This is a genomic window from Nitrosomonas sp. sh817, from assembly GCF_030908545.1.
GTDB lineage: Bacteria > Pseudomonadota > Gammaproteobacteria > Burkholderiales > Nitrosomonadaceae > Nitrosomonas.
This window is the reverse complement of sequence record NZ_CP133083.1, coordinates 2,822,275-2,879,009: the sequence shown is the minus strand read 5'-3', so window position 1 is coordinate 2,879,009 and position 56,735 is coordinate 2,822,275. Positions and strand designations below refer to the sequence as shown.

60 protein-coding genes and 1 pseudogene (2 of these 61 only partly in view) are annotated in these 56,735 nt (G+C 48.0%); 40 read left to right on the top strand and 21 right to left on the bottom strand.

Features of this window, described 5'->3' with window-relative positions; genetic code table 11:
- Together RBH92_RS13660 and RBH92_RS13655 are read right to left on the bottom strand one after the other, a co-directional pair.
- Nucleotides 1–94 carry the beginning of an HPr family phosphocarrier protein gene (locus RBH92_RS13660; RefSeq protein WP_307932547.1) on the bottom strand. 176 nt of this gene lie to the left of the window's left edge, so the window shows 94 of its 270 coding nt (coding positions 1–94); its start codon is at nt 92–94; the stop codon falls past the left edge of the window.
- Nucleotides 95–96: 2 nt separating this feature from the next.
- Complete coding sequence (locus RBH92_RS13655) at nt 97–489, bottom strand: PTS sugar transporter subunit IIA (protein ID WP_307932546.1); 393 nt, start codon at nt 487–489, stop codon at nt 97–99.
- 226 nt (nt 490–715) lie between these two features.
- Between RBH92_RS13655 and RBH92_RS13650 the strand changes: the two genes are divergently transcribed.
- The 6 genes from RBH92_RS13650 (at nt 716) to RBH92_RS13625 (ending at nt 7,184) form a co-directional block, all read left to right on the top strand.
- Entirely contained in the window at nt 716–1,969 is a 1,254-nt protein-coding gene (locus RBH92_RS13650) for a diguanylate cyclase (protein ID WP_307932545.1), read from the top strand.
- A gap of 293 nt (nt 1,970–2,262) precedes the next feature.
- Nucleotides 2,263–4,086 (top strand): fatty acyl-AMP ligase, encoded by a 1,824-nt coding sequence (locus RBH92_RS13645; protein ID WP_307932544.1) that lies wholly within the window; start codon nt 2,263–2,265, stop codon nt 4,084–4,086.
- A 9-nt stretch (nt 4,087–4,095) separates the two neighbouring features.
- Nucleotides 4,096–5,010, top strand: a complete 915-nt coding sequence (locus tag RBH92_RS13640; RefSeq protein WP_307932543.1) for an NAD-dependent epimerase/dehydratase family protein — start codon at nt 4,096–4,098, stop codon at nt 5,008–5,010.
- A 25-nt stretch (nt 5,011–5,035) separates the two neighbouring features.
- Complete coding sequence (locus RBH92_RS13635) at nt 5,036–5,293, top strand: acyl carrier protein (RefSeq protein WP_307932542.1); 258 nt, start codon at nt 5,036–5,038, stop codon at nt 5,291–5,293.
- Entirely contained in the window at nt 5,290–6,471 is a 1,182-nt protein-coding gene (spt, locus tag RBH92_RS13630) for a serine palmitoyltransferase (protein ID WP_307932541.1), read from the top strand. The genes RBH92_RS13635 and spt overlap by 4 nt, the downstream gene beginning before the upstream one ends.
- A gap of 155 nt (nt 6,472–6,626) precedes the next feature.
- Entirely contained in the window at nt 6,627–7,184 is a 558-nt protein-coding gene (locus RBH92_RS13625; protein WP_307932540.1) for a hypothetical protein, read from the top strand.
- Nucleotides 7,185–7,271: 87 nt separating this feature from the next.
- Here RBH92_RS13625 and RBH92_RS13620 read toward each other — a convergent pair whose 3' ends face one another.
- Nucleotides 7,272–8,237: a PEPxxWA-CTERM sorting domain-containing protein gene (locus RBH92_RS13620; RefSeq protein WP_307932539.1), complete on the bottom strand. Its 966-nt coding sequence runs from the start codon at nt 8,235–8,237 to the stop codon at nt 7,272–7,274.
- Nucleotides 8,238–8,486: 249 nt separating this feature from the next.
- Between RBH92_RS13620 and RBH92_RS13615 the strand changes: the two genes are divergently transcribed.
- Complete coding sequence (locus RBH92_RS13615) at nt 8,487–9,497, top strand: metal-dependent hydrolase (protein WP_307932538.1); 1,011 nt, start codon at nt 8,487–8,489, stop codon at nt 9,495–9,497.
- Nucleotides 9,498–9,506: 9 nt separating this feature from the next.
- Here the strand turns inward: RBH92_RS13615 and RBH92_RS13610 are convergent, their stop codons facing one another.
- Nucleotides 9,507–10,208, bottom strand: coding sequence for a type 1 glutamine amidotransferase (locus RBH92_RS13610; protein WP_307932537.1), 702 nt, complete (start codon nt 10,206–10,208; stop codon nt 9,507–9,509).
- A 145-nt stretch (nt 10,209–10,353) separates the two neighbouring features.
- Here RBH92_RS13610 and RBH92_RS13605 point away from each other — a divergent pair, with 145 nt between their 5' ends.
- Both RBH92_RS13605 and RBH92_RS13600 read left to right on the top strand, forming a co-directional pair.
- Entirely contained in the window at nt 10,354–11,736 is a 1,383-nt protein-coding gene (locus tag RBH92_RS13605) for a DUF2868 domain-containing protein (protein ID WP_307932536.1), read from the top strand.
- A gap of 3 nt (nt 11,737–11,739) precedes the next feature.
- Entirely contained in the window at nt 11,740–13,143 is a 1,404-nt protein-coding gene (locus RBH92_RS13600) for a GTPase/DUF3482 domain-containing protein (protein ID WP_307932535.1), read from the top strand.
- A gap of 48 nt (nt 13,144–13,191) precedes the next feature.
- Here RBH92_RS13600 and RBH92_RS13595 read toward each other — a convergent pair whose 3' ends face one another.
- Entirely contained in the window at nt 13,192–14,262 is a 1,071-nt protein-coding gene (locus RBH92_RS13595) for an FAD-dependent oxidoreductase (RefSeq protein ID WP_307932534.1), read from the bottom strand.
- A gap of 305 nt (nt 14,263–14,567) precedes the next feature.
- On the opposite strand from RBH92_RS13595, the gene RBH92_RS13590 reads away from it, so the two are divergent.
- From RBH92_RS13590 to RBH92_RS13570, 5 genes are all read left to right on the top strand, one after another.
- On the top strand, nt 14,568–15,065 hold the full coding sequence (locus RBH92_RS13590; RefSeq protein WP_307932533.1) for a peptidoglycan-binding domain-containing protein: 498 nt from the start codon (nt 14,568–14,570) through the stop codon (nt 15,063–15,065).
- Between the two features lie 410 nt (nt 15,066–15,475).
- Nucleotides 15,476–16,594 (top strand): adenosyl-hopene transferase HpnH, encoded by a 1,119-nt coding sequence (gene hpnH / locus RBH92_RS13585; protein WP_307932532.1) that lies wholly within the window; start codon nt 15,476–15,478, stop codon nt 16,592–16,594.
- 48 nt (nt 16,595–16,642) lie between these two features.
- Nucleotides 16,643–17,770: a glycosyltransferase gene (locus RBH92_RS13580; RefSeq protein WP_307932531.1), complete on the top strand. Its 1,128-nt coding sequence runs from the start codon at nt 16,643–16,645 to the stop codon at nt 17,768–17,770.
- A complete protein-coding gene (locus tag RBH92_RS13575; RefSeq protein ID WP_307932530.1) occupies nt 17,748–18,386 on the top strand; it encodes an ABC transporter substrate-binding protein in 639 nt (212 codons plus the stop codon). The genes RBH92_RS13580 and RBH92_RS13575 overlap by 23 nt, the downstream gene beginning before the upstream one ends.
- Nucleotides 18,387–18,419: 33 nt before the next feature.
- Nucleotides 18,420–21,086 carry an MMPL family transporter gene (locus tag RBH92_RS13570; protein ID WP_307932529.1) on the top strand — a complete coding sequence of 889 codons (2,667 nt, stop codon included), beginning with the start codon at nt 18,420–18,422 and terminating at the stop codon, nt 21,084–21,086.
- An 11-nt stretch (nt 21,087–21,097) separates the two neighbouring features.
- Here the strand turns inward: RBH92_RS13570 and RBH92_RS13565 are convergent, their stop codons facing one another.
- The 4 genes from RBH92_RS13565 to purM are packed head-to-tail and all read right to left on the bottom strand — an operon-like array spanning nt 21,098 to nt 24,813.
- A complete protein-coding gene (locus tag RBH92_RS13565) occupies nt 21,098–22,360 on the bottom strand; it encodes an RsmB/NOP family class I SAM-dependent RNA methyltransferase (RefSeq protein ID WP_307932528.1) in 1,263 nt (420 codons plus the stop codon).
- A gap of 28 nt (nt 22,361–22,388) precedes the next feature.
- Nucleotides 22,389–23,105, bottom strand: a complete 717-nt coding sequence (locus tag RBH92_RS13560; protein ID WP_307932527.1) for a DUF3108 domain-containing protein — start codon at nt 23,103–23,105, stop codon at nt 22,389–22,391.
- On the bottom strand, nt 23,102–23,740 hold the full coding sequence (gene purN, locus RBH92_RS13555) for a phosphoribosylglycinamide formyltransferase (RefSeq protein WP_307932526.1): 639 nt from the start codon (nt 23,738–23,740) through the stop codon (nt 23,102–23,104). Before purN ends, RBH92_RS13560 begins: the two co-directional genes overlap by 4 nt.
- A gap of 14 nt (nt 23,741–23,754) precedes the next feature.
- Complete coding sequence (purM, locus tag RBH92_RS13550; RefSeq protein ID WP_307932525.1) at nt 23,755–24,813, bottom strand: phosphoribosylformylglycinamidine cyclo-ligase; 1,059 nt, start codon at nt 24,811–24,813, stop codon at nt 23,755–23,757.
- Between the two features lie 282 nt (nt 24,814–25,095).
- On the opposite strand from purM, the gene RBH92_RS13545 reads away from it, so the two are divergent.
- The 8 genes from RBH92_RS13545 (at nt 25,096) to RBH92_RS13510 (ending at nt 32,971) form a co-directional block, all read left to right on the top strand.
- Nucleotides 25,096–25,950, top strand: coding sequence for a C1 family peptidase (locus RBH92_RS13545; RefSeq protein WP_307932524.1), 855 nt, complete (start codon nt 25,096–25,098; stop codon nt 25,948–25,950).
- A 932-nt stretch (nt 25,951–26,882) separates the two neighbouring features.
- On the top strand, nt 26,883–28,277 hold the full coding sequence (locus RBH92_RS13540; RefSeq protein WP_307932523.1) for an aspartate aminotransferase family protein: 1,395 nt from the start codon (nt 26,883–26,885) through the stop codon (nt 28,275–28,277).
- Nucleotides 28,278–28,285: 8 nt separating this feature from the next.
- Nucleotides 28,286–29,350, top strand: a complete 1,065-nt coding sequence (locus RBH92_RS13535) for an AI-2E family transporter (protein WP_307932522.1) — start codon at nt 28,286–28,288, stop codon at nt 29,348–29,350.
- Nucleotides 29,351–29,382: 32 nt separating this feature from the next.
- A complete protein-coding gene (gene hda, locus RBH92_RS13530) occupies nt 29,383–30,066 on the top strand; it encodes a DnaA regulatory inactivator Hda (RefSeq protein WP_307932521.1) in 684 nt (227 codons plus the stop codon).
- On the top strand, nt 30,063–30,725 hold the full coding sequence (locus RBH92_RS13525; protein ID WP_307932520.1) for a histidinol-phosphatase: 663 nt from the start codon (nt 30,063–30,065) through the stop codon (nt 30,723–30,725). Before hda ends, RBH92_RS13525 begins: the two co-directional genes overlap by 4 nt.
- A gap of 185 nt (nt 30,726–30,910) precedes the next feature.
- The gene (locus RBH92_RS13520; RefSeq protein ID WP_307932519.1) at nt 30,911–31,210 is read left to right on the top strand and encodes a helix-turn-helix transcriptional regulator; all 300 of its coding nucleotides are present in this window, start codon (nt 30,911–30,913) and stop codon (nt 31,208–31,210) included.
- Nucleotides 31,200–32,468, top strand: coding sequence for a type II toxin-antitoxin system HipA family toxin (locus RBH92_RS13515; protein WP_307932518.1), 1,269 nt, complete (start codon nt 31,200–31,202; stop codon nt 32,466–32,468). Before RBH92_RS13520 ends, RBH92_RS13515 begins: the two co-directional genes overlap by 11 nt.
- Nucleotides 32,469–32,653: 185 nt before the next feature.
- The gene (locus RBH92_RS13510) at nt 32,654–32,971 is read left to right on the top strand and encodes a helix-turn-helix domain-containing protein (protein ID WP_307932517.1); all 318 of its coding nucleotides are present in this window, start codon (nt 32,654–32,656) and stop codon (nt 32,969–32,971) included.
- Nucleotides 32,972–33,014: 43 nt separating this feature from the next.
- Here the strand turns inward: RBH92_RS13510 and RBH92_RS13505 are convergent, their stop codons facing one another.
- The 4 genes from RBH92_RS13505 to RBH92_RS13490 all read right to left on the bottom strand — a co-directional run bounded on the left by RBH92_RS13505 (nt 33,015) and on the right by RBH92_RS13490 (nt 36,341).
- Nucleotides 33,015–33,695 (bottom strand): hypothetical protein, encoded by a 681-nt coding sequence (locus RBH92_RS13505; protein WP_307932516.1) that lies wholly within the window; start codon nt 33,693–33,695, stop codon nt 33,015–33,017.
- Between the two features lie 126 nt (nt 33,696–33,821).
- Nucleotides 33,822–35,333: a lysine--tRNA ligase gene (gene lysS / locus RBH92_RS13500; RefSeq protein WP_307932515.1), complete on the bottom strand. Its 1,512-nt coding sequence runs from the start codon at nt 35,331–35,333 to the stop codon at nt 33,822–33,824.
- Nucleotides 35,334–35,478: 145 nt separating this feature from the next.
- Nucleotides 35,479–35,658 (bottom strand): DUF2798 domain-containing protein, encoded by a 180-nt coding sequence (locus RBH92_RS13495; protein ID WP_307932514.1) that lies wholly within the window; start codon nt 35,656–35,658, stop codon nt 35,479–35,481.
- A 98-nt stretch (nt 35,659–35,756) separates the two neighbouring features.
- Nucleotides 35,757–36,341 carry a nucleoside deaminase gene (locus RBH92_RS13490; protein ID WP_307932513.1) on the bottom strand — a complete coding sequence of 195 codons (585 nt, stop codon included), beginning with the start codon at nt 36,339–36,341 and terminating at the stop codon, nt 35,757–35,759.
- A gap of 308 nt (nt 36,342–36,649) precedes the next feature.
- Here RBH92_RS13490 and RBH92_RS13485 point away from each other — a divergent pair, with 308 nt between their 5' ends.
- From RBH92_RS13485 to RBH92_RS13475, 3 genes are all read left to right on the top strand, one after another.
- Nucleotides 36,650–36,904 (top strand): DUF2024 family protein, encoded by a 255-nt coding sequence (locus tag RBH92_RS13485; protein WP_292924854.1) that lies wholly within the window; start codon nt 36,650–36,652, stop codon nt 36,902–36,904.
- Between the two features lie 104 nt (nt 36,905–37,008).
- A complete protein-coding gene (locus RBH92_RS13480) occupies nt 37,009–37,524 on the top strand; it encodes an invasion associated locus B family protein (protein WP_292924855.1) in 516 nt (171 codons plus the stop codon).
- Nucleotides 37,525–37,561: 37 nt separating this feature from the next.
- A complete protein-coding gene (locus tag RBH92_RS13475; protein WP_307932512.1) occupies nt 37,562–37,906 on the top strand; it encodes an arsenate reductase family protein in 345 nt (114 codons plus the stop codon).
- 208 nt (nt 37,907–38,114) lie between these two features.
- On the opposite strand, the gene rplS is transcribed toward RBH92_RS13475, so the two are convergent.
- Genes rplS through rpsP form a run of 4 tightly spaced genes read right to left on the bottom strand, consistent with a single transcriptional unit; the run spans nt 38,115 to nt 40,141 of the window.
- Entirely contained in the window at nt 38,115–38,528 is a 414-nt protein-coding gene (gene rplS / locus RBH92_RS13470) for a 50S ribosomal protein L19 (protein WP_307932511.1), read from the bottom strand.
- Nucleotides 38,529–38,550: 22 nt separating this feature from the next.
- The gene (trmD, locus tag RBH92_RS13465) at nt 38,551–39,324 is read right to left on the bottom strand and encodes a tRNA (guanosine(37)-N1)-methyltransferase TrmD (protein ID WP_307932510.1); all 774 of its coding nucleotides are present in this window, start codon (nt 39,322–39,324) and stop codon (nt 38,551–38,553) included.
- A gap of 12 nt (nt 39,325–39,336) precedes the next feature.
- Nucleotides 39,337–39,843 carry a ribosome maturation factor RimM gene (gene rimM / locus RBH92_RS13460; protein ID WP_307932509.1) on the bottom strand — a complete coding sequence of 169 codons (507 nt, stop codon included), beginning with the start codon at nt 39,841–39,843 and terminating at the stop codon, nt 39,337–39,339.
- A 22-nt stretch (nt 39,844–39,865) separates the two neighbouring features.
- Nucleotides 39,866–40,141, bottom strand: a complete 276-nt coding sequence (gene rpsP, locus RBH92_RS13455; RefSeq protein ID WP_307932508.1) for a 30S ribosomal protein S16 — start codon at nt 40,139–40,141, stop codon at nt 39,866–39,868.
- Nucleotides 40,142–40,294: 153 nt separating this feature from the next.
- Between rpsP and RBH92_RS13450 the strand changes: the two are divergent.
- From RBH92_RS13450 to RBH92_RS13385, 14 genes and pseudogenes are all read left to right on the top strand, one after another.
- A pseudogene (locus tag RBH92_RS13450) lies at nt 40,295–40,480 on the top strand (4Fe-4S dicluster domain-containing protein); the annotation flags it as partial.
- 189 nt (nt 40,481–40,669) lie between these two features.
- Nucleotides 40,670–41,575, top strand: a complete 906-nt coding sequence (locus RBH92_RS13445; protein ID WP_307933976.1) for a (Fe-S)-binding protein — start codon at nt 40,670–40,672, stop codon at nt 41,573–41,575.
- Between the two features lie 106 nt (nt 41,576–41,681).
- Nucleotides 41,682–42,308 (top strand): 2-polyprenyl-3-methyl-6-methoxy-1,4-benzoquinone monooxygenase, encoded by a 627-nt coding sequence (gene coq7, locus RBH92_RS13440; protein ID WP_307932507.1) that lies wholly within the window; start codon nt 41,682–41,684, stop codon nt 42,306–42,308.
- Nucleotides 42,309–42,377: 69 nt separating this feature from the next.
- Nucleotides 42,378–42,938 (top strand): YqgE/AlgH family protein, encoded by a 561-nt coding sequence (locus RBH92_RS13435; RefSeq protein ID WP_292924868.1) that lies wholly within the window; start codon nt 42,378–42,380, stop codon nt 42,936–42,938.
- A gap of 87 nt (nt 42,939–43,025) precedes the next feature.
- Nucleotides 43,026–43,442: a Holliday junction resolvase RuvX gene (gene ruvX, locus RBH92_RS13430; protein ID WP_307932506.1), complete on the top strand. Its 417-nt coding sequence runs from the start codon at nt 43,026–43,028 to the stop codon at nt 43,440–43,442.
- Nucleotides 43,423–43,929 carry a bifunctional pyr operon transcriptional regulator/uracil phosphoribosyltransferase PyrR gene (gene pyrR / locus RBH92_RS13425; RefSeq protein WP_307932505.1) on the top strand — a complete coding sequence of 169 codons (507 nt, stop codon included), beginning with the start codon at nt 43,423–43,425 and terminating at the stop codon, nt 43,927–43,929. The genes ruvX and pyrR overlap by 20 nt, the downstream gene beginning before the upstream one ends.
- Nucleotides 43,926–44,879, top strand: coding sequence for an aspartate carbamoyltransferase catalytic subunit (locus tag RBH92_RS13420; RefSeq protein ID WP_307932504.1), 954 nt, complete (start codon nt 43,926–43,928; stop codon nt 44,877–44,879). The genes pyrR and RBH92_RS13420 overlap by 4 nt, the downstream gene beginning before the upstream one ends.
- A gap of 9 nt (nt 44,880–44,888) precedes the next feature.
- Nucleotides 44,889–46,163: a dihydroorotase gene (locus RBH92_RS13415; protein ID WP_307932503.1), complete on the top strand. Its 1,275-nt coding sequence runs from the start codon at nt 44,889–44,891 to the stop codon at nt 46,161–46,163.
- Nucleotides 46,164–46,205: 42 nt separating this feature from the next.
- Nucleotides 46,206–48,299, top strand: a complete 2,094-nt coding sequence (locus tag RBH92_RS13410) for a M3 family metallopeptidase (RefSeq protein ID WP_307932502.1) — start codon at nt 46,206–46,208, stop codon at nt 48,297–48,299.
- Nucleotides 48,300–48,539: 240 nt separating this feature from the next.
- Nucleotides 48,540–49,304 carry an MlaA family lipoprotein gene (locus RBH92_RS13405; protein WP_307932501.1) on the top strand — a complete coding sequence of 255 codons (765 nt, stop codon included), beginning with the start codon at nt 48,540–48,542 and terminating at the stop codon, nt 49,302–49,304.
- Nucleotides 49,305–49,584: 280 nt separating this feature from the next.
- Nucleotides 49,585–50,736, top strand: a complete 1,152-nt coding sequence (locus tag RBH92_RS13400) for an FAD-dependent oxidoreductase (protein ID WP_307932500.1) — start codon at nt 49,585–49,587, stop codon at nt 50,734–50,736.
- A 58-nt stretch (nt 50,737–50,794) separates the two neighbouring features.
- Complete coding sequence (locus RBH92_RS13395) at nt 50,795–51,388, top strand: septation protein A (RefSeq protein WP_307932499.1); 594 nt, start codon at nt 50,795–50,797, stop codon at nt 51,386–51,388.
- A 13-nt stretch (nt 51,389–51,401) separates the two neighbouring features.
- Complete coding sequence (locus RBH92_RS13390) at nt 51,402–51,704, top strand: YciI family protein (protein ID WP_307933975.1); 303 nt, start codon at nt 51,402–51,404, stop codon at nt 51,702–51,704.
- Between the two features lie 151 nt (nt 51,705–51,855).
- A complete protein-coding gene (locus tag RBH92_RS13385; protein WP_307932498.1) occupies nt 51,856–52,650 on the top strand; it encodes a peptidyl-prolyl cis-trans isomerase in 795 nt (264 codons plus the stop codon).
- 39 nt (nt 52,651–52,689) lie between these two features.
- Here the strand turns inward: RBH92_RS13385 and alr are convergent, their stop codons facing one another.
- The gene (gene alr / locus RBH92_RS13380) at nt 52,690–53,763 is read right to left on the bottom strand and encodes an alanine racemase (RefSeq protein ID WP_307932497.1); all 1,074 of its coding nucleotides are present in this window, start codon (nt 53,761–53,763) and stop codon (nt 52,690–52,692) included.
- Nucleotides 53,764–53,988: 225 nt separating this feature from the next.
- On the opposite strand from alr, the gene lplT reads away from it, so the two are divergent.
- Entirely contained in the window at nt 53,989–55,263 is a 1,275-nt protein-coding gene (gene lplT, locus RBH92_RS13375) for a lysophospholipid transporter LplT (protein ID WP_307932496.1), read from the top strand.
- 38 nt (nt 55,264–55,301) lie between these two features.
- On the opposite strand, the gene RBH92_RS13370 is transcribed toward lplT, so the two are convergent.
- The 3 genes in view from RBH92_RS13370 to tsaB are tightly spaced (at most 29 nt apart) and all read right to left on the bottom strand, a layout consistent with a single transcriptional unit that may run on beyond the window.
- Nucleotides 55,302–56,015, bottom strand: coding sequence for a uracil-DNA glycosylase (locus tag RBH92_RS13370; protein WP_307932495.1), 714 nt, complete (start codon nt 56,013–56,015; stop codon nt 55,302–55,304).
- The gene (gene rimI / locus RBH92_RS13365; protein WP_307932494.1) at nt 56,012–56,434 is read right to left on the bottom strand and encodes a ribosomal protein S18-alanine N-acetyltransferase; all 423 of its coding nucleotides are present in this window, start codon (nt 56,432–56,434) and stop codon (nt 56,012–56,014) included. Before rimI ends, RBH92_RS13370 begins: the two co-directional genes overlap by 4 nt.
- A 29-nt stretch (nt 56,435–56,463) precedes the next feature.
- A protein-coding gene (gene tsaB / locus RBH92_RS13360) for a tRNA (adenosine(37)-N6)-threonylcarbamoyltransferase complex dimerization subunit type 1 TsaB (protein WP_307932493.1) crosses the window boundary here: on the bottom strand, nt 56,464–56,735 show its final stretch. The gene runs 409 nt beyond the window's last position; the window shows 272 of its 681 coding nt (coding positions 410–681); the start codon falls outside the window, past its right edge; it ends in the stop codon at nt 56,464–56,466.

Here is a 56,735-nt window from a genome sequence, read left to right as displayed (position 1 = left end):
CGCACTTGAATTGACTGGCCAATTTGGTCAACTTGGCCGATGCGCGTGCGTGCAACCCGAGTTTATTGACAATTTCAACTTCTTTGATTTGCATGATTACGATTCCGCTTTAATGTGCACCACCCCGCACTGACCGCCGCTCAATCCCTTTTCAGTTACTACCGGAAGCGGCTCGGTGCGATATGTCAATGCCCGGACTAACATTGGCAAGTTAGCGCCCGCAAGACACTCCACTTTACCCGGTTGAATCAAACGGCTGGCAATATTACAAGGTGTTGCCCCGAGCATATCCGTAATGATTAGCGTGCCTGCTCCGCTGTCCAATTGCGTTAACAAGTTGCGTGCATTGGAAAGCACGGTATTGGGATCATCCTCGACAAAAACGCCGAGATACGCGAGTTGCGGCGGCTTCGTTCCTAGAACATGGCTGGCGCAACGGATCAAATGTTCGCCTAATTCTTCATGTGTTATTACTAAAATTCCTATCATCTTGTTTGCATGAATCCTTGTTTGGGTTCATTTTAGCATCGACAGTGCTTGGAAATAGCCAACTATCAAGCGTTATTATGAAAATCTTTTGAGAAACGCGTATATTTCTTAACAACGCTACGATTCGTTGCGGTATATTTTGAATTAATAACTTTGGAAAAATCAAAATCGAGGGTGAATAACAACAATCTGTTCTAACTTTCTTAATGATCCGGTTAGCCAAAACATGAAAAGAAATGATCGAATTCTAGTCTTGCAGAAAGCAGCGGAAGCGATGGCACGGGGTGATTTTACACTGGATATTCCAGTTGGCGACGATGAGATCGGACATTTGGGCAAGTCGCTGAAGGCGTTGTCCGATTATCTTCAGAGACAGTCAGAAAGAACACAATCGCTCTATCGGATCATGCTTGAGTGCAATCTCAATCTTCATCTGATCGATGTGTTGAATCATATTTTTGAGTCATTTAAGCAACATTTATCTTATGATCGTATCACCTTGGCACTGCTGGAGAGCGAAGGGAATAAGCTGAAATTGCATTGGTCGCGGGCTTGCTATCAGCGTTTGGTATTAAATATCGGACAATCAATTCCAATGTCCGACAAAGCGCTGCAGACTATCCTCAATTCCCGGGAGATGCTGATAATTAATGATCTGAATTCTCACCTTGAAGAATTTCCCGCATCCCGGCTGACACAAGCAATTTTTCGTGAAGGAATTCGCTCATGTCTCATTTGTCCTTTGCTCGCAACGGGGAAAGTGCTTGGGTTCGTTTTTTTCTCCAGCCGGAAAAAGAATGTTTTCAAAGACTCGAACCTGTATCAAGGCTTGCCTTTGCAGATCGCCAGTCAGTTATCCGCCTTGATTGAAAAAACACAATTATATCGGGGGGTCAAACAAAATAAACAACTCATGGCACAGAAAAGGTCTTTGGAACAGCGTGTTACGCATGATGTGCTGACCGGATTGCTCAATCGGATGGCCATTTTCGACATTTTGCACAAACAAATTCAAAGAGCCAAACGGGGGGGGTATGGAATTGCTGTCATCATGATTGACATCGATCATTTTAAAAACATCAATGATACCTATGGCCACCTCGCAGGCGATGCGGTATTGTGCGAAATCGCCGGCCGGTTATCGCAATCAGCGCGCGTTCATGAGTATATCGGTCGTTATGGCGGTGAAGAATTCCTGGCGATCATTTCTCCCTATGACCGGGATGGAGCCATTAAAGCAGCCGAAAGACTTCGCGCAGCCGTTGCCTGCAAAGCAATTCAAGCCGACCATTCGCTGATTCCGGTCACAATTAGCCTGGGTGTTGCCATTGGTTCGATTCCGGATATATTAGACGCCAATCTACTGCTACGTCGCGCTGATAAAGCGCTCTATTCGGCGAAGCATCGGGGCAGGAATCGTGTTGAGATTGCTTCAGAAAACAGTGCCGAAGAGCGTTGCGTCAATAGCCCTGAGAAATAGATAACCGGTGGTATTACACTGAAGTAACTTCGGTTACAATAATTGTTGTTTTGGTACAACACCATTCCTAATATTGCCTTGACATGAAAAAGCTCATTATATAAGCTGCGGTGTGGTCAAATATGACACACTCATATTTTTAAGCAATGTAAAGTGGTGAGCGTTTGAATGAAAATTTTCCAGCCAGCAATAATATCGTCATCAAAAATTAATAATAAGAGTTGGCGCGCTCAGCCGGTATATCTTGCTTTAGATAGTAAGATAACAAGCACTATTACTTCGAGGGGAAGATCTTGAGTTCGACAATAACCAAGTTGAACGCTCCGCTAACGCAGGCGTTTGATTTTCAACCTTCAAGCGAAATACAATTAACACCAACGCCAACACTTAATTCTCTGTCACAGAGATTGGCTGGTTTTGATACTCTAACGAGTGCATTGGAATACGCGGCACAAGGTACGACAGGCTATAATTTTTACGATGCCAAAGGCAATTTACGCTCGGTACTGCCCTACAGCAGGCTCAGAGAAAACGCTCGCGCTTTAGCACAGAAGCTGGCGGGTTTTGAGTTATCGCCGGGTAGTCGTGTTGCAATTATTGCTGATACTTCGCCAGAGTTTATCGAATTGTTTTTTGCATGTCGCTATGCTGGTTTAGCACCTTTTGCAATGCCAATACCCGTTAATCTCGGCAGTCATGCCATCTATGTTCAGCAATTACGGGGAATGCTGGAAAGCAGTCAAGCTAGCATTGCATTAGCAAATCTTGATTATATTGGTTTTCTTGAAGAAGCGACTGTTGGGGCAAGCTATTTGCAGTGGGTTGGTACACCTGGAAAATTAAGCGAAGCGCCATCGAAAGATATCGATTTCCTTCCGAATCATCCTGAAGAGATTGCTTACTTGCAATTTACCTCGGGCAGCACGCGTACGCCAAGAGGAGTGGTTATCACGGAGCGCGCTTTAATGAGCAATTTGCAAGGAATTGTCCGGAATGGTTTGCAAATCAGACCTACAGACCGTTCCGCCTCATGGTTGCCTTTCTATCATGACATGGGATTGGTTGGACTGGTTTTGGCTCCTATGGTCACGCAAATTTCCGTTGACTATTTGGCAACTAGGGATTTTGCAATTCGGCCTCTGCAATGGCTTCGATTGATTAGCAGAAACCGTTGCACTGTTGCATTCAGTCAGCCTTTTGGCTTGAAACTTTGCACATTGCGAGTGAGAGAGTCTGATCTTAAAGAGCTCGATTTAAATTGCTGGCGAGCTGCCGGCATCGGTGCTGAAATGATTCGCCCGGAGACCTTAAGGAACTTTGCAGAGAAGTTCGCTTCGGCTGGATTTGACAAGAATGCGTTTTTGCCCTGCTATGGCTTGGCGGAATCTACACTTGCTGTAACCTTTTCAAAAATTGGCGAAGGTTGCAAAAGCATTCAAGTCGATAGCAAGACATTGATTGATAAAAAAATGGCTGCAAGATTGCAGGCAGATGGCCGTAAGCAAAATGAATTTGTAAATTGTGGTCGTCCTCTACCCGGACATACCGTAAAGATTGTCGATGAAGATGGCCAGCAGTTGTCGGAAATGATGGTTGGCAGTGTCTTAGTGCAAGGCGACAGTCTGATGACTGGATATTACAATAATCCTGAAGAAACGAATAAAGCGCTAAAAGCTGGTAACTGGCTTGATACCGGAGATATTGGCTTCTTGTTTGAAGGAGACTTGTATATTACCGGGCGAAGGACGGATGTCATTATTGTCAATGGCCGTAATATCCGTGCGCAAGATATCGAAGAATTGGCAGAGCAGCAACCGGAAGTGCGGTCACGTGAAGCTTCTGCTTTCGGTGTGACGGATGAAGACGGCACCACTACGATCGTTCTAGTAATAGAATGCAGGCTTGCCACAGTAACCGAGCGGCAATCATTAATAACCAGATTGCAGCAATTTGTTTATATGGCGTTCGGTGTAAATTGTGTGGTTGAATTGGTTCCACCTCATACTTTACCAAGGACCTCTTCAGGTAAGCTTTCTCGCTTTGCCGCAAGACAAGGTTATATTCAAAGAGCGAATGTTACCAATCAGCTTTCTTTTGTAGAGTCGGGCGATAGATAATAATCGTGTATGCCTAAATTAGTAGCCGTCACAGGTGCTACTGGTTTCATAGGAAGCGTACTAGTACAGGCATTAATTCGTGAAGGCTGGTCAGTTCGTGCATTGACACGGACAGGCCAGCCGGATACAAATAAAGAAATTCAATGGATTCATGGTGATCTTGACAATATCAAGGCACTGGACCAATTAGTCAAAGATGTTTCGGCTGTCATACACTGCGCAGCTACGGTAAGAGGCGGTTCGTTCAAGGAATTTCTGCAACCCAATATAGCCGGAACAGAGAATCTTCTCTCGGTTCTTCTGAATCACAGGCCTTTCCCACGCTTTCTACTAATTTCATCCTTAGCAGCCCGCGAACCGGAATTATCGTGGTATGCGCGAAGCAAATATTTGTCCGAGCAAAAACTGATTAATTGTTCAGAAGCGCTACCGTGGGCTATCTTTCGTCCTACGGCTGTTTACGGACCGGGTGATAAAGAACTAAGGCCTTTATTTGAGGCTATGCACCGTGGATTCCTTCCTGTAGTAGGCAACATCCATAATCGTTTCGGATTAATCCATGTGTATGACTTGGTGGCTGCCGCACAGACTTGGCTCGCAGCGGAAAAAAATGTTAGCGGAATTTTCGAGCTTGATGATGGCACGCCCAATGGATATAGTTATCAGCAGTTAGCTAATCTGGCTGAACAAAGATGGATGAGGCCGGTACGCTGTGTTACGATACCAGATAAACTCATTCGTTACATTGCATGCTCAAATCTCATGCTATCCCGTATATTTCGTTATTCTCCGATGCTGACGCCAGGAAAAGTGAATGAATTGCAACATAGCAATTGGGTTTGCGACAATACGCCTTTAATGCGAGCGTTACCTGCCTGGGAGCCTAAAATCCGCCTGCAGGATGTGCTGACGGAAATGGTTTAATTATTCAAATTAACTCATTCTATTTATGACTGACAGTAATTACAAAGAAATCACAGCACTGCTTTGTGAACGACTGAGTGCGCTTACAAATGTAGATGTAGAAATTTCCCCAGACACCAACCTGATTAGTCAATTATCCATTGATTCAATTAAATTATTGAATCTGATCATGGAAATTGAAGATACCTTTGATGTATCAATTCCAATCAATGCATTAGCGGATGTTCAGACAGTCAGAGAACTGGCTGACTTGGTATATAAAATTAAATTTGCATCATCATGAATTTACTTGAGAAACTGGATGCTGCTGCCGCAGCAAGAAAAGCGCTTTTACCCGATGGTGTTGGTGCATTTGGGGTGCCGATTGAAGAAGTGTATTCAGCAACCGAGGCAAGAATTGGTGACCGCCGCGTGCTGTTGCTGGGTACCAATAACTACCTGGGGTTAACCTTTGCGCCCGAATGTATCCGGGCAGCGCATGAAGCGATTGACAACGAAGGTACCGGAACAACCGGATCGCGGATGGCGAATGGCAGCTATTCCGGTCATCGTGCGCTGGAGCGGGAATTCGCCGAGTTTTATCAGTGCAGTTCCGGCATCGTATTTACGACTGGGTATCAGGCTAACTTGGGCACCATTTCCGGATTAGTCGGCCCCGGGGACACGGTATTGATTGACGGAGATTCACATGCGAGCATCTACGACGGTTGTATTTTAAGTGGCGCGGATATCATCCGCTTTAAACACAATGATCCTGCCGACATGGAAAAACGATTGCGTAGACTGGGTGGTCGGGTTGAGACGACGCTCATTATCGCTGAGGGAATCTACAGCATGCTGGGAGATCAGGCACCTTTGGCCGAAATTGTGGAGATAAAAAAAGCTTATGGCGGTGTTTTGCTTCTCGATGAAGCGCATTCTCTGGGTGTGTTAGGTGAAACGGGACAAGGCTTGGTTGAAAAAACCGGGTTGCTGAAAGACGTTGATTTCATTACCGGTACTTTCAGTAAGAGCTTATGCAGCATCGGTGGATTTTGCGTCAGCAATCATCCGCAGCTCGAGCAACTTCGCTATGTCAGCCATCCCTATATTTTTACCGCTTCACCATCCCCTGCAACGATCGCATCGACTCGCGCGGCATTGGAATTACTCAGAAAAGGCAATCATCTACGTGAACAATTATGGCGTAATTGCACACAGCTTTATACGCAACTCAAAGAAGCCGGGTATAGACTCGGACCGGATCCCGGTCCGGTGATTGCGGCTATTGTCGACACGCCTCAGCAGGCTTTGATGCTTTGGCAGAAATTGCTTGAAAACAATATCTATGTCAATCTGATTCTCCCGCCGGCTGCGCCGGAAGGGAAGTCTCTGGTTCGTTGCAGTGTTAATGCAGCGCATACGCAGGAACAAATTCAATACGTCGGAGATGTGTTTACCCGTCTGCGCGCTTTGATATAAGTTTTGCGTTTCATCGCTGGGGAATATATCCCAAGTATTCGCATTTCATCAATGAGGAATCCTCCATGAAATCACCGTTAATACTACTTTTAGTGTCATGCTTATTTCATGGGAATGTTTCAGCGACCAGTATTGTATACAGCGGATTTAAATGTTTGAATGCGACGGATGCGAATGATCCTACGCCGAGTAGCGTCGTTGTTCAGAGCAGATTCGAGGTAATAGAAGATGTTGGCGGCGGGATGTATCGGCTCAATTTAACCGGTGGGATTCCAAGAGTTATCGATAACAACCCGGTGACATGTATCGATAGCGAAACTGCGATTGGTTACGCCGGGATTCCCGAATTTGACGGAATACCGAAACCGCTAGATTCGATAGCTGCAACCGCTTTTTTTAATGGTAAAGACTTATTAATCGTTGTCAGTTCACTATTTACCGATTTGAGTGCAAGAAGAAATCCGCTTTCATCGTTCAACACCAGTCTCATTTTTACTTTCACCAATACCTTAATTTTGGAATACAGCCCGGCTGAATCTATTTTTAGGTTGAAAAAAATAATCCGCAATCGCGGTTTCACGCATACCAGTGGATCAACCAATTCAATACTTCCGTTTTTTGAGACGATTCTGCCGTCTTTTAATGAAACAGCACGCGATCAACCTAAGATTTTAACGCCGAACATTGCTATTGATTATTTGCTGGAGAAATAGCGGATCCTGGGAGCAACTACAAAAAAACAAGCCGCAGAGAGTGATCTCTGCGGCTTGTAATTTTTTATTAGCTTCTATTGTATCTAATTAAGCACTACGACGGCGCAGTGAGAAGCCAATCAAACCAAGGCCTGCCAGCAACATGGCATAGGTTTCTGGTTCTGGAACGGCCATGATGTATTCATAACCGAAGGTAACCGTTTGACCTGGGAGAATATCGCCCAGATCATATGCCAAGTTGATGGAATGATCAGCAAAACCGTAACCACCGACACCTTGGTTTTGTGCGAAAATGAATGCTGGATCGATTGGAGAGCAGCAGCTGCCGAATACCGTATCAACATAAGCTCCAATAGCATTTGCACCAGCACTGGTAGTGTTTTGCAGTGTTAAAGAATAACCATCAGAGCTCGTTGCTTTAACTGCGGAGCCGGTTACACCCGTTGCCAGAATTTCATTGGTTGTAGCAAAGTCGCCGTTAAAAGGAACGCCTTGGTCCGGATCGACACCAACGCTCCACAGTACATCGCTAGCAACTGATGATGATGTATTGGTCAGGTTGATCATGACAGAAACATGGCCGTCTGAAGGAATCGATACTGTTTGAGTAAAGGTCCAGCCATTCGCGCCAAAAGGCAGGTTGGTGTTAACTTCTACCGCACCGGTCACTGGGATTGCAACAGCACCCAACGGGTTGCTGGTATCGCCACCAACTGCTTCATCAGCAACTGCAACGAGCGCTCCACCAACGCTTAAAGAATAGTTGGAAGCCCAGGTGCCATGATTAACAAATTCACGGCCCATAAAATTCATGCCTAGACCGCCCGGTGCTGTTGCAGAAAAATAGCCTGCGTCAGCGATCGCAGCGGATGTGTTGAAGTTGCTGATAACAACTGGAGCTGCTTGGGTAGCTGCAGCGAATGTTCCGCATAATGCAACCGCTACAACTTGTGAAATGGTTTTTTTCTTGAAAGTCATAATTGAAACTCCTTTATTTTTTAAGGTTAAAGCATTTACAGCAAAAAACAGAAAGCCGTTGAATTTTGAAGCCACACATAGTTTATTAACTACGATAGAAATGCTAACTTAATTGTTAAATTAAAAAAATAGTACTCGATAACCTTTTATCTAGGACATCTGTACTAGAGATTGTCCTGGTATCGACGTTATCTGCAAACGCCTTGTTTGCTTGGAAAACTTTCATCCATAGGACGAATGAGAAAAAGCAATTAAACTATCGCTTATTCCTACACCATTTTATACGATTTTTCTATTCTTGGCAGTTAAATCAGCTTAATAACTATGGATTTATTGACTCAGGGGTTACTGGGCGCCACGATGGCGCAGTCCGGCGCAAACCGGCAAGAGACGCGAATCGCAACCGGCATTGGTTTTGCCGCCGGTATCGCAGCGGATGTCGATATTTTGATTCAATCGGAAAATGACCCGTTGTTGAATATCGAATTTCACCGGCATTTCACCCATTCGCTGTTTTTTGTGCCGCTCGGCGCCTTGATTGTCGCATTGCTGCTTTGGCCGTTTCTGCGTAAGCGCTTGCCGTTTACCCGGTTGTATCTGTTCACGTTTCTTGGTTACTGCTTGAGCGGCGTGCTGGATGCGTTCACCAGCTATGGCACGAATCTGCTGTGGCCAGCAAGCGATGAACGCGTGGCGCTGAATATCATTTCCGTGCTGGACCCGGCTTTTACTTTGATTTTGCTGATTGCTGGCGCAGTTGCATGGAAGAAATACAGTCATGCCGCAGCGCGAATCGGGCTAGTGCTGGCGGCAGCCTATCTGTCGTTCGGCTGGGTGCAGCTGCAACGCGCCGAGACTGCCGCTACTGCATTGATTACCGAACGCGAGCACCGCGCCGAACGGTTGCTGGTCAAACCGACGCTTGCCAATTTGGTGTTGTGGCGCTCGATTTATGAATTCGACGGCCAATTCCATGTCGATGCGATCCGCGTCGGTTTGTTTTCCGAACCGCGCGTCTATCCTGGAGAATCGGTTGAAAAATTCGTCTTGGAACGTGATTTGAACGGATTGCCGGTTTCATCCGTGCTGGCGCAGGATATCGCGCGCTTCAGTCACTTCTCGTCGGGATACCTCGCCATCCGCCCGCAACAACCGGAGGTGCTGGTCGATGTGCGCTATTCCAATTTACCGACGACGACCGCACCGTTGTGGGGTATCGAAATCGATCCACAGCAACCGGACCGGCATGCGCAATACAAGCTTTACCGCGATTCATCCAAGGTAACACGGGATAAATTTTTGCAATTGTTGCTGGGCGAACATCTGCTGGAATGACCGGCGCATTCATTTCAAATGTGCCGTCCATTTCCGGTACAACTGCTCCGCCACCGCATTCAGGGCGGTTACACGCTCGGGCAAATTCTTCTCGATTTCTTCCAGCGTTTGCACCGACGGTTGATTCAAGCTGGCGAGTTCTTCCGCGCCGACGCTGCACCAATCGATCACCAGCCGCTCGGTCATTTCGACGTGGCATTGCATGCCGAGGTGCATGCCTAGGGCGAAGGCTTGATTGGCACAATACGGGCTGGATAGGATGCAGATGGCATCTTGCGGGATGCTGAACGCTTCGCCGTGCCAGTGAAACGAATTGAAGCCGGTCAGATCGCCGAACCATTCGCGCGCCACCGCATTATCCGGCACCGTGACTTCACCCCAGCCCATTTCCTTGACCGGATTGGCACTAACAACACCTCCAAGTGCTTTGGCCATGAGCTGTCCGCCGAGGCAGTGACCCAGCACCGGCACATCGGCGGCGACCGCTTGACGGATCAGCGACAATTCCTGCCCGATCCAAGGCAGATCGTCGTTGACGCTCATGGTGCCGCCCATGAACACCAGGCCGCTGAATTCATCGATGCTGGCCGGTGGTTTTTCTCCGGCGTCGATTTTAATGAGCCGCCACGGGATATGATTGTTGTCGAGAAATGTGGCAAAATAGCCGGGGCCTTCTATGGGTATGTGTCTAAAAATTGCTACCGGTTTCATGAAATTTCCTGCCATAATTTTGAAAGATTTAATTGCGGATTTTAGCCTGATTTGTGCTAATTTCTGACACCTTTTGCTTCTGACTGTGAATTCCCACTCATGCCACACCCTGCTTTGATTTTTACCATTTGGAATTAACCGGGAAATGTCTGTAAAAAAGTATGCTTTTGCTGATTTGGTGCGCATCGAACAATTGCGAGCGATCGAATCCGCCAAAGCGGAGCAATTATCGTATGCCGGTATCCGCGACATGCCCGGTTCCGTCAACGGAGATTTCAACTATCGTCAGTTTGTTAACCGGCTTACTTTCCGCGCTCAACAGCTAATCCGGGAAAATGCATTGGAGAATGCGCTGCAGCAGCCGGACAAGCAATTTACCCGTGCGCGCTGGATTTGCTGGACGCTCGCGGCGGTTTTAGGCGCGTTGGCCGCCAGCCAGGCTGTCAGCGAATCATCGACATTGAATATCTACTGGCTGCTCGCGGTGCTGCTTGGGTTTAACTCGATTTCTCTATTGCTGTGGGTATCGGGCATGACATTGAACCTGCAAAGCTTGAGCAGCGGTATCGTGGCGCAATTTGTCAGTTGGTGGCCATACCGCCACAAAAAAGAACCGGATGTCCAATCGCTGGCTTCGCATGCTTGGTGGGAAAGTTGTTTAACCGGCACGGTTGGTAAATGGCGCGTCAGTGTTCTGACGCACCAGTTTTGGCTGGTTTACCTGACTGCGGGGTTGATTTTGCTGATCATGATTATGATGGCGAAACAATACAACTTCATCTGGGGCACGACCATTCTGCCGGATAGCGCTTTGCCGCAACTCACGCAAATGCTGGGTAAGCCGCTGGAAGCGTTGGGATTAAAAATACCGGATGATCCGCAAACCATTGCAAGCCGCGTCGGAACAGGTAAGCAGGATGCGGAAACCCGCACGGCATGGGCAGCGTTTTTGATCGGCGCCTTGCTGGTTTATGGAATTTTTCCGCGACTGTTGCTGCTGGGGTTTTCATGGGTTATGCAGCGATGGGCTGAAAGCCGCTTCAAGCTGGATCTTTATTTGCCTTATTACATTGAATTGCGTCAGCGGTTGATGGCGCGCGAAGTTAAAGCCGAAGTCATCGACGCCGATCCGCAAGCCGGTATCAAACCAGCCGAAGTTACCCGGCCGCCGGAACATGTTGCTATTCCTGCCAATGCGCACGCAATTGGTGTGGAATTGGACGACAGCACGGATTGGCCGGAACCGGTTATCTGTCGTCTTAACATTATTGATCAAGATTCGCATGAGCAAGCCATCACGATGATCAGGAGCCTAAGCGTTCCTCTGCTGCTGGGTGTCGCCGCGCATCGCTTACCCGATCGCGGCATACAACGCACGATTAAGGAGCTGGCCGATAGCAGTCATGCAAGACCCTGGTTGATTTTGCTGAACAAACCATCGGCGCCGGTCACGAGCGCGCGTGAATTTGCTTGGTTCCGGCTGGCCGAGGCTTGCGGTATTCCCGCGGAACATGTTATTACGCGATAAATCATGATTGTCAATAATTCCCGGCAAGCGCAAACTGATGCGCTACTCAATATCGCAGTGGTCGGTCATACCAATACCGGTAAGACATCGTTGATCCGCACCATGCTTCGTAGTACCGAATTCGGTGTGATTGAAGATGCCGCGGGCACCACCCGGCATGTGGAACAAGCCACCATCTCAGCCGATCATACCCCCGTTTTGAATTTGTACGACACACCCGGTTTGGAGGATTCCCGGGCATTATTCGCTCATATAAAAAAGCTGCAGGAAAAATCCGCGGCATTGCGGCCACCGCAAGTTCTGGAACAATTCGTTACGCATGTGACTGTCAACGATCCGTTGGAACAAGAGGCGAAAGTCATCCGCCAAGTGTTACGCAGCGACATCTTGTTATACATCATCGATGTCCGAGAGCCATTTCTGGAGAAATACCGTTTGGAACTGGAAGTTCTGACACGAGCGGGAAAACCGATAATCCCTGTCTTCAATTTTATCGCGGGTCACGAACGGGAACTTGGAAAGTGGCGTGAATATTTGTCCGCCTATCAAATGCACACAACGCTGGAATTCGATACAGTCGCTTTTGCATTTGAAGCGGAGAAGCGGTTGTACCAGAAAATGCAATCGTTGCTGGAATCGCATTACAATCATTTACAAAAACTTATCGACTACCGCGCTAAGCTCTGGAATCAGTTGTGCTTGTCGGGCGCCAGGCGGATTGCTGAGCTGATTGTTCAAGTGGCCTGTTATCGTGAAAGTAAAACGGTTAATAATCATGCAATCGCCAATACACTGCTGGAAGACCGGCTGCAGGAATTTGTCCGCAAGGCGGAACAACAGTGTCTACACGATTTATTAACGATCTTCAATTTCTCGGAAAAGGATGTGGCAATTCAAAATATCCCTGTCAGCAATGGCCAATGGCAATTGGATATTTTCGCGCCGGGCATTCTTAAAGCTTATGGATTGGATGTGGGCAGCGCGGCCGCCAAAGGTGCCGCTGCCGGTGCCGGTATTGATTTGATGGTGGGCGGCATGAGCCTCGGCGCCGCCAGTGCATTGGGCGCGTTGGCAGGTGCCGGCTGGTCCACCTTCAAACGCTATGGCGATGAAATTAAAGCGACTGTCAAAGGCACCCAATGGCAATGCGCCGATGAAACCACGGTGCAGATTTTGTATTTGCGCCAGAAGCACTTGTTGAAGAAATTGATGCATCGCGGTCATGCCGCGCAAGATACGCTGCAAGTGGATAAAGCGGATACCGAAAAATTGCCGGATCAGTGGCAAAAGATGATCAGTACCTTGCGGCAGAATCCCTCGTGGCGGGAGCCTTCACCTGCCCGCAATGGCAATGCGCAATTTCAGCAATTGGAAACTAAACTGGTTGCGGCGTTGCTGGATGCTTAGCCAGTTGTATACAACTTCGCGGATTTATAACGATTTGCAGCATCCGGCTCAGGTGTTGTTATCCGGTAATGATGACTGATAGCGTGCCATAAACGAACGGTCTATCCAGTTTTTCCAATGCCATACCCACTTGCCTTGGACAAAAAAACTTCCCCAGGAAGCAACGGCATAACGATCACCAGTGGTTAATAGGCTTAAGTAGCGCCGTTGGGGTTTATAAGGAGAAAGCGGCTGGTTCTTTATCAGCGCGGCGATATTCTTCGCCAGTATCGGTCCCTGCCGTACCGCATATATCCCGGCTTTGGGCAATGGAGCCGGCGTAAACGATGCCGCATCTCCACTGGTGAAAATTTCCGGATGAGAAATGCTGCGAAGATACTGGTCCACCAGGACGAAACCCTTTTTGTCGCATTGGATGCCGCTTTCTTTCAACCAAGGCGGCGCTGTTGCATGAATGCACCAGGCGGCGAAGTCGTAATGCAGGGCAGTTTGGTCATCGAGTAATAACTGCTGCCGGTCAATCGCTATGACCCGCTTTCCACGGATGACCGTAATTCCCGATGATTGTAGATATCGGTCAAAAAAGTTCCGTGCTTGCTGGTTATGCGTACTGAGAATTTGTCGATCGGCGCACACTAACGTGAAGTCCGATCGTTTTGGGTACCGGCGGGATATTTTGTAATGCATTGCCAGTAGTATTTCGATCCCGGCAGCGCCTCCACCGATTACCACTACGCGCTGCGGCCGAAGGGAATTCCGGTCGGATTCGAGCCAAGATTGCCATCCTTGAATAAAATTTTTTATCGGTTTCACAGGGTGGCCATATTCAGTAGCACCATGAATTTGGTGGAGTGCCGGTTGAGAGCCCGTATTGATAGACAGTAAATCATAATGCACAGGGGGATGCTGATCACAAACAACCTGTTTGGTTTGAAGATCCATTGCTTGGATTTGACCGCTGACAAATTGCGCTCCTGCCCATCGGCAAAGTTTCATTAAATCAATGTGGCAATCCTTAAATGCATAGTGTCCCGCGATCAATCCTGGGATCATTCCTGAATAGGGTGTCAACGCATCCGGACTGATAAGCGTTAGACTTGCGCCTGGTATCGGGTGCATTCCAAACTGCTTGATAACGGCAATATGGCTATGTCCGCCGCCAATTAAGCATATGGCTCTTTTATTTTTTGTGGTGTTAAACTCCTCATTAGTCAATTTTTTTTTCGATTGCGTTATGATTAGAAAAGTGTGATAGTTCACATCGCAGCATGATGCGTCAGTTCATGACGCTATAAATATAACAATTAAATGAATATGGTTTCGTAGATTATTCGAAAACAGACGGAAGATAAAAAGGCTTTTCATTGGAATGCGTAGCTTACGCAATTTAATGATTTTTTTGAAATTTTTCATGGAGAATAGTAATGAGAATTAGTAAAACCAATAAATTTACAACTTACACGATGCTTTTTTTGGCTGTAGGATTGTTATTTGGTTGTAAACCTATTTTTGAAAAAAAACCACTTCCTCCCAAAGATGATCAAGCAGCAACTGCACCCGCAACACCAGCGGCAGAACCAGCGCCAACGCCTGCTGCAGAATCAACGCCAATTGAAGATGTACAAAGTCTAGAAAGCATCGAATCAACCGACGAAGCTGCCGCTGCAATTGAAGAAGAATCCGCCAGTGTTGCTGCTGTGGAAGTAGCGGATGATGGTGATGATATTGTCAAAACAACCCCGGCATTGATGAAAAAAATTCAGCAAGCGCTCGTGGATGCGGGATTGAATCCCGGGCCTGTTGACGGAGTAAGTGGCGCCAAAACTGTTGCCGCGATTGAAAGCTTCCAGAAACAAAATGACATTACTCCCGGGAAAATAACCAAAAGAACACTCCGTACACTCGGTGTTGCGTTCGAATAATACGTCACGCTTTATTGCTGCATTACTTACACCAAGAGCCCACGGTTCTTGGTGTGTTGTTTTGTCCCATAAAAAGTCACGATTGATCTGTTTTTTTGATAGTTGTCCGTAATAAATCCACTGACCTGATATAAAATATTTGCTATGGAAGGGTTCATGTTCTATAGTGGGGTCTGGAGTGCTGATTCTAATGCCTTTTCAGATAATTATAATGCTGTAGATGTTTAAAAAATCCAGATCGCTTTTATATTTACTGCAGCATCTTTTTCAGTATTCAAGAAGCCATGTAGCAAAAACAGATCGCTTGTCTGCTAGCGCTTATTGAGCGAGCTTTGCTTTTCAGGTTTTTTTCGTGCCAAAAATTTTTTGGTCATTCATTTGCATTTGAAGTATTTTGGGAGGTTATATTCATGGGTGTTCCTTTACGCCAACAAATAGCGGTCGGTACTTATCTAATCAAGCAAAAGATAAGAGGGGTTAAAAAGTATCCGTTGGTGCTGATGCTTGAACCGTTGTTTCGCTGTAATCTAGCTTGCGCCGGGTGTGGAAAAATCGCTCATCCGGAAGATGTTCTTGATCAGCGGCTTTCCTATGAAGAGTGTATGCAAGCCGTTGACGAATGCGGCGCTCCGATGGTTTCGATCCCCGGTGGCGAGCCGTTGTTGCACAAGGAGATGCCGCAAATTGTCGCCGGCATCATCAAGCGCAAAAAGTATGTTTATTTGTGTACCAATGCATTGCTGTTGAAGAAGCGAATTGACGACTACACACCTTCTCCTTATTTGACGTTTTCCATTCATCTGGATGGCATGAAAGAGCGCCATGATGCTTCGGTTTGTCAGGAGGGTGTTTTTGACCGGGCCGTTGAAGCAATCAAATTAGCCTTGGAAAAAGGATTCCGGGTTACCGTGAACTGCACGCTTTTTCAAGGTGAAACCCCTGAAGATGTTGCGGAATTTCTTGATTACGCCATGGAGCTCGGGGTTGAAGCAGCGACTATCGCACCCGGATTCAGTTATGAAAAAGCACCCAAGCAGGATGTTTTCATCAAAAGCCAGGATACCAAAAAACTGTTCCGCGGTATTTTTGAATTGGGTAAGAAACTGAAACGTAAATGGCGCTTAAATCATTCCGCACTGTATCTGGATTATTTGGCAGGCAATCAAAATTATAATTGTACGCCTTGGGGTAATCCGACCCGCAATGTATTCGGCTGGCAAAAGCCTTGCTATTTATTATCTGACGAAGGGTATGCCAAAACATTTAAAGAACTTCTGGAAGACACTCCTTGGGAAAAATACGGTACCGCCAATAATCCCAAATGCGCGCAATGCATGGCACACTGCGGATACGAAGCCACCGCTGTTGAAGACACGTTGACGCATCCATGGAAGGCGCTGATAACTTCGATCAAAGGTCCCAGAACAACCGGACCGATGGTTGAGGAGCCCGCTCCGAAATGGGCGGCAGAAGGCACTCAAGCTGCTAAAAAACTCTCTGACATTACCGTGTCAGTAATCAATAAGTAAACAGGAAAATTACGCATACTTTTTGGTCTACTGAATGCAGGAATCAGAGTGGTTTTAGTTTTATATTTGTCAATTTTTGGCGCAATATGCTGGTGGTCATTGGTTTTTTTGCCCTGGAAACCCTGGAGCACCCGGGAAAAAATAGAAGTTCAACAAACAGTGGTATTGAATGAAGCGTTGCAGGATATTACTGTGCTTGTTCCGGCCCGTAATGAAGGCCCTTATATTCAGCACACTCTCAGCGGTATTCAATCCCAAGGGTGTGAAATGGCTATCATCGTGATTGATGATCAATCGTCAGATAATACTGCCGAGCAGGCTATCCGATGCGGAGCGACGGTTATCCCGGGCGTCGCGCCGCCAGCAGGCTGGAGTGGTAAATTATGGGCCTTGGAGCAAGGTTTAAGAGCAGTCAAAACGCCTTATACCTTATTGCTGGATGCTGACATTGAGCTTGCGCCGGGAATAGTTTCAGCGTTGCATCAAAAAGCCCGCCAAGAAAATCTTGCATTGGTATCGCTGATGGCAGAGCCGCCGATGCTGAATTTTATCGAACGTTTGCTAATGCCCGCTTTTATTTTCTTTTTTAAGCTGTTGTATCCATTTGCATTAGCAAACAAACCCGCGTCGCGAATAGCAGCTGCAGCAGGCGGTTGTATTCTAGTCGAAACCCAAGCGCTACGATTGGCGGGGGCTTTTTCAAGCCTACAAGACGCCTTGATCGATGACTGCACGCTAGCCGCCCATATCAAACGTGCTGGCTTGCGGACTTATTTGGGGCTCAGTCGCGCCGCGCGGAGTCACCGCGGGTATCCTGGATTAAAGCCGATTTGGGAGATGGTTGCCCGAACCGCTTTTACGCAGCTAAGATATTCGATAACCTTACTGCTCATCTGCACATTGATTATGATCGCCATGTTTTGGGCAGCTCCTTTCGCATTTGTGATTGTGCCAGCACAAGAGATTTTCCTGATGTGCCTGCTGGTCTGGGCTGCCATGTTTTTTACCTATTTACCAACCTTAACTTATTATCAGCGTTCTCCCTTCTGGTGTTTGGGATTGCCTGTCATCGGTACTTTATATCTGGCGATGACTTGGACATCAGCTCTGCGTTACTGGCGCGGAGAACGCGCGAGCTGGAAAGACCGCCGCTATGAAAGCAAAACAAACAGTTAATATCCTTGAGTGGTGCTTGATGCTGGTTATGCTGTTGCCGATTTCAGCGGCACTCAGTGCCGCTGAATCAGAAACCAGAAATCCGGAACAAGTGATTCAATACCTGCAATCATCGTTACTGCACGTCATGCAGGATGGCGAGAAACTTGGTTACGACGGGCGGTACAAATACCTGGAACCGGTGATTGATCAATCCCACGACGTCGATCTTATTATCAAGACAATCCTGGGCGCGACATATTGGTCGCAATTAGACGCGACGCAACAAAATCTGATGGTGGAGACATTTCGTCAGCTCAGTATCGCTACCTATGCCGGACGTTTTACGCATCATGAAGGCGAGCAGTTCCGGATTATTGAACAGCGCGATTTACCACGTGACCAGGTTCTGGTGCGCAGCCAGTTAACTCAGTCTGATGGCGGAACGGTGAATTTTGATTATGTGCTCCATCAAGACCAAGGCCACTGGCGGATCACCAATATCCTATTTGACGGTGTCAGCGACCTGGCAATCAAGCGCGGTGAATATCGCGCCATACTCCAACGCAGCGGTTTTCAAGCGTTAATCGATATGCTGAAGGAGAAAATCACATCGACCCGGCTGAATCCGCAATGAGGTCTGTTCATTCTTTTGCAAACGCTGTAAAACGTGCCTAGCTCACAAAGCTTTAGCGTCCGGTTTTTTTCACGCTGGGTTATTTTTTCGTATCGGTATGCGGTTTGGATTATTCTATTAATCCTGGCGCTTACAACGTTCAGCACGCTTTATACCGCCGAAAATCTTGGCGTTCATACCGACACCACCGATATGCTCTCCGAGGAAGTTCCCTTCCGCGCAAACCATATCCGCTATATCCACTCATTTCCGCAGCATGAAGATACACTTCTGCTGGCGTTGAATGCCCCTACTCCCGAGCAGGTGCACGAGGCTGCCAAAGCATTCACTGTTTTTCTGAATAATGATCATCCGCATTTCTCCGGCATTCATTATTTGGCGGGCGAGCCATTCCTCGAGAAGAACGGTTTATTTTTTAAAGACCTGGATGAGCTAGGCCGCATTTCCGACTATCTGGCAGCGGCTCAGCCGTTGATTGCCCGTATCGCGGAAAGCCCGACGCTTTATACGTTTTCTGCCGTCCTGACGGATGCTGCGGAGGAATTGCGCAAAGGCCGGAAACTCGATCTGGAACCCGTCTTCAGCGCTGTCAGTGCGACACTGGACGCCCGGATCGCGGGCCAATCCCGCGCCCTATCCTGGCAAGCCTTATTGGGCGGTGAAGCGCAAAAAAGTACCTATCAAGAACTGATTATCGCCAAACCCAAGCTAGACTATTCGCAAATTTTTGCCGCGGAAGAACCCATCAATGCTATCCGGATGGAAGCCGAAAAGATGGGATTCGCCCCCGATGCGGTAAAAAATCTCCGCATTACCGGTGAGGTGGCATTGGCGCATGACGAACTCAACAGCGCGATGTACGGAGCTCAGGATGCCGGCCTGCTGGCATTGGTTCTGGTGGCCGCGGTGTTATTGCTGGCTTTTCGTTCAGCCGGCGCTATCGTCACGGTGATCATCGCTCTGATTCTCGGATTATTATTGACGGCGGCATTTGCAACCGTTGCCGTCGGGCATCTCAACTTGATTTCAATTGCATTTGCGGTGCTATATATCGGTCTTGGGGTCGACTATGCGATTCATTTCCTGCTGCGGCTGGAAGAACTGCGAGACCCTGAGCAATCTTTCTCGGAAGCGTTGAATCACACTGGCGGTGATATGGGGCAATCGCTGCTATCCTGTGCGATCACAACAGCGATCGGTTTCTATGCTTTCATGCCGACCACGTATCGCGGTGTTGCAGAGCTAGGCTTGATTTCCGGCACCGGTATGCTGATCAGTTTCCTGATCACGATGACATTGATACCTGCGTTACAAAGAATTTTTCCGGTGAAGACAAGAAAATTACCGGATTCGGCCCAATCCATTAATCATGTATTGGATTTGCCCAGACATTCGCGCAAACTGATCTATTTCTTGACCGTGGCGGCGATTGCAGCTTCTATCTTGGCGTTGCCGAAAATCAGATTCGACTACAACTTACTGAATTTGAATAATCCTCGTGCGGAATCTGTGCAGACATTCCAGGAGTTGCTGGGGAGTGCCGAAGATTCTCCTTGGCATATCAATATTTTAGTGAATGATTCTGAAGAAATCGAACCGATTGTGAAACGCGTCAGCGCGTTGCCGGAAGTTAAAAGCGTGATCAGCATGCTGGATCTGGTTCCGCAACAGCAAGAAGACAAAAGTTTATTGATCGAGGAAATGGCGATGATTCTGGGGCCAGTGTCGTTTTCACCGACGGCATTCCTGATCGCCGATCACTATACGGTTGCGGAACAGCGGGGTGCGTTGGATCGATTGAGAATCGCGCTTGAACGTTTAGTCGATGAACAGCCGGAGCACGTGGTCGCCAATTCTGCCGGGAAATTGCAGGCATCCCTTGCGAATTTATTGTTGCATTTGGAAAAACTCTCCGATGCGAGCGATGGGGGTGATACAAAGGCCCGGGTGCTTCGCGCGCTCAACGATGATTTATTGAGCTTACTGCCAGGTTCGATTCAACGCCTGCAATTGGCGCTTTCGGCACAACCGTTTGGCGAAGATGCGCTACCCGTATCGATCAAGGAGCTCTGGCAGGGCAGTGACGGCGTTTATCGCATTGCTGTTTACCCGCAGGAAAACATCAATGATAACGATGCGCTGCGCCGGTTTGTCCGTGCCGTGCAAGAAATCGCGCCGTCTGCCACCGGGATTCCGGTGATTAGCCTGGAAGCCGGCGAAGCTGTCGTGGATGCTTTTATCCATGCGTTTACTTTGGCGCTATTGGGTGTTGTCGTGGCGCTGTGGATCATGCTCAGAAGCATCGCTTCGACGGTGCTGGTATTGATACCGTTACTGTTGTCAGCGTTGTTCACTTGCGCCGGTACCGTTTTGCTGAATTTGCCTTTCAATTTTGCCAATATCATTGCGTTGCCGCTGCTACTCGGCATCGGTATCGACAGTAGCTTGCACATGGTGCACCGGAGCCGTTCCGGCGTTGTTTATGAGAGTCTGCTGCATACCAGTACCGCGCGCGCCATTTTTTATAGCGCATTGACCACGCTGGTTGGATTCGGCAGCCTGGTGTTTTCCATGCACCAGGGTACTTCCAGCATGGGGCTGTTGTTGACGATCGGTTTGCTGATAACGATCGTTTGCGTACTGATTATTTTGCCGGTATTGCTGCAATCAGCGGACAAACAACAAGGAAATCCTGCGTAACCGTTTTCCGGCTAGTGATCGCTGGCGTGCTCCAGCGCTGCGGCAAAAAAGCCGTCGGTTTGATGTTGCTTAGGAAATAATTGCAAGAATTCGCCGGTATCCAAAGGGATTTTTTGCTGTGCCAGGATTTCGGCGCAATTCAGGAGTCTGAATTGCGGGTGCGTTTCAAGAAAAGCCTGCACCACTTGCTGGTTTTCTTCCGGCAGAAAGCTGCAGGTGGCATATACCAAGCGTCCGCCCGGTTTGAGCAAAGCCGCGGCGGCAGCCAGAATTGCCGCTTGTTTAGCTTTTAGTTCCTCAATGCTTTGCGGTGATTGACGCCATTTCAAGTCGGGGTTGCGGCGCAACGTGCCAAGCCCGCTGCATGGCGAATCGACCAATACCCGGTCAATCTTTCCGGATAAGCGTTTGATCTTAAGATCGTTCTCGTTTTCTATCCGTTGCGCGTGCAGATTCGACAAACCGGAACGCTTGAAGCGCGGCTTCAGGTTGTTCAGCCGTTTTTCTGATACATCAAAAGCATACAGCCGCCCTTTGGAATTCATCAGAGCTCCCAGCAATAAGGATTTGCCGCCGGCTCCGGCGCAAAAATCAACGATCATTTCGCCGCGTTTGGGCGCCAGCAAATAACCCAGTAATTGACTGCCTTCGTCTTGAACTTCGATTTTTCCCGATAAAAACAAGGCATGGCGATTAATCGCCGGTTTACCGGTCAAACGGATACCGCATGGCGAGTAGAGCGCCGCTTGTGCCGGAATGCCTTCTTGCTGAAAGATGTCAAGCACTTCGGCGCGTTTTGCGAGCAGCGTATTTACTCGCAAATCAAGCGGTGCGGGCTTTTGCAGCGATAAGCCGAGATCCAGAATTTCGTTATCAGGCATAAACGCCTGCAATTTTTCCACGAGCCACGCCGGGAATTCCGCTTGAATCGCCAGCGGCAAAGTATCCACCTTAACGGCCTTGATTTCGGTGAGCCACCTCGCTTCCGTTTCGCTCACCAGGGGTGCCAGTTCACGCAAATTGGTTCCTTGAAACTTGACGAGATAAGCCAATACCAGCGCACGGGGGGTCGGCAGTTCCGTCAGGCTTTCGAGAAAAAAACGGTGGCGCAGAATGCCGAAAACCGTTTCAGCAATGACAGCACGATCTTGCGCGCCCAGCATGGAGTGATCCTGAAAATGACGCCGCAGGATTGCATCGGCAGGGTATTCCAAAGGCAACACGGCACGCGTGGCAACAACCACTGCGTCAAATTGAGAAGGAGTTAAGCGCATGAATGATTGAATATTTCTGAGAATAGCATTACTGTTGCGGTTTATAGCGGATATTAATGCCGCTGACTATTTTCTCGATTTCGCGGCCGTTTTCTTCGACCGAAACGATCCGCACCGGCAACATGTGATTGTTCAAGGCTAGCCATAATTTTCTTTTCAGCTTGGAACCTTTTTCTTCCTGACGGGTTAACACGATCGTTTTGATTGCGCCCAGCCGTGTATCGAGAATTTCTTCAGTTATGGTGAAACGCGATAACTGCACGTCATGACCATTGGTTACGTAACGTTCCACGTGTTTTTGGGGAAGCGTGGCAAACATAAAGTTATACGACAAGCTCAGACGATCCAGCGTACCGTACGGCAGCTTTGTCGTTATTTCATGACCCATGTGATTGAGCGTGATACTGTGATCGGCCCAATCGAAAACAGCCAGGCTGGGTATTTTTTTTCCACGCTTTTCGTAAGCACGGGTCGGCTGCAAACCTTGTTCAGTAATAAAGCCTTCGCTATGGCGCACGATTCTATTCGGCTCGATCAACTTGTACATGCCGGTCGCTTGCGCGACGCTATTGATAGAATAACGATAATGATCGCCGGTATGACGAATTTCCATGACTTCACTGATTTCACCTTCCCCGATATCGGTTATCACGTGATAGTTGATTTCAATCCGGGACGGTATTTCCGTCGCGTAAACCGGGGAACCGAGCAGCCATAGAATTAAAAACAATGCCGCACGTTTCATTCGGATAGCTCCGGCGAATAGAGCGCTGTTTCGATGGCGCCGGCATTCAACACTTCCACGCGGTTATCGGTCAGCCGGATGCAGCCGTCCATAAACCAGCGCACTGCTTGCGGGTAAATGCGGTGTTCCAGCGCCAACACACGGTTGGCCAGCATTTGTTCGGTGTCGCCCGGCAATACCGGAATCGCGGCTTGAATTACGATCGGCCCATGGTCCAGCGCCGGCGTGACGAAATGAACCGTGCAACCGTGGATCTTGACGCCTTCTTGCAATGCCCGCGCGTGGGTGCCCAGACCGGGAAACGCCGGGAGTAAGGAAGGGTGAATATTCATTAACCGGCCCTGATAACGTTGTACAAAGCAATCGCTCAGTATACGCATGAAACCGGCCAGTGCAACCAATTCCGGTTTGCAGGCATCAATTTTTTCCGCCAAGGCGGCATCAAAAGTTTCCCGATCCGGAAAAGAGCGGTGATCCAGAACAGCCGTTGCAACGCCATGCTTTCTGGCAATTTCCAGCCCGGCCGCATTGGGATTATTAGAGATCACCGTAATGCTATCCAAAGGATAACCGGCTTCCAGCAGCGCTTGCATATTGCTGCCGCGGCCTGAAATCAGGATCACTAAAGATTTCATCGGGGGACGAATCACTACACCAATACGGTAGCTGCTTGATTAGTCATACGTGGTTTAATTTCACCGATTTGCCACGCGGTTTCGCCATTTGCACGCAAACTGTCGAGCGCATCAGCCCCATGCTCGGGCGCAACCACGACGATCATGCCGATACCGCAATTAAACACACGCGCCATTTCCGCATCTTCCACGTTGCCTTGTTGTTGCAGCCATTGAAACAACGGCGGCATCCGCCAAGTGTCTTTTTGTAAAACCGCCGTGAGCGAATCCGGCAAAATGCGCGGCACATTTTCCACCAATCCGCCGCCGGTAATGTGGGCCAAGCCTTTCACTGGAAATTTCTTGATCAATGCCAGTACCGGCTTCACATAAATGCGCGTCGGCGCCATGATGGCATCGGCCAGTGTTTGATCGTGAAAATCCATCGATAAATCGGCGCGGCTGTTTTCGATAATTTTACGAATCAGCGAATAGCCGTTCGAATGCGCGCCGCTTGATGCGATGCCCAGCACGCAATCGCCGGCTTTGATCGACGCGCCGCTGATGATTTGATCTTTCTCGACAGCACCTACGGCAAACCCGGCCAAATCGTATTCATCATGCGGATACATACCCGGCATCTCCGCCGTTTCACCGCCGATCAAAGCGCAACCAGCCAGTTCGCAACCTTTGGCAATGCCGCCGACCACTTGGGTCGCAGTTTCCACATTCAATTTGCCGCAGGCGAAATAATCCAGGAAAAACAACGGTTCCGCGCCTTGCACCAGAATATCGTTAACGCTCATCGCCACCAGATCAATGCCGATGGTGTCGTGGCGGTTGAGCTGGAACGCCAGCTTCAGCTTGGTGCCCACGCCATCGGTGCCGGACACCAGCACCGGATTACGGTATTGCTTGGAAATCTCGAACAACGCGCCGAAACCGCCGATGCCGGTCAGAACTTCGGAGCGTAAGGTACGCTTGGCAAGTGGTTTGATATTTTCCACCAGGCGATCGCCGGCATCGATATCGACACCGGCGTCGCGATAAGAAAGATGATTGGTATCAGGGTGATTGGAATTGCTGGAAGTCAAGTTGAACTCTCAAACGAATAAAGGGTTTGCATTAGGCGCAAACGCAATTTTACCGCAAATGCCCGGCCCGTATGGCACGGAAATTAGCGATCAGCATCGCTTAATTTACTTTACTTCAGTACTCCAAGGGATTAGACTGATAATTCAACTGAAGATATGTTATTAAGTGCATGATAGATTAGCAGTTTCTGTAATTTTTGCCAACCGGGTATAACGTTCAAGGCCCGGTGTAAACGCTGTACCCGTGAAGCAATTGATCCACTTAATTTTTGGAGATTAAAAATGAAATCAATTCATGGTCTTAGTTTGGGGTGGCATAGAGAATTACCGGATATGCGCGATCATACGCAATCGACCGAATCCGTCGCCAAAGTACTGGCAAAATCGTCACCGTTAAAGAAAGCAGCGAAATCGCTACCGGCCAGCGTCGACTTGCGCAAATATTGCTCGCCGATCGAGGATCAGGGATCGATCGGCTCCTGCACTGCGCATGCTGGAGTGGGAATGGTCGAATATTTTGAACGCCGCGCTTTCGGCAAACACATCGACGCCTCGCGCCTGTTTCTCTACAAAGTCACACGTCAATTGATCGGTTTTACCGGTGACGACGGCGCCTACTTGCGCGATACCATGAAAGCGCTGGTATTGTTCGGCGTGCCGCCGGAAAAATATTGGCCGTACGACGTCAAACGTTTCAACGACGATCCTTCCAGCTTTTGTTTCTCTTATGCGCAGAGTTATCAAGCGATCAATTATTACCGGCTCGATCCGCCCGGCGCCTCAACCAGCACATTGCTGGCAAATGTCAAAAAAAGCTTGGCAGCCAATCTCCCGGCGATGTTCGGTTTCTCCGTCTATAGCTCGATGCCCGGCGGCGGTGATGGCAAAGGGGAAATTCCCTATCCCGGCAAGGGCGACACGCTGGAAGGCGGTCATGCAGTACTGGCGGTCGGTTACGACGACCAGAAAAAAATCGGCTCCACCAAAGGCGCGTTATTAATCCGCAACTCATGGGGAAAGGATTGGGGCGATCACGGCTATGGCTGGTTGCCGTACGCGTACATTGAGGATGGGTTGGCTGACGACTTCTGGTCGCTGGTCAAAGCGGAATTTGTCGACAGCGATTTGTTTAAGTAAATCGTTTTTTTAAGAATCCCATAGATAAAATTTATGTAATCAATAGTTTATTATCTATTCCTATGAATGAAAAGTGAGTGGTTTCAGCATTTAAGATCAGTTTTGTGAATTTTATGTAAATTTTTTGTGAATATTTTGTGAACTTTTGTGATTCCTGGTTGCCTCATTATTTGTTTTTAACTGACTATCAATGAGGAGAGAATCTTGGAAAGATTAGGAAATGCTTATTTTGCAATTATATTTATTCTGTTTATGCTGATTACACTGGAATCATTCTCGTAAGCAGTAATCGTTAATTTGAAATAGAGCATTTGCATAAAAAATGCTCTATTTTTTTATGCTTTCCCGCGCAGCGGCAGTAAAGTTCAAATCCGGTATGAAATCGTGCCGCATCCTAAATGTAAAAAAGCCACAGGCATGCCGTCCAACCTCGCTAAATTGGAGATGCTTCGCTTAAGAGGCTATCCGTTTGGGAAGCGCTGATTAATTCAACGAACGTGATGAAGGGCGAGGCGCACGGAACGCAACAGCCGAGACATATCAATCTGATAGGCGAGGGAGTGAGTGCCGCGCAGCGAAGCAATTCGCTCATGCAGTCAATTAATCAGCTCTTCCTTAGCGCTTGCGTGGAATACTGGTATGTCTTTGTCATTCGCGCCTATTGCGGCTTTCTAAAAGAATGAAATTTCCTTTGGGAAGGTTGTTTCTCGAAGGATTGCATCATTCGCATCTAAATCCATTGGTTTTGCGTCTTGGGATTTTTCTTTCATTCAAATCGCCTCATGTTTTTAACAGCAAAAATATGTGCAAGAATGGTATGATCTGCGCTAATTTTTATTGTTCTAATACGGTTTTGCAGTAGTTTTTCTGGGTGGGGTCAATTAATCATTTTTCCAGCGTTGCTGGCTGGTTTTCCAACACCGGGGTAGTTCATGTCTTTCAGTATCGCCAATTTGTTAGCCCAGCATCGTACCGACAAGTTTGATCTGCACGAGCAGTATCTGAATGCGCAGATGGTGCGGGTGCTGAAGACGATCGGTTACGATCGCAACTATCAGCGTGCGGTGGGGCAATATTTATACGACGAGCAAGGCAACGAGTATCTCGATTTGTTGAGCGGTTTCGGCGTGTATGTATTCGGGCGCAATCATCCGGTGATCGTCAATGCGTTGAAAGAAGTGCTGTCGCTGGAAATGCCGGATTTGGTGCAGATGGACGTGTCGATCCTGAGCGGCTTGCTGGCGAAGGAGATTCTGGCAACGGTGCCGGATAATCTGGAACGCGCGTTCTTTTGCAATTCCGGTACCGAGGCAGTGGAAGCGGCGATCAAATTCGCGCGCTACGTTACCAAGCGCAACCGTATCGTTTGCTGCGACCATGCCTATCACGGCTTGACGATGGGCGCGCTGTCGCTGAACGGCGAGCAGATTTTCAAGGACGGCTTCGGCCCGCTGCTGCAAGACTGCGGTTCGGTGCCTTTCAACGATCTGGCGGCTTTGGAACAAGCGCTGAGCGGCCGCAATGTCGCGGCATTCGTGGTCGAGCCGATCCAGGGCAAGGGTGTCAATATTCCGGACGATAATTATCTGCCCGAAGTCGAGCGGTTGTGCAAAAAATACGGCACGATGTTTGTCGCCGATGAAATCCAGACCGGCCTGGGCCGCACCGGCACATTCTGGGCGATTGAGCATTGGGGCGTAAAGCCCGATATGATTTGCATGGCGAAAGCGTTGTCCGGCGGTTTCGTGCCGGTCGGCGCGGTGGTGATGACGCAGCAGATCATGGAAAGCGTGTTTAACCGCATGGATCGGGCGGTGGTGCACGGTTCGACGTTCTCCAAAAACAACATGGCGATGGCCGCGGGGCTGGCAAGCCTGGAAGTCATCAGAACCGAGAAGCTGGTCGAGAACAGCGCCAGAATCGGCGCGGACATCATCGGCCGGATCAATGCTTTAACCGGCCAATACGAATTTTTGAAAGAAGCGCGCGGCAAAGGGTCGATGATCGCGGTGGAATTCAAATCGCCCAGCAGTTTCTCTCTCAAAGCCGCATGGATGATGCTGGAAGCGGCCAACAAAGGGTTGTTCTGCCAGATGATCACCATTCCGCTGTTCAAAGAGCATCGCATCCTGACGCAAGTCGCCGGGCACGGCATGAATGTCATCAAGCTGCTGCCGCCGTTGATTCTGACGCAACAGGATTGCGACCGTGTCGTGCAGGCATTGACTGAAACCATTGCCGATACCCATCAAGTGCCGGGTTCGATTTGGGAGCTCGGCAAGAATCTCGCTAGCCACGCGCTGAAATCCAAAGCCGGTCAAAGTTAAATCTGCCGATGAGTAGCGAAGAACACGCTAACGATTTGCATTACCTCTGGTGGCTTCTACTGGCATGCGTGACCGGCGGGCTACTGTATCTGCTCAGCCCGATCTTGACGCCTTTCCTGCTTGCCGCGGTGATCGCTTATATCTGCAATCCCATGGTATCGCGGCTGGCCCGCCATAACATCCCGCGCACAGCGGGGACTATTCTGGTGATGTTGTTGTCGCTCGTCGCATTCGGCGCGTTGATTCTGATCATGGTGCCGCTGTTTGAAAAAGAAGCGAGCCGCTTGCTGGATAAAATGCCGGCGTTTCTCGATATGCTCAAGAATCATATCATTCCGTGGCTGGAAACAAGGCTGGACATCAGTCTGGAGCCGGATATGGAATTGTTGAAGGAGGCGGTATCGGAACATTGGCAAAGCGCTGGCGGTGTCGCGGCTAAAATCCTGCCGTCCATTACCAGTGGCGGCATGGCGGTTGTGGAATTTCTGGTAAACCTGCTGCTGGTACCGGTGGTGTTATTTTACTTGTTGCGCGATTGGGATGCGTTGATCAAGCAAATCGACGAAATGATTCCGCGTTACTGGCATCAGCAAGTTTCGCAGCTGGCGCATGAAACCGACCGGGTTCTGGCGGAATTTTTGCGCGGGCAATTATCAGTCATCGTGCTGATGAGCATTTGCTATATCACCGGTCTTTGGCTGGTCGGGCTCGAATTTGCTTTGCCCATCGGCCTGGTTGCCGGTATTCTGGTATTTGTACCGTACCTCGGCATGATTGTCGGTTTGACGCTGGCCACTTTTGCCGCCATCATGCAGTTTCAGGGTTGGGCAGGCGTGATTCCGGTCTGGATTGTTTTCGGTGCGGGGCAATTGCTGGAAGGCATGCTGATTACGCCGTGGCTGGTTGGTGACCGGATCGGTTTGCATCCGGTCATCGTCATTTTTGCGTTGATGGCATTCGGCCAGTTATTCGGTTTCTTCGGCATTTTACTGGCGTTGCCGGTCAGTGCGGTGATGCTGGTCTGGTTGCGCCATTTGCATCAACGCTATCTCGGCAGTAATTTCTATAATTAAGCGGTTACGCAAACACCCATTGCGCAACGATCATGCAACAATTGCTGCTCGATATTAAACCGGTGCCGTCGCCGGTGCTGGCGAATTTCGTGCCGGGACGCAACGCCGAATTGCTGCAAACATTGCAAAACTGGCCGGCGGAACAAGCAGCGGAGCGCTTTGTCTATGTGTGGGGCACGCCCGGGTGCGGTAAAAGCCATCTGCTGCAAGCAACCGTTGCAGCCTATATCCAAAAAAAATTAAAAGCGGTATATTGCTGCGCCGGAAAACTCGGTAATTTCCAGGATATGGATGAAAATACCGCCGATTGTCTGGCAATCGACGATATCGAGAATCTTGATGCACCAGCGCAAATCGCGTTATTCAATCTCTATAACCGGTTGCGCGACAGCGGACGTACTCGCTTACTGATGAGCGGTTCCGCCGCGCCGATGTATCTCCAATTGCGCCAGGATTTGGTCACGCGCATCGGTTGGGGGTTGGTGTATCAGGTCCATGAATTAACCGACGAAGAAAAAACACAAGCGATGCAAACGCACGCCGCTGATTGCGGCTTTGAGCTATCGCACGATATTTGCAGGTATCTGCTGCGGCACGGACGGCGCGATTTGCCGTCGCTGCTGATGACGCTGGAAGCGCTGGATCGCTACTCGCTCATCCATCAGCGCCCCATTACCATTCCTTTATTACGAGAATTATTACAGGTGACTACATGAATTTAGCTTTATTTGATCTGGACAATACGCTGATCGCGGGTGATAGCGATTTTCAGTGGGCGCAATTTTTGATTGAAAAGAAAGCATTGGATCGCGAGTTGCACGAAGCGAGAAATATCGAGTTTTACGAGCAATACAAAGCCGGAACGCTGGATATTCACGAATTTCTCGATTTTCAACTGAAACCGCTGGCGCGCCATCCGCGCACGCAACTGGAAGCCTGGCGTAAGGAATTCATGACCCAAAGGATTACCCCGATCATCGCACCCGGCACCCGGGAATTGGTCGAGCGGCACAAATTGGACGGCGATTTATGCATCATCATCACCGCCACCAACAGCTTCGTCACTGCGCCGATCGCCCACGCGCTCGGCATCGAGCACTTGATTGCAACCGAACCGGAAGAAAAAGACGGCGAGTTTACTGGCCGGGTATCTGGCACGCCTTCGTTCCGGGAAGGAAAGGTTGAACGGCTGGAGAAATGGCTGGACGCGCATAATCTGACCTGGCTGTCGTTCCTGCGCAGCTGGTTTTACAGCGACTCGCTCAACGACTTGCCGCTGCTCAGCAAAGTCACCCACCCGGTCGCCGTCGACCCCGATCCGACATTGAAAAGCCACGCCGAAAGAAATAATTGGCCGGTTATCAGTTTGCGTTGATGGGGTGGGTTGGCGATTGAAGGCTTAGGGAATGCTTTTTTTCCCGGATGACGTAAGCTTATCCAGGTTAATTGCTGATCGTGGCAAATGCGCAAATATTCCCGATGGGGAATATTTTCTCAAATAAGATGAGTTGAAGCATAATTTTTCCCGATCAGGAAAATTAACTTGCTCAGATGTGTGCTTTGTTTCATAATTTCCCGAACGGGAAAATCGATAAAGTGAAATCCATGATCCGCATCCACAGCACTCAATCACTCGGACTCACCCTGCGCACAGCACGCAAGCAGCTTGACCTGACACAATCTCAATTGGCTTTGGCAGCCGGTGTCGGGCTACGCTTCATTGTCGATCTCGAAGCGGGAAAGCCCACGTTGCGACTAGAGCAAGTTTTACGGGTCATCGACGCCTTAGGCGGTGAAGTCGTTCTTGCGGGCCTGCCGGAACAATCCGCGGTGATAAAGATAGACAAAGATGGTGCATGAACTCGAGGTCTGGTTGTTTGCCGATCACGCCGGCACTTTGTCGCTGCAGGAGGGGCGGCTCAGTTTCCGCTACCGCGAAAACTGGCTGAATCGTCCGGGAACCGTTGCACTGTCTTGCTCGCTCCCCTTGCAATCGGATGCATTCGATGACATCCACACGCGCCCATTCTTTGCCGGTCTGCTCCCCGAAGGTCATCTGCGCCGCTTGATCGCACAGCAATTTCAGGTATCGGGTCAGAATGACTTTGCCTTGCTCGATCACATTGGCGGAGAGTGTGCCGGAGCCATTACATTTCTGCCGCCCGGAATACCCCCTTCACCGCCCGGGGATGAGCACGTCCAGTGGCTGAGTGATAATGAACTGACTATCATCCTTGATGAGCTGCCCCGCCGTCCGATGATGGCTGGCAAGGATGGCTTGCGGCTATCATTGGCCGGTGTGCAAGACAAATTGCCGGTTGTTTTTGACGGGCAACGCATTGGCCTGCCGCAAGGAGGGCAACCCAGCACCCATATTCTGAAGCCACCCATTCATGGCGTGGAAGATAGCGTTACCAATGAAGGCTTCTGCCTGACTTTGGCCCGTGCCATGAAGCTGCCAGCGGCTCAAGCGCAGATTCGAACCATCACTAGCCGGCGCTTTCTGCTGGTGGCGCGTTATGACCGGCAAGCCGATACGCAAGGCCGTGTAGCACGCCTGCATCAGGAGGATTTTTGCCAGGCACTCGGCGTGGTACCCGAGATGAAATACCAAAACGAAGGAGGGCCGGATTTTGCCGCGTGCTTCAGCCTGTTGCGTCATGTTACCCGGCCTAGCGCACCGCAGGTGCTGCGCTTGCTCGATTACGTGGTGTTCAACGCCTTGATCGGCAATCATGACGCACATGCCAAGAATTTCTCTTTGCTCTACACCGGCGAGTTTCCGGTACTAGCGCCGTTGTACGACACTCTGTCGACGGCGATATACCAGAATCTCACGCCCAAGATGGCGATGAAAATCGGCAGCAAATACAAGTTCAGCGAGGTACAAGCCCGTCATTGGGACCAGTTCGCCGAGAGCGCCGGATTGGGCCGGGCCCAAACCCGCAAGCGCATTCTGGAACTGGCGCAGAGCCTGCCGAAGACTGCTCGCCAGCTTCAATCGCAAAAAGAGCTTGGATTCTCTGAAAACCCCTTGGTCGAGCAGATTATCACCCTGATAGAGCAACGAGCCGCGCTGACGATACGCCGGCTCACCGAGCCGAAAGGAGAAGCATAGACTCGATGGGCGCAGTTCGATCTAATTTAGGAGTTGAGCCGCGCGTCCTCTGTTTCAAAATGTAATCCTGTGATTGATTGAAATTGGGGAAGGAACGAAAGATACCAGAATATGAAATGACTACAGCACTTCACGGTTGAACCAACAGTACCGGGTTATCTATCAAATCAACAACAATGAAGTGTATGTTCTCGTTGAACAAATCTCACCGCACGATTACCGGAGGAAAAAATGAACGAATATCAACTGGCAAAAAAACATGCGATGTATCGGTCGGCGAATCGGTAAAAATTATCCGTGAACTCCAGGGATTAAGTCAGAATGAACTGGCGGCCCTCTCCGCCATCGAGCATGACAAGATCAACTTAGGGATCGAGCACGCCAAAATATTGGCAAAAGCTCTCAAATGCCACCCTGCGGTACTGGTTTTCCCGGGGTGGGATATTAAGCTGCTGTATAACACTCCTGTGCAGTGTGATGTTGGGGTTTCTTCGGCAGCCTAACCTGCCGTGTTTGCTTTGTTCCGCGTCCAAGTTGATGGTGTTGTTAGGGTGCATTGCCACTGCTGATATCTCTTTCAAGTTCGTTAATAAGTTCGTCAAACTGTCGGTACTTCTGAAAGAAGCCCACCGTGCGCCCAGCAAGGGGCGTATGGCCGAAGTCCACATTGTTCATGAATTCGAGTGTCTTCCAGACCACTTGAAACACTGTTAAGACATCTCGTCGATCCACAGCCATTGGGTTGACATTCAAACTGAGCTTTAGAGTTCGACGTGTCAGAACATCGACTATGTCAGCGTAGTGCTTGTTGGTCTGAAATCCAAGATCCTGCGGCGTAGAAATGGTCCGCAGCTCTGCCTCGTAGTTCGATACGTCCAAATGCCAGATGTGGTTGTGCACGACCACATTTCGAAGAAGGAAAACTTCCACGAGATCCTCCTTCGTGGGAAGTTCTGGAAAATATTCCGCAAGTAAGTCCGGCGTACTGCGACCTCCTGCAACGAGCTCAGAGTTACGCACGAACCGAAGTCTAGAAGTAAAGGACTCTAGCATTGCTACCAACAGCACGATGATGGATACCGCATACCCATTCTCGCGCACGCCAGAGCCGCCCGGAAAGGGTCCGCCAGGCTTCTTGCGGAGAAGGTTCTGGACGAGATCGGCGATCGGTTGATAGTACGCCGAGCCTACTACAGTTACTACATCATTGAGGGGGGAAGAAGGCATGCCTCGATGCACCCTAACTAAAATTAGACAGCTAATTAAAAAAGCAAAACACAAAGGATCAAGTCTTGTATCTCTTTTCCACAAAAATCCCGTTGCGTAAGCATTGGGGAGTTTTCAACACATTTTCTAATCCTCCCGCCGTAACTGCGGAAACAGAATCACATCGCGGATGCTCGGGCTGTCGGTCAGCAGCATCACCAGCCGGTCGATGCCGATGCCTTCCCCGGCGGTGGGTGGCAGGCCGTATTCCAGTGCGCGAATGTAATCCGCGTCGTAGTGCATGGCTTCGTTATCGCCGGCGTCCTTGGCTTTGACTTGTTCCAGAAAGCGTGCCGCTTGATCTTCCGGGTCGTTCAATTCCGAGAAGCCATTGGCGATTTCGCGTCCGGCGATATACAGTTCAAAGCGGTCGGTGATTTCGGTGTTGTTGTCATTGCGCCGTGCTAGCGGTGAAACTTCCGCCGGGTAATCGACGATGAACGTGGGTTCGAATAGCAGGTGTTCCGTGGTTTCGTCGAACAATGACAGTTGCAAACCGCCGATGCCGTCGTTCGGGTTGTAATGAATGCCGAGCGCTTGCAATTTGTTGATCAGGAAATCGCGGTCGTTCAATTGCGCGTCGGTGTATTCCGGGTGGAATTTCCGGATGGCTGCGGTGATGGTCAGCCGGGCAAACGGTTTGGCCAAATCCATGGTTTTACCTTGATACGTGACTTCGGTCGTGCCTAGTACTTTTTGCGCGATTTGCGCCAGCATTTTCTCGGTGAAGTCCATCAGATAGGTAAAGTCCTGGTAAGCCTCGTAGAACTCCACCATGGTGAATTCGGGATTGTGCCGGGTGGAAATGCCTTCATTGCGGAAATTGCGGTTGATTTCAAATACCTTTTCCATGCCGCCGACCACCAGCCGTTTCAGATACAGTTCCGGCGCGATGCGCAGGTACAGTTCCATGTCGAGCGCATTATGGTGTGTCATAAAAGGCCGGGCGGTGGCGCCGCCGGGAATCGGGTGCATCATCGGGGTTTCGACTTCCAGGTAATCGTGCGCGACGAAAAATTCGCGCATCGCCTGGATGATTCTCGAGCGCGTCGTGAACACGTTGCGCGCTTCTTCGTTGGTGATCAAATCCAGATAACGCTGACGGTATTTCTGCTCCTGATCGGTCAAACCATGAAATTTCTCCGGCAGCGGCCGCAGCGATTTGGTCAGCAGTTGCAGGCCGGTCACGCGGATTGAAAGCTCATCGGTTTTGGTTTTGAATAACGAACCTTGTGCCCATAGTATGTCGCCCAGATCATAATGCTTGAACGCCGCGTGCGCTGCCTCGCCGGTGTGATCGTTGGAGATATACAACTGAATGCGGCCGCTCATGTCCTGGATCGTGGCGAAACTGGCTTTACCCATGACGCGTTTCAACATCATCCGTCCGGCCACTTTGACTATAACCGGCGATTCTTCCAGTTGTTCCTTGGTGAAGTTGTCGTATTGCCGGTGCAAATCCGCCGCCAAATGCTCGCGCCGGAAGGTATTCGGGAAAGCGTTGCCTGCTTGCCGCCATTCAGCCAATTTGGCGCGGCGTTCGGCAATGATTTGATTTTCATCGAGCGGCGCGGCCGCCGGTTGGTTTTCTTGAGTCATATTCGATTTATTTTGTGTAAGATGTCTTTCAGGCAGTGGCTGCAACCACCAGATAATTCCGCGCAATTATACGCTGCTGCTACGAATTTTCCGAAATGAAATCAATCAGCCCGGGTAGTTTTTGCAGTCTTTGCTATGCGTTACGCTAGCGGAAAATTCTATCGACCAGGTTCCGGAATACAGGGGATAGCGATAATAAGAGCAGGAATCCGACAGGGAAAGCAATGCCCCAGGAATACAGCCACTGTTCGAGATATTCACCGGAAAAACCGAGATTGACGGCAGTTACGGTTGCGGATACGCAACCGGTCATTGTTGCTGACATGATGAAGCAATAGAGGCAATGCTGTAACAATTTGCGCTTCAAAAAATTATCCTTATTATGCTTTGTGTTGTCATGGGAGGTATCCGGCATGTCCCATGTCAGTTCTTGGAATTGGAACCGGGACGCTGGCGGTTATAAAGCTCTCCAGTGTAACTTTGCAATATTTCCATGGATTGCGGCCGCATGATTCCGGTGGTTACGGCGATACCTCTTTTTTGCAGTTCCTCGATCCAATTTGCGGGGCGGGGACCTTCGTCAAATCCGATAGCTTGCGCGTCCTCCGAATACGCGCCGCAAACGACCGAAGCGACACCGGCCCATATTAATGCACCCAAACATTGACAGCAAGGCTCTACGCTGGTGACCAGTTCAAATGAACCCGATTGGGCTAATTCATAGCTGCCGAGCGATCGTTCCGCCGATGCAAGCGCCATTATTTCGGCATGCAACAGCGAGGACTTTCCCGGTACCACCCAGTTGACACCAGGTGCAATCAGCTTTCCGGAAGCAGATTCAAAAACAGCCGCTGCAAAAGGGCCGCCGCCTTGTTGCACGTTGATTCTCGCCAAATCGATCGTTAATGCCATCCGCTGTTCCGTCGTGGGAAAATGCGTTGGTTTGCTCGCAATCCTGATACTCAGCCAATCCGGAACCGGCAATAGGATGTCGATCCATTTTTTCATAATGTCATCAACAGGGGTAGGTTCGTCATCTTGGGGCATCCCGAATAATAAAGGCGGATTATTCCGCATTTTTCTGGCGGAAACCAGTCATCCATGCTTTCTTGGGTAGCCCGTTTTATCTCAATCGGCGTGATTCAGGAGTTTCTTGCGGGCGTTGCGATGCGATAAAACCGGGACATGGGGCAAGTGGTTATATCTCCTGGCAGTTTGGTTTATTAATTGGTATAGTTGGGGATAAAATACGGGCGGGCAATGTGCCGCCGTAGTGTGTCAAGATTATTAATCAATCAATTTTTGGAAGGGATGATATGCAAATTCATGTGTATGATACGTATGTGAAAGCGAAAGATGGGCATACGATGCACTTCGATGTTTTTACAGCCGTGAAAGATGATCAGAAAGCGGTTGAATACGCCAAGCAATGGCTTGCTACGATCGGAGAAGGCGATGCCGTGGTTACGAGCAGGGAATGCAGCTTTTGCCATAGCCAAAGCGCGCCGCCGAATGTCATTGATGAAATTAACAAAAATGGTTTTTTCATCTATAAAATGGAAGGCTGTTGATGATTGCTTGCCGGTGACGGGTGAGTTGGATTTAGGGCTGGCGTCTTAGGCCGGTCAGTCAATTGCTGAAGTCGTAACGATAGAGTTTTCAAGGCCATTAGAAAATGAAGCTGAAATTTAATAAATTGATATTTGCGAGTGCTGTTTTTGCATTTTGCGGTTCGGTGCAAGCCGCTGAACCGAAGCTTTTGGGACAGCATGGTGATTGGGCGGCCTATATGTTCATGGAGAACAATAGCAAGGTTTGCTATATGGTGAGTCAGCCGAAAAAATCCGAGGGGAATTATACAAAGCGTGGGGATGTTTATGCTTTGGTTACGCATCGTCCTTCCGAGAAAAGTACGAATGTTTTCAGTTATATTGCCGGCTATCCCTATAAACCGGGCAGCGATGCGACAGTAACTGTAAATAACCAAAGCTTCCGGCTTTTTACTCAGGATGATTCAGCCTGGGCGCCCGATCAAGCCACTGACAATAAGATTACGGATGCTATCAAGCGCGGTAATTCACTGGTAGTTAAGGGTGCATCGGCACGCGGGACTAGCACGGTCGATACCTTTGGATTGAGCGGATCAACCGCGGCCCATAAGGCAATCTCGGCGGAATGCGGCATCAAGTGAAGTATTTTTGTTTTATTTGTTATCATTTTAAGTTGTCATGAGCGAGAAGATTGTCATTTATCAGAAGCCTGCTTGCAGCAAATGCCGGGCGACCATTTCTTTGTTGCAGGAAAGCGGTCAGCAGTTCGATTCTGTTAATTATTATGAAGCGCCTTTAACAGTCGAGGAGTTGCGCAAACTCATTCAAAAACTGAATTTGCCGGTGCGCGATGTGCTGCGTAAGGATGAACCTGCTGCATGTAACCTGATTGAAGCTTCTGATGAAGAGATCATTAGGGCAATGGTCGAGAATCCGGATTTGATGCAGCGCCCGATTGTGGTCCGGGGTGATCAGGCCAAATTATGCCGGCCACCCGAGAATGTGATGGAATTACTCAAATAAGTAAGAAAAAAAAAGAGTAGCAGCTTTGCTGCTCAGGGAAAAGCACTGATCAGTGCGACGAACAGATAGGTTGGGGAGAGAGGCCACGCAACGAAGTGATGCGCTCGCACAGCCAATTAATCAGCGTTTCCTTAAATCATCAAAAACCCCCGTCCATTTTGAATAACGGACGGGGTTTTTTATTGTGATTGCGGTACAATTTGGCTGCTTATTCTGATTCTGGCGCGGCAGATTCTTGTTTTACTGCTGCATTGCTGCTGCCAAGACGAGCCGGAAGTTTCTCGCGGATACGAGCCGATTTTCCTGCACGATCTCTCAGATAATACAGTTTTGCGCGGCGAACGGCGCCGCGGCGTTTGATTTCGATGCTAGCTATTAATGGAGAGTATGTTTGGAAGGTACGTTCCACGCCTTCTCCGCTTGAAATCTTGCGAACAGTGAAAGCTGAGTTGAGGCCGCGATTGCGCTTTGCAATAACAACCCCTTCGTACGCCTGCACGCGTTTGCGATCGCCTTCGACGACATTGACATTGACAATGATAGTATCGCCCGGGGAGAAATCAGGTATTTCTTTATTTAGGCGTTTTATTTCTTCTGCTTCCAATTGCTCAATAATATTCATTTGATTCTCCTTTCTGCTGATTCTATCTGAATTTACAAGTTTGTTTAAATTCTTCCAATAATTCTTTTTCGTCCGGTGTTATACCATGCTGCTCTAATTTTAGCTTCAAGAGGTCGGGGCGTTTTAACCATGTTCTGCCCAGCGCTTGCTGCAAACGCCAACGGCGGATCTGCGCGTGATTTCCAGACATCAATATTTCAGGGACATGGTCACCTTGATACACCTCGGGGCGCGTATAATGCGGGAAATCTAGTAATCCATCAACGAATGAATCCTGATTTGCCGATTCCGGATCACCCAAGCTGCCCGGTATTTGCCGAATGATACAATCAATTAGAACCATTGCGGCTAATTCGCCTCCGGAAACGACGTAATCCCCAATCGAGATTTCCATATCCACTTGACGGCTGATCAAACGTTCGTCAATTCCCTCGTAGCGGCCACATAATAAAATCAGCCCCGGCATCTTGCTCAGTGTTGTAACTTGATGGTGGTCAAGCCTGTTTCCCTGAGGCGTCATATAAGCAACTACGGTTTGCGAGATTCCTACTGCGGTTTGTCTCGCGCGTGCCTGGGTAATGGCATCCTCCAGCGGTTGCGCCATCATGACCATACCCGGCCCCCCACCGTAGGGGCTGTCGTCCACGCTATGACGATTATCATATGCAAATTTGCGCGGATTCCAGGTATTAAGGTTAATAATACCGTTTCTGAAAGCTTTTCCTGTTATACCGTAATTAGTGACGGCATCGAACATTTCAGGAAATAACGTGATGACATCGCATTCAAAAGGCATTGGCCGACTACCTTAGTAATAATCCATGCCCCAATCAACCGTAATTCTGGAAAGTTTCAGATCTACTTTGATGACGAACTGTTCAATAAAAGGAATGAGGATTTCTTTTGGTTCTCTATCAACTGCTTGAACGCGCAACACATCGTTGGCGCCCGTTTCAAACAAACCGAAAACTTCGCCTAACCGCTCACCTTTTAAATTAATAACTTCAATCCCGATTAAATCGGACCAATAATAACCATCTGTGCCGTCTTGAGAAAGCACCGGTAACTGGTTTCTCGGAATCGCAACTTGCAATCCTTTGAGTTTTGTAGCCTGCGTACGATCAGTGTATTCTTTTAATTGTGCTACCAATACCTGGCCATTAACATGACCGTCTGCCACATGTACTTGTTGCCATTCTATATTATCGTTGCCGAGCCACCAGGTAGAATAATCCATTAGGCCATCAATGAATTCCGTGTATGGATTTATCTTTATCCAACCATATACGCCAAATGGGCCCATGATATGACCCATGATGACCATCGATTCAGTCGGCTTATTTGCTGGTGTTGCTGGAGGACGCTTCTTTATTGGCGACAAATTGTTTGACGAGCCGGGATACGGTTGCCGATAATTGCGCACCTTGAGACTGCCAGTACGCGACTCGATCCAACTGAACTCGCAGCGGCTCTTCACCGCCTGCTGCTCTGGGGTTATAAAATCCAATGCGTTCTAAAAATCGACCATCACGAGGTGAGCGCGAGTTCGCAACCACCATGTTAAAAAAAGGACGTTTTTTTGCACCACCGCGTGCCAATCTGATAATAACCATAGAATTTTGTAGCAAAAAGTATTATGTAATCTTCTATTTTACAATAATTTTCATGCGAATGACAAGGATACTTGTGATTGATATGATGATCTGGTTTGCTGGGATAGAATAGCATCCGGACAAATCGTCATTTTATTTATAAGAATTAATTAATTGTCTCAAACTATCACAAAAAATAAAATAATTGAAAAATCCAATCGATGCGTTTCTTGCGGATTGTGTTTGCCGCATTGTCCGACGTATCGATTGTTGAAATCGGAGGCCGATTCTCCGCGCGGGCGTATTGCGTTAATGAATGGGGTTGCTGGCGGCCGGATTCCTTTGAATTCGAAATTTATTCAGCATATGGACCGGTGTTTGACATGCCGGGTATGTGAGGCTGTTTGCCCGAATGATGTTCAGTATGGTGCATTGATTGATGAGACGCGGCATCTGATTGGACAATCCAAAATTGATAATTCGGGAAGGAAATCATTTCTGCACGATTTGTTTCTGCAGTTGTTGTCTCATCCAGTCCGATTGGATTACATGCGTCGCTTATTCTATTCGGCGCAAAAGAAAAGCTGGTTTCGCTGGGCCGGAAAAGTCGAATTTTTTGCCGGTAATGCATTGTTCAAATTGATTCTGCAGCTTCCGCCGGTAAGGTTTCCACTCGCAAGGATAAATGCTGGCGAGGTTACTGTTGGTAATCAATGGCAGAGATTATATCCCGCGATCGGCAAACATCGTGGCGAAGTTGGATTGTTTTTGGGTTGTGTGGCAAGGCTGACGGATGTCAGAACATTAAACGCGAGTATTGCTGTGTTGAATTATTTGGGTTATGCCGTCCATGTGCCCAACGATCAAACTTGTTGTGGTGCATTGCATCAGCATCGCGGTGCGATCAATAAAGCTGGTTTATTTGCGAAAAAAAATCAAGCAGCTTTTGCCGGTTCCAATATTCAAGCTATTATCGGCACAGCATCGGGATGCGCAACGCAACTACTCGAATCCGGTGTTGGCGGGGACAATGGCCGGATAGTCGATATCAGCCGGTTTCTTGTATTCAGTGAAGGGTGGGAACGTATTGAAATCGCCCCGCTGGCGGAGAAAATTCTGGTGCATGATCCTTGCAGTCTTCGCAATGTGCTGGAAGGGCAGCGGTATCCGTACCAATTGCTCGAGCGCATACCGAGCGTGCAAGTAGAACCGCTAGCCAATAATGATCAATGTTGCGGTGCTGCCGGAACTTATTTTATAGATCAACCGGAAATCTCAGGGATGTTGCTCAATGACAAGATAGCTGCGATCAGGGAAAGCGGGGCCCGTTACTTGGTGACTTCAAATGTCGGGTGTAGCATGCATATCGCAAACGGATTGTACGAAAACGGAATAGAAGTTGAAGTATTGCATCCGGTTACATTGCTGGCAAGACAGATGGGTTTGGAATTATAATAAAAACAAATTTTTAGTCGGTGTATCGCGGAGATTTCCGCGATACTTGAATAACTACTCTGTTGGGTGCCAAAACTTTGCTTTCCTTACACGGATTATAAAGACTATGATCAATATTGATAAACTTATCATTGGTTTCGATAGCGCATTGCGAACTTTATTGACCCCGGCCCAAACTGTCCGGCCCGTGCCCGGCAATGAATTGCCGGAAGCCGATTTGACGGAAGTGGAGAAACGGCTTTCATGTGCGTTGATGCGCATCAATCATGTCGGTGAAGTTTGTGCTCAAGCCCTGTATCAAGGGCAAGGCTTAACCGCGAGAAATGAAGTGGTACAGCAAACTCTGATGCAAGCGGCGAGAGAAGAAACGGAGCATTTGGCATGGACTGAGCGACGGATTGCGGAGCTGGGTGGCCGGAAAAGTCTTTTGAACCCATTATGGTATGGCGGATCGTTTACAATCGGAGTTGTCGCAGGGTTGCTGGGGGATAAATGGAATCTGGGTTTTCTTGCTGAAACCGAGCATCAAGTGGAGGAACATTTGGCGGGACATTTGCAACGTTTACCCGATCAGGATGAAAAGAGCCGTGCAATTGTCGCGCAAATGAAGATTGATGAAGCGAGTCACGCAACGATGGCATTGTCATATGGCGGAGCGGAACTGCCGTTGCCGATCAAAATTACGATGAAACTTGGATCAAAGGTAATGACTCATACGTCATATTGGGTATAAGCCAATCCCGTCATTTAGACGGGAAGTAAGACAGTGTGAGTATTTACATCATAATTTAGAGTCTTTGCTATGAAAAATGTCAATCTGACACACCATTTTTTGATTGCAATGCCAACAATGGTGGATACTGTATTTTCCAAGACATTGACTTATATTTGTGAACATAATGAACAAGGAGCCCTCGGTCTCGTCATCAATCGGCCGACGGATCTTACATTGATGAATCTTTTTAAACAGCTCGGAATTCCGCAAACCGTTTCAGAAGCCGAAGCAATACCGGTGTTATTCGGTGGGCCAGTGCAATTAGATTGCGGATTTGTATTGCATCACCCCATAGGAAACTGGCAGTCGACACTTGTCGTTAATAAGGAAGTGGGGTTGACTACATCCCTGGATATCTTGAAAGCGATTGCGAATGCCGAAGGTCCGGATCAAATTCTTATTGCAATGGGTTATGCGGGCTGGGCTGCAGGTCAGATTGAGCATGAATTAGCGCAAAATGCATGGTTGACCGTTCCGGCCACGGCTGATGTTTTGTTTGGCTTGCCATCCGAAGAACGGCTGCCGGCAGCAATGCAATTGCTGGGAATTCAAGACGCGAATATCTCGAATGAAGTCGGGCATGCATAATTGCTTGCGGTTACGGTGACGGATTGTTTTTCCCGAGGTTTGGCCGCACATCAACAATCAGAGAAACAATTGGTTGACGGAGTTGTTTTGGCTTTTGATTTTGGGAAGAAGCGTATTGGTGTTGCGATAGGCAATACGGCGCTGGGTATGGCAAATCCACTATCGACCATTGATGCGGAAGTGACTGAGCAGCGCTTTGCCAGGATTGCAACATTGATAGCAACTTGGCAGCCTGTGTTGCTGGTGGTGGGGCTGCCCGTGCATAGTGATGGAACCGCGCATGAACTGACGCGCCTCAGCCAGCGCTTTGCGCGTCGGCTAGAAGGCCGGTTTAAGATTAAGGTAATTATGATTGATGAGCGGTATACCAGTGAAATAGCAAGCGCTGCTTTGAATGCGGGCGGGATTTTCGGAATAAAGCAAAAACCTCTGTTGGATCAATTTTCTGCGCAACAAATTCTGCAATCATTTTTTGATGAACAACATGCAACTACCAGACGCTGAGGAAGTTTTTAGAAACTTTGCAATAAAGATCCGGGCGGATCAATCGAAAAATTATTCGCTGGTGGGTATTCGTACGGGCGGCGTCTGGCTGGTGGAGCGATTACATCGGGAATTGGCGATTGCAAAGCCTTTTGGCATACTCAGCGCATCTTTTTACCGGGATGATTTCGACAAAATCGGCTTGCATTCACAAACGAAGCCTTCCGAGATACCGTTTGAGGTTGAAGGAGCGCACATTTTGTTGGTGGATGATGTGCTAAATACCGGGCGTACGATCCGCGCAGCGATTAACGAGTTATTCGATTATGGTCGTCCTGCCTCGATCAGTTTGGCGGCTTTGGTCGATCGCGGAGGCAGAGAACTGCCGGTTGCTGCACAATATGTCGGGGTAGCGCTCGCATTGCCAGCGGATAAGATGTTGGAACTCAAACGCGATGTGAACGGGAAGTTGAGTTTTGACCTATACGATAAGAATCTCTCGGAATGATTAATAGAAACCCGCAGTTGGATGAGCATGGCGTGCTGCAGCACTTGCTGACCACGGAAGGTTTGCCGGCTTCAATTTTGCAGAATATTCTGGATACCGCGGAATCATTTGTAGGTGTGACCGAGCGGGATATTAAGAAAATTCCCTTGCTACGCGGCAAATCGATCTTCAATCTGTTTTTTGAGCCCAGCACGCGTACCCGAACGACGTTCGAGATTGCCGCAAAGCGTTTGTCAGCGGATGTCATCAATCTCAATATCGCGGTATCGGCGCAATCGAAAGGCGAGACATTACTCGATACCGTGAATAACCTATCGGCAATGAATGCCGACATGTTTGTTGTCCGGCATGCGCAGAGCGGCGCGGCTCATTTAATTGCAAAGCATGTTCGCCCCGATATTCATGTCATTAATGCGGGTGATGGCAGCCATGCGCATCCGACGCAGGCGTTATTGGACATGTTCACGATCCGTCGCTATAAACAGGATTTCCGCAAGCTGCGCGTGGCGATAATCGGCGATATTCTGCATTCCAGGGTAGCGCGTTCGCAGATCCATGCGCTCACTACTTTGGGGGTGCCGGAAGTGCGTGTAATTGCGCCAAAAACGTTGCTCCCGAAAATGGTCGAGCGCCTTGGTGTGCATGTTTACCACGACATGTCGAAAGGGCTAAAAGATATCGATGTGTTAATGATGTTGCGCCTGCAAAATGAGCGGATGAAGGGCGCTAATTTACCCAGTGCCGAGGAATATTTTAAATATTACGGATTGACCTCTGAGAAACTGTCCCTCGCGCGGCGCGATGCCATTGTCATGCACCCCGGGCCGATGAATCGTGGAGTGGAGATCGATTCGGCTGTGGCTGACGGCGCGCAATCGGTGATTTTGCCGCAGGTGACATTCGGCATCGCGGTTCGCATGGCAGTGATGTCAATTTTAGCGGGCGCTTAACGTTGTGCTATGAAAATTCATATTAAAAACGGACGGCTGATTGACCCTAAAAATGGGGTTGATGATATTCGAGATCTCTTCATTTCCAAGGGTAAAATTTTAGCCATTGGTTCGGCACCGGATGAGTTCCAAGCGAATCGCGTCATTGATGCGCAATCATTGATCGTGTGTCCGGGGCTGGTTGATTTGTCCGTGCGTTTGCGCGAACCCGGCCTTGAATACAAGGCAACTTTGGAGTCCGAAATGAATGCGGCGGTGGCTGGGGGTGTGACCAGCATTGCTTGTCCGCCGGACACCGATCCGCCGTTGGACGAACCCGGTTTGGTAGAGATGCTGAAACATCGCGCTAAAAGTCTGAATCAGGCGCATGTCTATCCGATCGGTGCTCTGACGCAAGGATTGAGGGGTGAACGATTGACAGAAATGGCCGAGTTGAACGATGCCGGATGCGTGGTTTTCGGGCAGCCGGATGGTTTGCTGGCTAATTTGCGGATATTGATGCAGGCAATGCGCTATGCGTCGACATTTGAGTTTAGCGTGTGGTTACGCCCCCAAGATATCAGTCTCACGAGTGATGGCGTTGCGCATGACGGTGAAGTCGCGACCCGCTTAGGCTTGCCGACTGTTCCGGTTTGCGCCGAAACAGTCGCCATCTCGAATATTATTCTGCTGACTAGAGAGACGGGTGTCAGAGTGCATTTGTGCCGGATTTCCAGTGCGGAAGGTTTGGCAATGATTCGTAACGCTAAACAACAAGGCTTGCCGATAACATGCGATGTCACGATTAATCATCTGCATTTATCGGATATGGATATCGGGTTTTTTGATTCCAATTGTCATCTGATGCCGCCGTTGCGAAGCTCCAGTGATCGGGATGCATTACGTTATGGTTTGCTGGACGGCACGATCGATGCCATTTGTTCGGATCATGCACCGGTCGATGAAGATGCGAAATTATTGCCATTCGGACAATCCGAGGTGGGTGCGACGGGCGTGGAATTGCTGTTGCCTCTTGCGCTGAAGTGGGGTCAAGAAATGCGCTGGCCGTTAGCCAAGGTTTTGGCCAAGATTACTTCTGAACCAGCCGGAATATTGGGAATAGAAGCCGGTCATCTATCGGTTGGCAGCGCTGCGGATATCTGTATTTTTGATCCGGATCAGTATTGGAAGGTGACTGCGTCGGCGATTTCAAGCCAGGGAAAGAATACGCCATTCATGGGAATGGAATTGCCCGGGAAGATCAAACTTACCTTGGTCAATGGACAAATCGTTTATGAAAACTGATTTTTGTTATTTTTTAATTTTTACTGGATTCTATTAACTCCTATGTCAAATCCATTGCTAGATTTTTCCGGGCTGCCCCGTTTTGCTGAAATTAAGAATGAGCACATTACACCGGCTCTTGAAGCATTGTTAGCAGAAAATCGTGAAGTAATTGAGAGAGCACGAACGGACGGCGGTGTTCCTACTTGGCAAACGTTTGTGCAGCCGGTCGTGAATGCCAATGAACGCTTGTCCCGGGCCTGGGGGCAGGTGTCGCACTTGAATGCGGTCATGAATAGCCCGCAGTTGCGCGAAGTTTATAATGCCAATCTTCCGGCAATTACGCAATTTTATGCCGAATTGTCGCAAGACCTGGCGTTATTCGAAAAGTATAAAAAATTGCGTGCAAGCCAGGAATTCGAGCAATTGCCGCCAGCGCAAAAAAAGATCATAGATAATGAACTGAGAGATTTTCGTTTAGGTGGCGCGGAATTACCGGTTGAGAAAAAGCAGCGGTTTTTGCAAATCCAGGAGGAGTTGTCGAAGCTGTCTTCCGAGTTCAGTGATAACTTGCTCGATGCGACTAATGCTTATTCGTTGATTATTGAAGATGAAGAATCTGTGGCAGGTATTCCTGCCGATGTGTTAGAGGCAGCGCAGCAGCTAGCTGTATCGGATGCCAAGCAAGGCTGGAAATTTACCTTGCATATGCCATCCTACTTACCGGTAATGCAATATGCAGATAATCGTACACTCCGTGAGCAGATGTATCGTGCATACGCAACGCGCGCCAGCGAATTTGATTACCAAGCCGGTTCAGGTAAAGATAATATGCCGCTTATCAATAGAATATTGGAGCTTCGCCAGGAAGCGGCTCATTTGCTGGGTTATGAAAGCTATGCTGAAGTTTCATTGGCTACGAAAATGGCGGCGTCTCCCCAGCAAGTTCTGGAATTTCTGAGAAAATTGGCCGATAAAGCCAAACCCCACGCTATGCGGGATCTGCAAGCATTGCGGGAATTTGCTGCGGAGAGACTGAATCTGACAACACTTGAAGCTTGGGATCTGGCTTATGTTAGCGAGAAACTTCGCGAAGAGCGTTATGCATTTTCTGATCAGGAAGTGAAACAATATTTTCCCGAAGCAAGCGTATTGGCCGGCATGTTCAGCGTGGTGGAGAAACTGTATGGCATCCGCATTACGCAAGCGGATTCATCGCGGAATATCCAATGCTGGCACCCCGATGTTAAATTTTTTGACATTCATGATGCTGATGATCAATTGATCGGTCAATTTTATCTGGATTTATATGCGCGACCCAATAAGCGTGGCGGCGCGTGGATGGATGATGCGATTACGCGCAGGCGGATTGATGGTCAAGAAGCCGGGCAGCAAACGATTCAGATTCCAGTTGCGTATCTTACGTGTAATTTCTCGGCGCCTGTTGCAATCAACGGTCAACTGCGTCCGGCGTTATTTACGCATGCGGAGGTAATCGTTTTGTTCCATGAGTTTGGGCACGGTTTGCATCATTTATTGACGAGGGTCGAGGATCTTGGGGTATCCGGTATTAATGGCGTGGAATGGGATGCAGTCGAATTGCCGAGCCAGTTTATGGAGAATTTTTGCTGGGAATGGGATGTTTTGGCTGGAATGACTCAACATATCGAAACAGGAGAGACTCTTCCCAGAATGTTATTCGATAAGATGCTGAAAGCGAAGAACTTCCAAAGTGGATTGCAAATGCTCCGGCAGATTGAGTTTGCACTATTTGATATGCATGCGCATTTCGACTATGAGCCGCATGGCGATAAGACAGTATTGCAAATGCTCGATGATATCCGCAGTGAAGTCGCGGTGGTTATCCCGCCATCATTTAATCGTTTTCCGAACAGTTTTGCGCATATATTTGCGGGAGGCTATGCAGCTGGCTATTACAGTTATAAGTGGGCGGAAGTGCTATCGGCTGATGCCTACAGTATGTTCGAAGAAACTGCTGCAGATGGTGTGGTCAATGCTTCAACGGGTTCCCATTTTCTTGAGGAAATTCTTGCTGTGGGCGGTAGCCGTTCTGCTTTGGAATCATTTGTTGCTTTCCGTGGACGCGAACCAGAACTGGATGCGTTATTAAGGCATAATGGCATGGAAGTATCTTGAAGCTAAAATGATGCCGTGTTTCGGGGTTATTTAATGGCACTAGCAATTTCATTAAGTATCATAATCCTATTGTCGTATATACATGATGCTTAATGTTTGGTTTAATAATCGCTAATAAATTTCTGAGATTTGAGAAGAGTGATTGGGTGAAGGTTTGAAATACCTTAATATCGAAGCGTATTGAACCTGTTTTATAAATGTGGCAAGATTTGTTGAATTTTTATTAAAAGAAATAAGAACATGACTAATATTTTTCGTTCCAAAGCTGTTGCTATACTTGTTTCTGGTTTATTTTTAAGCGGTTGTGCTTCAATGAAGACAAATGACCAGAGTAGTCCTTCTGATCCTTTGGAGCCGATGAATCGTGCCGTCTTTAATTTCAACGAGAAGGTCTACGACAATGTGTTTGACCCTGCAGTCAGACAGTACAAGAGGATCATGCCGGATCCGTTGGAATTGATGGTAGGAAATTTTTTCTCGAACCTCAATGAAGTAGTCGTGATCACTAACTCGGTTTTGCAATTAAATTATGAAAGTGCGTTGGCTAGTAGCGCAAGATTGCTGGTTAACACTACATTCGGGGTGTTTGGTCTGATTGATATTGCAAGTGATATTAGCGCGGTCAGTGATGTTAATCTGAATAAACGAAATGAAGATTTCGGGCAAACTTTGGGACGTTATGGAGTTGCAAGCGGGCCTTATATTGTGTTGCCTTTCTTAGGACCAAGCTCGGTTCGTGATACATTCGGACTGGCGGTGGATAGCTTCTTTATGGATCCTGTCACCCAAGGGGTAACAGGTGTATTCTTGAATAATGTTAGTTATATCAACTCACCAGCATTACGCTTCCCAGTTGCAACAGCACGGACATTCAACAATCGTGCGGAATTCCTTGAACAAGACAAGACACTCGAAGAAGCTGCTTTAGATAAATATGAGTTTATCCGAGATGCCTATACTCAAAGGCGAGCAAGTCTGGTTAAAAACAGTGAAGAGGATAAGTAACGAAAATATCTTGTAAACTTTGAATGCAATTATCCTATGTGTATTCAAGTTTAATGGATTGGAAACAAGGCACACTGGTTACTGGATAAATCCAAAGAACCAGTGTGTTTTGTTTTTTTAGGTTTAGTAAAAAATCATAGAAAGTCCCAATGCAGTTTTGTGATTTTCTTGATACAAAATCAGTTAATGATTTAACGTACTAATAGTATTGTATTGGTAGGAATGAGAAAAAGAGGTTCTAAAAGCCGGGCTTCTTTGGGAATGTTGGAGAAATGGGTAAATGTTTAAGCAGATAGTGATTGTTGGAAGTGGATTGGCTGGTTATGGGGTGGCGCGGGAGCTTCGCAAGCTCGATGCCGAGATACCGATATTAATGTTATCAGCCGATCATGGTGGTTTTTATTCCAAGCCAATGTTGTCAAACGCTCTGTCATCAGGAAAAACTCCAGATACGCTGTTAAATAGTGATGCTGCTCAAATGGCTGCACAGTTAAAAATTGTAATACGCCCTTACTGTCGAGTCGCAGCACTTGATCATCTAAAAAAAGAGTTGATTTTAACTGATGGTGAAAACATCCTTTACGACCGGCTGGTTTTAGCATTAGGCGCGGATCAAGTGCGCTTGCCGTTATCAGGTAGTGGTGCGGGAAAAGTTTTGACAGTTAACGACTTGGATGACTACAGAAAATTTCGCGCAGAATTAGATGGAAAAAAAAGAGTCAGCATTATTGGCGCGGGTTTGATCGGATGTGAATTTGCAAATGACTTGGCTTTAACCGGTCATCACGTGGATGTGATTGATATTGGCACTCAACCGCTCGGGCGTCTTTTACCCCCTGCTAGTGGAGTTTTTATGCAAAAAAGACTTGAAAATGTCGGCGTTTTTTTTCATTTGAATACCTCGACTAACTCGATTGATCAAGTGCAGGAGCATTTGTGTTTGACTTTGGCAAATGGCAACTCTATAGAGTCGGACGTTGTCTTATCAGCAGTTGGATTGCGTTCACGTACCCAACTCGCGGCAGCAGCAGGGATTCCGGTTAATCGGGGGATTGTGGTGAACAGATTTCTGCAAACGCAAGTGAATGATATTTATGCTTTAGGTGATTGTGCTGAAGTTGAAGGCAAGGTGTTGCCGTTCGTAATGCCCATTTCTCATGCCGCTAGGGCGCTTGCTGCAACGCTTGCGGGGCAGCCAACGTCTGTTCATTATCCGGCAATGCCAGTTATTGTGAAAACTTCGTCATGCCCGGCTGTGGTTTCGCCGCCGGACTTTGGTGTTAATGGCGCATGGAATGTGGAAGAAGATGAGAACGGCATTAAAGCGCTTTATGAAGACGATACCGGGAATTTAATCGGATATGCATTATTGGGCGAGGCAACAAAAGAAAGAAACAGTTTGACTGCGCGATTGCCTGCTGTATTGCAGTAAGACGGATTTACACTGTTATTCACTGATTGCTTCTGATATCAATTGATGGTTGGTGCTGATGAAACTCTTGTTTGATCTATTTCCAGTTGTATTATTTTTCTTAGCTTATAAGCTTCACGATATTTTTGTAGCGACCGCTGTTGCAATAGCTGCAACTTTTGTGCAAATCGGCTGGCTCTGGATACGCCATCGCCAAATTGAGAAAATGATGTGGATAAATTTGGCAGTAATTATGGTATTTGGCGGTGCAACCTTAGTTTTTCAAGATGAAATGTTTATTAAATGGAAACCGACAGTTTTCTACTGGCTGATTGGGTCGGTGTTGTTCATATCCAATTGGCTATTCAGTAAGAATCTGATCAAGGTGGCGCTTGAGAAACAGATGGTATTGCCAGCGGCCGTATGGAATACCCTTAATTTGAGCTGGATTGTTTTTTTTGCAATCATGGGTTGTGTCAATCTCTTTGTCGCATTTAATTATTCTTTAGATACCTGGGTTTCTTTTAAGCTTTTTGGAGCAACCGGTTTAATGCTTGTTTTTATAGTGGCGCAAATAATTTTTTTGGGGAAATATCTAAAAGACACAGCGGTATTGGTAGTTGAGAATACGGATAATGCCGATGACGGAAAGACGAAATCGAAAATCGAGTGAGTAAAAAATAATGATGTTATATATGATTAACGGAGAAGATGTGCCGGATAGCCTGGAAAAACGAATGACGGTACGTTCGCAGCATTTAAGCAGAATTCAGGCATTACAGGAAGAAGGCCGGTTAATTTTAGCCGGTCCATTTCCGGCAATTGATAGCTCAGAACCCGGGCCTGCGGGTTTCTCGGGTAGTCTGATTGTAGCGGAGTTTGAATCTTTGGAAGCTGCGAAAGTCTGGGCAAACGCGGATCCTTATGTAAGTGCGGGAGTGTATCAGAGAGTGACTGTTAAGCCCTTTAAAAAGGTGTTGCCAGGTTAAATCTTAATCAGTGTTGCTTTTTCCGGGGAATCAAAATACTTATGAAGATAATAGGTTAGGTAAAGATTCACGTGCATTCGGTTAAGGCGTATACTTTCTGCGTATCATGTTTTGAAGAATAATTTTGTTTAATTACAGTAGAGGAAATTCCATGCGTTTGATGAGAGTCTTACAAATAATAGTAACCGGTTTTTTAAGCCTTATCGCCATATCAGCTCACTCTCAATCGGGCGGGGTCATGGCTAAAGTTAATGGTATTGCGATTCCGCAAGCGCGTTTGGAATTGATGGTGAAGGCGAATGTAGCACAGGGACAGCCCGATGGGCCTGAAATGAGAAAAGCGCTGCGTGAAAATTTGATTGCTGAAGAAATCCTGGCTCAGGAAGCTGTTAAAAAAAGATTGGATCTGGATCCGGAGGTCATATCGCAACTAGAAATCGCCCGTCAGGCAGTATTGGTGAGGGCGTATCAAGCTGACTATATCAAACACAATATTGTCAGTGACGATACCCTGCGCAAGGAATATGAGATGCTCAAGGTGCAGATGGGCGATAAAGAGTATCGAGCGCGCCATATTCTTGTCGGTAGCGAAAGTGAAGCGCTGGATATTATCGCTCAGCTTAAGAAGGGTGCTAACTTTGCTAAATTGGCCGAGCAAAAATCACTGGATGACGGCAGTAAAGAAAATGGAGGTGAACTTAACTGGAGTCCGCCGGCTGCTTATGTCCGGCCTTTTTCTGAAGCGTTGGTGAAATTATCGAAAGGGGGAAGAACGGATTTACCTGTTCAAACTTCATTTGGCTGGCATGTGATCGAATTAATGGATATTCGTCCGATGGCAGTACCGCCGTTTGAGGAAGTTAAACAGAATATTCAACAACGTGTGTTACAACGTGAATTTGCAACGGTTGTTCAAGATTTGCGCAGCAAAGCGAAAGTGGAATAATTTTTTTGTTGCTATGGGTTGAATGGATTCGGGGTGTTTCTAACGCATCATTTTCCTTTTAACCCTTGGCGCAACCGCACAAAGTAGCTCATAGCTGTTCGTGTTGGCATAGTGAGCTACTTCATCAACAGGCAATCCCTCACCCCACAAGATTACCGCACTATTCAGCCCTGCATGTTTGATATCTGTGAGGTCCACAGCGATCATATCCATGGAAACTCGTCCTAATAACCGGCTGCGTTGATCATTGATTAATACCGGTGTATTTGTGGGTGCGTGTCGCGGATATCCGTCGGCATAGCCACAGGCCACAATTCCGATACGCATCGGACGATCTGCTTCGAAGAGAGCGTGATATCCGACTTTATCGCCGATCTGTAAATCATGAATCGCAATAATTTTGCTCGAAAGTGTCATCACCGGCTTTAGCCGAAGTTCGGATGCGGTTTTATCCGGAAAAGGCGACGAGCCGTATAACATGATTCCAGGCCGTACCCAGTCGGATTGCGTTTCGGGATAGCGGACGATTGCCGCAGAGTTTGAGACTGAACGAGGGTAATGATAATCCCGGGTAATAGAAAGAAAGCTTTCAAACTGCTGGATAACGCTTCCTTTTTCCGAAGGAACATCCGCGTTCGCAAAATGCGTCATTAATGTCAGACTTTTGGCGCATTGACTATCGATTAATTGCTGGATTATCAAAGAAAATCGATCGGGAGTCAGACCAAGGCGATTCATCCCGGTATTGATTTTCAGGAATATGTCCAGCGCATGCTTCGATTTCGTTAGCATGGCAACTTGTTCTTCGTGGTGAATAACCGCGCTCAATCGATAACGCTGAAATTCTGCTATTTCTTCGGTCGAGAAAAAGCCTTCCAGAAGAAGAATGGGGCGCTGATAACCTGCTTCTCGTAATGCGATCGCGGCATCCAGTTCGAGTAGCGCAAAGCCATCCGCATCATTGAATCCACTCACAGCCGAAAATAATCCATGTCCGTAAGCGTCCGCTTTTACGACAGCCATGATTCGCGCTTTCGTTGCATATTGACGGGCAACAGCTAAATTCTGACTGAAAGCGGAAATATCAATTGTGGCTTGTATTGGACGCGGCATCGATTTAGAAAGATAATTTATTAAGCCAGGATATAACGATCGTAACCTTTATTTGGTGCACCAAATATTCTTTGAAGCGTTGATGCGATGATATTCGGCATTATGTGCTAATCTCACGGACTAAATTACGGTAAGTGGCTAATACTATCACTCTGACCGGTTTCATGGGGCAGTTCAATTGGTAATTAACGTATCTTGAATAAAGCATCAAAATAGGGAAAAAGTTTGGAACGCGGTTTTTATACAATCATGGCGGCGCAATTCTTCTCATCGCTGGCCGATAACGCGCTGCTGGTTGTGGCGATTGCATTGTTAATTGATTTACATGCTCCAGCCTATTTAACACCGATGCTTAAGTTTGTTTTTGTGGTGTTTTACGTCATTCTCGCGCCTTTCGTCGGCGCTTTCGCAGACTCGATGCCGAAAGGGCGGGTAATGTTTGTCAGCAATACCATTAAAATAGCAGGCTGCGGTTTGCTATTCATCGCGATGAATCAGTACTTTGCATTGGCATCCTATGCGGTTGTAGGTCTGGGAGCGGCCGCGTATTCCCCCGCCAAATACGGCATATTGACAGAGTTATTGCCGCCTGAAAAATTAGTGATTGCGAATGGTTGGATTGAAGGATTGACAGTAGCCTCGATCGTATTGGGGACGGTTTTAGGTGGCGTGCTGATCACACCGGTAGTGTCCAATATGTTGTTGGAGTTTGATTTCCCGATGATTGATACGGGTATCGATAATGCTTTGGAAAGCAGTATTCTCATCATTGCTGTTATTTACGCCATAGCGGCGGCATTTAATCTGTATATCCCGAATACCGGTGTCGATCATCGAATTCCCAAAAAAAACCCGCTCTATCTGGTTCACGAGTTCAGTCATTGTATAAAGTTATTATGGACTGACAAACTCGGTCAAATATCGCTTGCGGTAACCACCCTGTTCTGGGGAGCCGGAGCAACATTGCAATTTATTGTGTTGAAATGGGCCGAGGTAGCGATGGACTATCCGTTGAACCAGGCCGCGCAGCTGCAAGGTGTGGTGGCTTTGGGTATTGCCGCCGGTGCTATCCTGGCCGCTAAGTGGGTTTCATTAAGGCAATCTGTGAAAGTGATTCCATTGGGAATCGCGATGGGTATTGTTGTGACCGTGATGATTCTTGTCAGGGATTTATGGATTGCGATTGTACTGCTGATGTTGATCGGTGGTTTGGCCGGTTTTTTTGTGGTGCCGATGAACGCGTTATTGCAGCATCGCGGGTATATTCTGATGGGCGCCGGACACTCTATCGCCGTACAAAATTTTAATGAAAATTTAAGTATCTTGGTGATGTTGTCACTCTACGCATTATTGATTTTCTTCGAAGTACATATCTATATTGTGATCGCAGCGTTCGGTTTGTTCGTGTCAGTCATGATGACTTTGATCAGGAGATGGCATTTATCGAATCAAAGTAAAGAAGACTCACTGCATTTGATCGGTACGAGAAAAATTCACTAACTTTATCGCAATTAACCCATTACTTGGGTCGAGAAATATTATTTCAATGATTGCATTGTCGCATTTGCAAAACACAAATCCTTCCATGCTTTTGCTTTTTCCGGCAGCGATCGCAGCAAATAAGCCGGATGATAGGTAACAATCAGCGGGATGTTAGAAAAATAATGTACTTTTCCGCGCAGGCTTGAGATGCTGTCGTCGCATTTGAGCAGGTTTTGCGCAGCGACCTTTCCCAATGCGACGATGAGTTTTGGCTTGATTAATTCTATTTGACTTATGAGATAGGGCTCACACTGCCGGGCTTCGTTTAGACTGGGATTTCTGTTACCAGGCGGGCGGCATTTGACGATGTTGGTGATATAGACGTTATCGCCTCTTTTTAACCGGATCGCCGCCAACATTTGGTCGAGCAGTTTGCCGGCTTGTCCGACAAAAGGTTCGCCGGTTTCATCTTCTTTTGCGCCGGGACCTTCACCGATAAATAACCAATCGGCGTTTTCATCGCCAACACCGAAGACAGTATGCGTTCTGGTTTCGCTTAATTGACAGCGGAAACAATCGGTAACTGCCTGTTTTAACTGAAGCCAAGCCGCTTGGTCGGATTCTTTGCTGGATTGATTATCTTCGGCTGAATAAAGCACGCTGGAGGATTCTTCCTGTGATCGCGCGTTCCGCTCTGAATGATTCGATTTCTGCCGCCATACCGGCAGCAAGTTCAACTCTTTGAAGCTATGCGTGCGCCTGTCATTCATAACAATAATTGCATGACGCGCGCATCTTCGCGCCCGCACATTGCCGGGTAGTAGCCTTTACGCGTCGCGATTTGCTGAAAGCCCATTTGTTGATAGAGCTGAGCTGCGCCAAGATTGGATTCTCTAACATCCAGCAGGATCGATTTTGCATTCATGTTGCGGGCGCTTTGTATGAGGTGCTGCAGCAATTTTTTTCCGAGGCCTTTTTTTTGCCAATTTGCCGCGATTCCTAATGTGAGGATGTGAGCTTCATCAGGACTCATCATCATGATCCCATAACCCACTATCGTGTCAGCTTGCTCCATGACCTGACATAAATAACCCGCGTCAATTGAATCCGAGAAATTACCGGGCGACCATGGGAAAAGAAAAATTTCCCGTTCGATCAGGATGATCCGATCCAGATCAGCTGGATGCATTACCCTGATTTCAAAGGCTTGTTGCAACGTCATACTTTCCGCTCATTTTCTGTTAATGCAACTTTATTACGGATATAAACAGGGCTTGCATCAGCAGGATGCAAGCGGATACCTTCGCCGAATTGATAACAAGCCAGTTGCACGACTTCCGTGGCGTGAGGGTGAAATCCGCTGTGAATCTGTTGGATAGTATCACAATAAATCGCCGTCAATTTTTGGCGATAAACATCGAAGCCGCTGCCGCATGCTATCCACGCGTTGCCTGGTAATAAAGGTGCGTTATCCGGCGAGCACAGCATGG

Excerpts from the sequence above, each read along its gene's own strand:
- RBH92_RS13655 (WP_307932546.1), bottom strand. The coding sequence starts at position 489 with ATGATAGGAATTTTAGTAATAACACATGAAGAATTAGGCGAACATTTG.
- RBH92_RS13650 (WP_307932545.1), top strand. The coding sequence starts at position 716 with ATGAAAAGAAATGATCGAATTCTAGTCTTGCAGAAAGCAGCGGAAGCG.
- RBH92_RS13640 (WP_307932543.1), top strand. The coding sequence starts at position 4,096 with ATGCCTAAATTAGTAGCCGTCACAGGTGCTACTGGTTTCATAGGAAGC.
- RBH92_RS13635 (WP_307932542.1), top strand. The coding sequence starts at position 5,036 with ATGACTGACAGTAATTACAAAGAAATCACAGCACTGCTTTGTGAACGA.
- spt (WP_307932541.1), top strand. The coding sequence starts at position 5,290 with ATGAATTTACTTGAGAAACTGGATGCTGCTGCCGCAGCAAGAAAAGCG.
- RBH92_RS13615 (WP_307932538.1), top strand. The coding sequence starts at position 8,487 with ATGGATTTATTGACTCAGGGGTTACTGGGCGCCACGATGGCGCAGTCC.
- RBH92_RS13610 (WP_307932537.1), bottom strand. The coding sequence starts at position 10,208 with ATGAAACCGGTAGCAATTTTTAGACACATACCCATAGAAGGCCCCGGC.
- RBH92_RS13605 (WP_307932536.1), top strand. The coding sequence starts at position 10,354 with ATGTCTGTAAAAAAGTATGCTTTTGCTGATTTGGTGCGCATCGAACAA.
- RBH92_RS13600 (WP_307932535.1), top strand. The coding sequence starts at position 11,740 with ATGATTGTCAATAATTCCCGGCAAGCGCAAACTGATGCGCTACTCAAT.
- RBH92_RS13595 (WP_307932534.1), bottom strand. The coding sequence starts at position 14,262 with ATGCACCCGATACCAGGCGCAAGTCTAACGCTTATCAGTCCGGATGCG.
- RBH92_RS13590 (WP_307932533.1), top strand. The coding sequence starts at position 14,568 with ATGAGAATTAGTAAAACCAATAAATTTACAACTTACACGATGCTTTTT.
- hpnH (WP_307932532.1), top strand. The coding sequence starts at position 15,476 with ATGGGTGTTCCTTTACGCCAACAAATAGCGGTCGGTACTTATCTAATC.
- RBH92_RS13575 (WP_307932530.1), top strand. The coding sequence starts at position 17,748 with ATGAAAGCAAAACAAACAGTTAATATCCTTGAGTGGTGCTTGATGCTG.
- RBH92_RS13565 (WP_307932528.1), bottom strand. The coding sequence starts at position 22,360 with ATGCGCTTAACTCCTTCTCAATTTGACGCAGTGGTTGTTGCCACGCGT.
- RBH92_RS13560 (WP_307932527.1), bottom strand. The coding sequence starts at position 23,105 with ATGAAACGTGCGGCATTGTTTTTAATTCTATGGCTGCTCGGTTCCCCG.
- purN (WP_307932526.1), bottom strand. The coding sequence starts at position 23,740 with ATGAAATCTTTAGTGATCCTGATTTCAGGCCGCGGCAGCAATATGCAA.
- RBH92_RS13545 (WP_307932524.1), top strand. The coding sequence starts at position 25,096 with ATGAAATCAATTCATGGTCTTAGTTTGGGGTGGCATAGAGAATTACCG.
- RBH92_RS13540 (WP_307932523.1), top strand. The coding sequence starts at position 26,883 with ATGTCTTTCAGTATCGCCAATTTGTTAGCCCAGCATCGTACCGACAAG.
- RBH92_RS13535 (WP_307932522.1), top strand. The coding sequence starts at position 28,286 with ATGAGTAGCGAAGAACACGCTAACGATTTGCATTACCTCTGGTGGCTT.
- hda (WP_307932521.1), top strand. The coding sequence starts at position 29,383 with ATGCAACAATTGCTGCTCGATATTAAACCGGTGCCGTCGCCGGTGCTG.
- RBH92_RS13525 (WP_307932520.1), top strand. The coding sequence starts at position 30,063 with ATGAATTTAGCTTTATTTGATCTGGACAATACGCTGATCGCGGGTGAT.
- RBH92_RS13515 (WP_307932518.1), top strand. The coding sequence starts at position 31,200 with ATGGTGCATGAACTCGAGGTCTGGTTGTTTGCCGATCACGCCGGCACT.
- RBH92_RS13510 (WP_307932517.1), top strand. The coding sequence starts at position 32,654 with ATGTTCTCGTTGAACAAATCTCACCGCACGATTACCGGAGGAAAAAAT.
- RBH92_RS13505 (WP_307932516.1), bottom strand. The coding sequence starts at position 33,695 with ATGCCTTCTTCCCCCCTCAATGATGTAGTAACTGTAGTAGGCTCGGCG.
- lysS (WP_307932515.1), bottom strand. The coding sequence starts at position 35,333 with ATGACTCAAGAAAACCAACCGGCGGCCGCGCCGCTCGATGAAAATCAA.
- RBH92_RS13495 (WP_307932514.1), bottom strand. The coding sequence starts at position 35,658 with ATGTCAGCAACAATGACCGGTTGCGTATCCGCAACCGTAACTGCCGTC.
- RBH92_RS13490 (WP_307932513.1), bottom strand. The coding sequence starts at position 36,341 with ATGAAAAAATGGATCGACATCCTATTGCCGGTTCCGGATTGGCTGAGT.
- RBH92_RS13485 (WP_292924854.1), top strand. The coding sequence starts at position 36,650 with ATGCAAATTCATGTGTATGATACGTATGTGAAAGCGAAAGATGGGCAT.
- RBH92_RS13480 (WP_292924855.1), top strand. The coding sequence starts at position 37,009 with ATGAAGCTGAAATTTAATAAATTGATATTTGCGAGTGCTGTTTTTGCA.
- RBH92_RS13475 (WP_307932512.1), top strand. The coding sequence starts at position 37,562 with ATGAGCGAGAAGATTGTCATTTATCAGAAGCCTGCTTGCAGCAAATGC.
- rplS (WP_307932511.1), bottom strand. The coding sequence starts at position 38,528 with ATGAATATTATTGAGCAATTGGAAGCAGAAGAAATAAAACGCCTAAAT.
- trmD (WP_307932510.1), bottom strand. The coding sequence starts at position 39,324 with ATGCCTTTTGAATGCGATGTCATCACGTTATTTCCTGAAATGTTCGAT.
- rimM (WP_307932509.1), bottom strand. The coding sequence starts at position 39,843 with ATGGGTCATATCATGGGCCCATTTGGCGTATATGGTTGGATAAAGATA.
- rpsP (WP_307932508.1), bottom strand. The coding sequence starts at position 40,141 with ATGGTTATTATCAGATTGGCACGCGGTGGTGCAAAAAAACGTCCTTTT.
- RBH92_RS13445 (WP_307933976.1), top strand. The coding sequence starts at position 40,670 with ATGCGTCGCTTATTCTATTCGGCGCAAAAGAAAAGCTGGTTTCGCTGG.
- coq7 (WP_307932507.1), top strand. The coding sequence starts at position 41,682 with ATGATCAATATTGATAAACTTATCATTGGTTTCGATAGCGCATTGCGA.
- RBH92_RS13435 (WP_292924868.1), top strand. The coding sequence starts at position 42,378 with ATGAAAAATGTCAATCTGACACACCATTTTTTGATTGCAATGCCAACA.
- pyrR (WP_307932505.1), top strand. The coding sequence starts at position 43,423 with ATGCAACTACCAGACGCTGAGGAAGTTTTTAGAAACTTTGCAATAAAG.
- RBH92_RS13420 (WP_307932504.1), top strand. The coding sequence starts at position 43,926 with ATGATTAATAGAAACCCGCAGTTGGATGAGCATGGCGTGCTGCAGCAC.
- RBH92_RS13415 (WP_307932503.1), top strand. The coding sequence starts at position 44,889 with ATGAAAATTCATATTAAAAACGGACGGCTGATTGACCCTAAAAATGGG.
- RBH92_RS13410 (WP_307932502.1), top strand. The coding sequence starts at position 46,206 with ATGTCAAATCCATTGCTAGATTTTTCCGGGCTGCCCCGTTTTGCTGAA.
- RBH92_RS13405 (WP_307932501.1), top strand. The coding sequence starts at position 48,540 with ATGACTAATATTTTTCGTTCCAAAGCTGTTGCTATACTTGTTTCTGGT.
- RBH92_RS13400 (WP_307932500.1), top strand. The coding sequence starts at position 49,585 with ATGTTTAAGCAGATAGTGATTGTTGGAAGTGGATTGGCTGGTTATGGG.
- RBH92_RS13395 (WP_307932499.1), top strand. The coding sequence starts at position 50,795 with ATGAAACTCTTGTTTGATCTATTTCCAGTTGTATTATTTTTCTTAGCT.
- RBH92_RS13390 (WP_307933975.1), top strand. The coding sequence starts at position 51,402 with ATGTTATATATGATTAACGGAGAAGATGTGCCGGATAGCCTGGAAAAA.
- RBH92_RS13385 (WP_307932498.1), top strand. The coding sequence starts at position 51,856 with ATGCGTTTGATGAGAGTCTTACAAATAATAGTAACCGGTTTTTTAAGC.
- alr (WP_307932497.1), bottom strand. The coding sequence starts at position 53,763 with ATGCCGCGTCCAATACAAGCCACAATTGATATTTCCGCTTTCAGTCAG.
- RBH92_RS13370 (WP_307932495.1), bottom strand. The coding sequence starts at position 56,015 with ATGAATGACAGGCGCACGCATAGCTTCAAAGAGTTGAACTTGCTGCCG.
- rimI (WP_307932494.1), bottom strand. The coding sequence starts at position 56,434 with ATGCATCCAGCTGATCTGGATCGGATCATCCTGATCGAACGGGAAATT.